Source organism: Chryseobacterium salviniae (genome assembly GCF_035819015.1).
Classification (GTDB): domain Bacteria; phylum Bacteroidota; class Bacteroidia; order Flavobacteriales; family Weeksellaceae; genus Chryseobacterium; species Chryseobacterium salviniae.
On the sequence record NZ_JAYLAA010000006.1, the window covers coordinates 1 to 57,671 of the forward strand.

At 38.0% G+C, this 57,671-nt stretch carries 46 protein-coding genes and 1 pseudogene (1 of these 47 running past the window's edge); 34 read left to right on the forward strand and 13 right to left on the reverse strand.

What is annotated here, in order from left to right; translation table 11 throughout:
* Window positions 1-3: 3 nt before the first annotated feature.
* The 14 genes from SOP96_RS01045 (at window position 4) to SOP96_RS01110 (ending at window position 19,375) form a co-directional block, all read left to right on the forward strand.
* The gene (locus SOP96_RS01045; RefSeq protein ID WP_326319380.1) at window positions 4-435 is read left to right on the forward strand and encodes a phage tail protein; all 432 of its coding nucleotides are present in this window, start codon (window positions 4-6) and stop codon (window positions 433-435) included.
* A gap of 24 nt (window positions 436-459) precedes the next feature.
* Window positions 460-1,773, forward strand: coding sequence for a phage tail sheath family protein (locus SOP96_RS01050; RefSeq protein ID WP_326319379.1), 1,314 nt, complete (start codon window positions 460-462; stop codon window positions 1,771-1,773).
* A 38-nt stretch (window positions 1,774-1,811) separates the two neighbouring features.
* A complete protein-coding gene (locus tag SOP96_RS01055; protein WP_326319380.1) occupies window positions 1,812-2,243 on the forward strand; it encodes a phage tail protein in 432 nt (143 codons plus the stop codon).
* A 2-nt stretch (window positions 2,244-2,245) separates the two neighbouring features.
* Window positions 2,246-2,713, forward strand: coding sequence for a phage tail protein (locus SOP96_RS01060; protein WP_326319381.1), 468 nt, complete (start codon window positions 2,246-2,248; stop codon window positions 2,711-2,713).
* A gap of 202 nt (window positions 2,714-2,915) precedes the next feature.
* Window positions 2,916-3,077 carry a DUF5908 family protein gene (locus SOP96_RS01065; protein ID WP_326319382.1) on the forward strand — a complete coding sequence of 54 codons (162 nt, stop codon included), beginning with the start codon at window positions 2,916-2,918 and terminating at the stop codon, window positions 3,075-3,077.
* Entirely contained in the window at window positions 3,077-3,805 is a 729-nt protein-coding gene (locus SOP96_RS01070; protein ID WP_326319383.1) for a CIS tube protein, read from the forward strand. The genes SOP96_RS01065 and SOP96_RS01070 overlap by 1 nt, the downstream gene beginning before the upstream one ends.
* A gap of 1 nt (window position 3,806) precedes the next feature.
* Complete coding sequence (gene vgrG, locus SOP96_RS01075) at window positions 3,807-5,552, forward strand: type VI secretion system tip protein VgrG (RefSeq protein WP_326319384.1); 1,746 nt, start codon at window positions 3,807-3,809, stop codon at window positions 5,550-5,552.
* 4 nt (window positions 5,553-5,556) lie between these two features.
* The gene (locus SOP96_RS01080; RefSeq protein WP_029297107.1) at window positions 5,557-5,847 is read left to right on the forward strand and encodes a PAAR domain-containing protein; all 291 of its coding nucleotides are present in this window, start codon (window positions 5,557-5,559) and stop codon (window positions 5,845-5,847) included.
* A 59-nt stretch (window positions 5,848-5,906) separates the two neighbouring features.
* On the forward strand, window positions 5,907-6,317 hold the full coding sequence (locus SOP96_RS01085) for a GPW/gp25 family protein (protein ID WP_326319385.1): 411 nt from the start codon (window positions 5,907-5,909) through the stop codon (window positions 6,315-6,317).
* A gap of 88 nt (window positions 6,318-6,405) precedes the next feature.
* Window positions 6,406-9,456: a baseplate J/gp47 family protein gene (locus SOP96_RS01090; RefSeq protein WP_326319386.1), complete on the forward strand. Its 3,051-nt coding sequence runs from the start codon at window positions 6,406-6,408 to the stop codon at window positions 9,454-9,456.
* Between the two features lie 24 nt (window positions 9,457-9,480).
* Window positions 9,481-12,270 carry a hypothetical protein gene (locus SOP96_RS01095; RefSeq protein ID WP_326319387.1) on the forward strand — a complete coding sequence of 930 codons (2,790 nt, stop codon included), beginning with the start codon at window positions 9,481-9,483 and terminating at the stop codon, window positions 12,268-12,270.
* Window positions 12,271-12,284: 14 nt separating this feature from the next.
* Window positions 12,285-15,560, forward strand: a complete 3,276-nt coding sequence (locus tag SOP96_RS01100) for an Ig-like domain-containing protein (RefSeq protein WP_326319388.1) — start codon at window positions 12,285-12,287, stop codon at window positions 15,558-15,560.
* A 122-nt stretch (window positions 15,561-15,682) separates the two neighbouring features.
* Window positions 15,683-18,301, forward strand: coding sequence for a PKD domain-containing protein (locus SOP96_RS01105; protein ID WP_326319389.1), 2,619 nt, complete (start codon window positions 15,683-15,685; stop codon window positions 18,299-18,301).
* A 138-nt stretch (window positions 18,302-18,439) separates the two neighbouring features.
* Window positions 18,440-19,375, forward strand: a complete 936-nt coding sequence (locus SOP96_RS01110) for a hypothetical protein (protein WP_326319390.1) — start codon at window positions 18,440-18,442, stop codon at window positions 19,373-19,375.
* 63 nt (window positions 19,376-19,438) lie between these two features.
* Here SOP96_RS01110 and SOP96_RS01115 read toward each other — a convergent pair whose 3' ends face one another.
* Entirely contained in the window at window positions 19,439-20,104 is a 666-nt protein-coding gene (locus tag SOP96_RS01115; protein ID WP_326319391.1) for a S24 family peptidase, read from the reverse strand.
* Window positions 20,105-20,976: 872 nt separating this feature from the next.
* On the opposite strand from SOP96_RS01115, the gene SOP96_RS01120 reads away from it, so the two are divergent.
* From SOP96_RS01120 to SOP96_RS01180, 13 genes are all read left to right on the forward strand, one after another.
* Complete coding sequence (locus SOP96_RS01120) at window positions 20,977-21,135, forward strand: hypothetical protein (protein WP_283421489.1); 159 nt, start codon at window positions 20,977-20,979, stop codon at window positions 21,133-21,135.
* A gap of 281 nt (window positions 21,136-21,416) precedes the next feature.
* Window positions 21,417-21,581: a hypothetical protein gene (locus SOP96_RS01125; RefSeq protein ID WP_326319392.1), complete on the forward strand. Its 165-nt coding sequence runs from the start codon at window positions 21,417-21,419 to the stop codon at window positions 21,579-21,581.
* Between the two features lie 56 nt (window positions 21,582-21,637).
* Window positions 21,638-22,033: a hypothetical protein gene (locus tag SOP96_RS01130; protein ID WP_326319393.1), complete on the forward strand. Its 396-nt coding sequence runs from the start codon at window positions 21,638-21,640 to the stop codon at window positions 22,031-22,033.
* A 361-nt stretch (window positions 22,034-22,394) separates the two neighbouring features.
* Complete coding sequence (locus SOP96_RS01135) at window positions 22,395-26,390, forward strand: hypothetical protein (RefSeq protein ID WP_326319394.1); 3,996 nt, start codon at window positions 22,395-22,397, stop codon at window positions 26,388-26,390.
* Window positions 26,383-26,820, forward strand: a complete 438-nt coding sequence (locus tag SOP96_RS01140) for a hypothetical protein (protein WP_326319395.1) — start codon at window positions 26,383-26,385, stop codon at window positions 26,818-26,820. Before SOP96_RS01135 ends, SOP96_RS01140 begins: the two co-directional genes overlap by 8 nt.
* Before the next feature lie 280 nt (window positions 26,821-27,100).
* Entirely contained in the window at window positions 27,101-27,391 is a 291-nt protein-coding gene (locus SOP96_RS01145) for a hypothetical protein (protein ID WP_326319396.1), read from the forward strand.
* A 49-nt stretch (window positions 27,392-27,440) separates the two neighbouring features.
* Entirely contained in the window at window positions 27,441-28,070 is a 630-nt protein-coding gene (locus SOP96_RS01150) for a hypothetical protein (RefSeq protein WP_326319397.1), read from the forward strand.
* A gap of 227 nt (window positions 28,071-28,297) precedes the next feature.
* Entirely contained in the window at window positions 28,298-28,528 is a 231-nt protein-coding gene (locus SOP96_RS01155) for a hypothetical protein (protein WP_326319398.1), read from the forward strand.
* 582 nt (window positions 28,529-29,110) lie between these two features.
* Entirely contained in the window at window positions 29,111-33,082 is a 3,972-nt protein-coding gene (locus SOP96_RS01160) for a DNA/RNA non-specific endonuclease (RefSeq protein ID WP_326319399.1), read from the forward strand.
* Window positions 33,083-33,091: 9 nt separating this feature from the next.
* Window positions 33,092-33,664, forward strand: a complete 573-nt coding sequence (locus tag SOP96_RS01165) for a hypothetical protein (protein WP_326319400.1) — start codon at window positions 33,092-33,094, stop codon at window positions 33,662-33,664.
* Between the two features lie 390 nt (window positions 33,665-34,054).
* Window positions 34,055-34,465, forward strand: a complete 411-nt coding sequence (locus tag SOP96_RS01170) for a 5-fold beta-flower protein (protein ID WP_326319401.1) — start codon at window positions 34,055-34,057, stop codon at window positions 34,463-34,465.
* Between the two features lie 277 nt (window positions 34,466-34,742).
* Entirely contained in the window at window positions 34,743-35,594 is an 852-nt protein-coding gene (locus tag SOP96_RS01175) for a hypothetical protein (protein WP_326319402.1), read from the forward strand.
* 788 nt (window positions 35,595-36,382) lie between these two features.
* Window positions 36,383-37,126 carry a hypothetical protein gene (locus SOP96_RS01180; protein ID WP_326319403.1) on the forward strand — a complete coding sequence of 248 codons (744 nt, stop codon included), beginning with the start codon at window positions 36,383-36,385 and terminating at the stop codon, window positions 37,124-37,126.
* Between the two features lie 150 nt (window positions 37,127-37,276).
* Here the strand turns inward: SOP96_RS01180 and SOP96_RS01185 are convergent, their stop codons facing one another.
* A complete protein-coding gene (locus tag SOP96_RS01185) occupies window positions 37,277-37,405 on the reverse strand; it encodes a hypothetical protein (RefSeq protein ID WP_326319404.1) in 129 nt (42 codons plus the stop codon).
* Between the two features lie 578 nt (window positions 37,406-37,983).
* Here SOP96_RS01185 and SOP96_RS01190 point away from each other — a divergent pair.
* From SOP96_RS01190 to SOP96_RS01210, 5 genes and pseudogenes are all read left to right on the forward strand, one after another.
* Window positions 37,984-39,300: an ATP-binding protein gene (locus SOP96_RS01190; RefSeq protein ID WP_326319405.1), complete on the forward strand. Its 1,317-nt coding sequence runs from the start codon at window positions 37,984-37,986 to the stop codon at window positions 39,298-39,300.
* Between the two features lie 143 nt (window positions 39,301-39,443).
* Window positions 39,444-40,016: a hypothetical protein gene (locus tag SOP96_RS01195; protein ID WP_326319406.1), complete on the forward strand. Its 573-nt coding sequence runs from the start codon at window positions 39,444-39,446 to the stop codon at window positions 40,014-40,016.
* Window positions 40,013-40,453: a lysozyme gene (locus SOP96_RS01200; protein WP_326319407.1), complete on the forward strand. Its 441-nt coding sequence runs from the start codon at window positions 40,013-40,015 to the stop codon at window positions 40,451-40,453. The genes SOP96_RS01195 and SOP96_RS01200 overlap by 4 nt, the downstream gene beginning before the upstream one ends.
* 824 nt (window positions 40,454-41,277) lie before the next feature.
* Window positions 41,278-41,517, forward strand: a complete 240-nt coding sequence (locus SOP96_RS01205) for a hypothetical protein (protein WP_326319408.1) — start codon at window positions 41,278-41,280, stop codon at window positions 41,515-41,517.
* 54 nt (window positions 41,518-41,571) lie between these two features.
* Window positions 41,572-42,335, forward strand: a pseudogene (locus SOP96_RS01210) (GLPGLI family protein).
* A gap of 37 nt (window positions 42,336-42,372) precedes the next feature.
* On the opposite strand, the gene SOP96_RS01215 reads toward SOP96_RS01210, so the two are convergent.
* Window positions 42,373-42,813 (reverse strand): hypothetical protein, encoded by a 441-nt coding sequence (locus tag SOP96_RS01215; RefSeq protein ID WP_326319409.1) that lies wholly within the window; start codon window positions 42,811-42,813, stop codon window positions 42,373-42,375.
* Window positions 42,814-43,088: 275 nt separating this feature from the next.
* On the opposite strand from SOP96_RS01215, the gene SOP96_RS01220 reads away from it, so the two are divergent.
* Both SOP96_RS01220 and SOP96_RS01225 read left to right on the forward strand, forming a co-directional pair.
* Complete coding sequence (locus SOP96_RS01220; RefSeq protein ID WP_326319410.1) at window positions 43,089-43,220, forward strand: hypothetical protein; 132 nt, start codon at window positions 43,089-43,091, stop codon at window positions 43,218-43,220.
* Window position 43,221: 1 nt separating this feature from the next.
* Window positions 43,222-45,474, forward strand: coding sequence for a pyocin knob domain-containing protein (locus SOP96_RS01225; protein WP_326319411.1), 2,253 nt, complete (start codon window positions 43,222-43,224; stop codon window positions 45,472-45,474).
* Window positions 45,475-45,614: 140 nt separating this feature from the next.
* Here the strand turns inward: SOP96_RS01225 and SOP96_RS01230 are convergent, their stop codons facing one another.
* The 10 genes from SOP96_RS01230 to SOP96_RS01275 form a co-directional block, all read right to left on the reverse strand.
* The gene (locus SOP96_RS01230; RefSeq protein ID WP_326319412.1) at window positions 45,615-47,339 is read right to left on the reverse strand and encodes a HAMP domain-containing sensor histidine kinase; all 1,725 of its coding nucleotides are present in this window, start codon (window positions 47,337-47,339) and stop codon (window positions 45,615-45,617) included.
* Window positions 47,340-47,418: 79 nt separating this feature from the next.
* The gene (locus SOP96_RS01235; RefSeq protein WP_326319413.1) at window positions 47,419-48,543 is read right to left on the reverse strand and encodes a sensor protein KdpD; all 1,125 of its coding nucleotides are present in this window, start codon (window positions 48,541-48,543) and stop codon (window positions 47,419-47,421) included.
* Window positions 48,544-48,568: 25 nt separating this feature from the next.
* On the reverse strand, window positions 48,569-49,417 hold the full coding sequence (locus tag SOP96_RS01240) for a DUF389 domain-containing protein (protein ID WP_326319414.1): 849 nt from the start codon (window positions 49,415-49,417) through the stop codon (window positions 48,569-48,571).
* Window positions 49,418-49,523: 106 nt separating this feature from the next.
* Window positions 49,524-50,606: a porin gene (locus SOP96_RS01245; protein WP_326319415.1), complete on the reverse strand. Its 1,083-nt coding sequence runs from the start codon at window positions 50,604-50,606 to the stop codon at window positions 49,524-49,526.
* 118 nt (window positions 50,607-50,724) lie between these two features.
* Entirely contained in the window at window positions 50,725-51,285 is a 561-nt protein-coding gene (locus SOP96_RS01250) for a K(+)-transporting ATPase subunit C (RefSeq protein ID WP_326319416.1), read from the reverse strand.
* Between the two features lie 208 nt (window positions 51,286-51,493).
* The gene (kdpB, locus tag SOP96_RS01255; protein ID WP_326319417.1) at window positions 51,494-53,551 is read right to left on the reverse strand and encodes a potassium-transporting ATPase subunit KdpB; all 2,058 of its coding nucleotides are present in this window, start codon (window positions 53,549-53,551) and stop codon (window positions 51,494-51,496) included.
* 15 nt (window positions 53,552-53,566) lie between these two features.
* Window positions 53,567-55,264: a potassium-transporting ATPase subunit KdpA gene (kdpA, locus tag SOP96_RS01260; RefSeq protein ID WP_326319418.1), complete on the reverse strand. Its 1,698-nt coding sequence runs from the start codon at window positions 55,262-55,264 to the stop codon at window positions 53,567-53,569.
* A gap of 184 nt (window positions 55,265-55,448) precedes the next feature.
* The gene (locus SOP96_RS01265; RefSeq protein WP_072884257.1) at window positions 55,449-55,526 is read right to left on the reverse strand and encodes a potassium-transporting ATPase subunit F; all 78 of its coding nucleotides are present in this window, start codon (window positions 55,524-55,526) and stop codon (window positions 55,449-55,451) included.
* Window positions 55,527-56,034: 508 nt separating this feature from the next.
* Window positions 56,035-57,381 (reverse strand): sigma-54-dependent transcriptional regulator, encoded by a 1,347-nt coding sequence (locus SOP96_RS01270; RefSeq protein ID WP_326319419.1) that lies wholly within the window; start codon window positions 57,379-57,381, stop codon window positions 56,035-56,037.
* 176 nt (window positions 57,382-57,557) lie between these two features.
* Window positions 57,558-57,671 carry the 3' end of a DUF7674 family protein gene (locus SOP96_RS01275; protein WP_326319420.1) on the reverse strand. It continues 261 nt past the right edge of the window, so only the last 114 of its 375 coding nucleotides appear in the window; the start codon falls outside the window, past its right edge; the stop codon is at window positions 57,558-57,560.

A 57,671-nucleotide genomic window follows, 5' to 3' on the forward strand; every position in this document is an offset into this window, starting at 1 on the left:
ATTATGAGTACATATCCATTAGTAAAGTTTGCCTTTGAAGTAGATTGGGGCGGAACAAAATTAGGATTCACAGAAGCATCCGGAATGAACCTGGAAACGGCTGTGATTGAATACAGACACGGAGCAAGCCCTGATTTCAGCAAAACGAAAATGCCTGGCTTGAAAACCTTCAGTAATATCACCTTAAAAAGAGGGACTTTCCAGGGCGATAATGAATTTTTCGAGTGGTTCCAGTCTGTACAGCTCAATACGGTTGAGAGAAGATCCATCACGATTTCTCTTTTAAATGAGAACGGCGATCCTGCCGTTACCTGGAAAGTTAAAAATGCTTTCCCTGTGAAAATGCAGTCCAGCGATTTAAAAGCAGATGGTAACGAGGTAGCGATCGAAACCCTTGAAATTGCACACGAAGGATTAACCATTGAAAATAACTAATATTAACTTTAAAAATTAAAAAAAATGAATTACAAAACACCAGGAGTCTACGTAGAGGAAATCGCAAAATTCCCGCCATCTGTAGCACAAGTAGAAACAGCCATCCCGGCATTCATCGGGCATACTGATAAAGGACCAAGAAATGAGCCTACAAGAATTTCTTCCATGCTGGAATACGAAACCATTTTCGGGAAAGCAAAAAACGAAGCTTTTACATTTAATATAGTTGAGGCGACTGCATCCACGCCCAGAACAGTTACCGCTAATTTAACACCAAGTGCTTTTAAAATGTATTATGCCATGCAGATGTATTTTGCCAATGGTGGTGGCCCGTGTTATATCGTTTCTGTAAGCGGATTCGGAGCAAACCCGTCATTAGGGAATGAAACTACTGCCGGAACCTTACTGTTTGGATTAAAAACATTAGAAAAAGAAGATGAGCCGACACTTATCGTTTTTCCTGATGCAGAATTCTTAGGATCAGGAGCCTATCAATTGTATAATCAAGCCCTTGATCATGCGGAACTCATGAAAGACAGATTTGTGATCACCGATGTTGTGGGAACTGTTGCAGACTTCAGATCAGGGGTTACCAAAGCTTTAAAATACGGAGCAGCATATCACCCAAAATTGGAAACAATTCTTACGTACAGCTACGATCCGGAGATTACCGTTGGAACCAAAACGCTGGAGCATTGGAAAACAAATGATACAGAATTGTACAACCTTGCAAAAAATGCAATAGAATCTCACAGAGTCGTAATGGCTCCATCCTCTACAATGGCAGGAGTATATGCAAGAATAGACAGCACATCCGGAGTATGGAAGGCACCTGCAAATGTAGGATTAAATTATGTTGTGGCACCAACCGAAAAAATTTCACACCAGGATCAGGAAAGCCTTAACATAGACCCAACCTCAGGAAAATCCATCAACGCGATCAGAACCTTTACCGGAAAAGGGACTTTGGTTTGGGGAGCAAGAACCTTAGACGGAAACAGCAACGAGTGGAGATACATCTCCGTACGCCGTTTCTTCAACATGGTGGAAGAATCTGTGAAAAAAGCAACAGAACGTTTCGTTTTCGAAGCCAATACGGCCAACACCTGGATCCGCGTACAAACGATGATCGAAAACTTCCTGAACCAGCAGTGGCAGGACGGCGCTTTGGCAGGAAGCAAGCCTGAAGAAGCCTATTACGTAAGCGTAGGACTAAACAAAACCATGTCTGCACAGGATATCCTGGAAGGAAGAATGAATATCGAGATCGGTATGGCAGCAGTACGTCCGGCTGAATTCATCGTGCTTCGTTTTTCTCACAAATTACAGGAAGCCTAAAAATTAAACTAAATAACAATTAAAACAAACATACAATTATGAGTACATATCCATTAGTAAAGTTTGCCTTTGAAGTAGATTGGGGCGGAACAAAATTAGGATTCACAGAAGCATCCGGAATGAACCTGGAAACGGCTGTGATTGAATACAGACACGGAGCAAGCCCTGATTTCAGCAAAACGAAAATGCCTGGCTTGAAAACCTTCAGTAATATCACCTTAAAAAGAGGGACTTTCCAGGGCGATAATGAATTTTTCGAGTGGTTCCAGTCTGTACAGCTCAATACGGTTGAGAGAAGATCCATCACGATTTCTCTTTTAAATGAGAACGGCGATCCTGCCGTTACCTGGAAAGTTAAAAATGCTTTCCCTGTGAAAATGCAGTCCAGCGATTTAAAAGCAGATGGTAACGAGGTAGCGATCGAAACCCTTGAAATTGCACACGAAGGATTAACCATTGAAAATAACTAATCATGGCTCTCTTATATCCTCCAACCAGTTTCTCTTTTATTGTTAACGGGATTTCGACAACAGAGGGTATTGACTCCAGATTTCAGTCTATATCTGGTTTATCCACAGACATTCAAACCGAAGAATATGCCGAAGGAGGCGAAAACAGATTTATGCATCAGCTTCCTCTAAGGCCGAAATATCCCAACTTAGTTCTTAAGCGCGGCTTAATGGTAAGTTCCGGATTGATCAGCTGGTGTAGAAATGCAATGGAAAACTTTGAATTTGAACCCAGGAACCTTGTCGTTTCTCTTTACGGAGGGCTTCAGTCTACAGCTCCATTAATGGTCTGGAATATAGTGGGAGCTTACCCGGTGAGATGGGAAGTTTCGGAATTCAATGCGGAAGAAAGCAAATTGGCTATTGAAACAATAGAACTGAAATACAGATATTTCAAGATACCTTCATCGTTAGCAGGCTTAGGCTTATAATCTCTAAATCAAATCTGAGCACCTGAAAGTGTCTTAGCCTAAAGATAACTTTTAGCACAACTACTTTTCAGAAAAACAACAAAAAAATTAGTCTATCAAAGGACTGAACACACTCTTTATGTGCTTGGATTTTTTTAAACCAACAGGTTAAATCATTGTTTTTTAAATAGTTAAAATTTAAAATCAATTAAAAACAAACGAAATGCCAATAGAAATAAAAGAGCTTCACATTAAAATAAATGTGGACGAGAAAACAGCAGCAGCCACCAATGCTACATCGGTTGACGAAGCAAAAATTATGCGGGCAGTGAGCGAAAGCGTGGAACAGGCAGCAAATATTCAACAACGTAAAAAAGAAAGATAATGGGAGAAAAGGGAAAAGTAACCATACAGACTTACAAGGATAATGCCTTTGGTAAAAAAGAAAGTGTAGTTTTTACAGCCTTCATTAATCCAACAGGTTTTTCTTTAACGCATAAAGTTGAATATAATATTGAAAGCAAAGAAGGAGCAAATGCAACAAATTCAAAATTCATCAAAAAATCTCCTCAAACCTTACAATTAGAATTTTTGTTTGATGGTACAGGAGTAATGCAGGCTAACTCCGGTAATAAGCTTATTAATAAGATAAAGGAAGGGTTAGGAAAAAGAGATCCTTTTAGCAAAATGGCTGTAGAAGACCAATTAAAAGATTTTTATGCAGCAACAGGAGATTTTAACGGAACAATTCACAAGCCGTATACAGTTATTGTTACCTGGGGGAAATTTACGTTTGAAGGATCTCTTACGGAATTCACAATAGATTATAAACTATTCAATAGTGATGGATCTCCTTTAAGAGCCATAGGAAAAGCAACGTTTTTAGAATCAATTAGTGAAGAACTTGCAGCCGCGATGGGAAAAAAATCTTCACCGGATCTTACCCACAAAAGAACAGTGAAAGACGGAGATACATTACCCTTAATGACCGAAAGAATTTACGGAGATTCCAAATACTACCTGGAAGTTGCAAAAGCAAACGGCCTTATCAATTTCAGAACGTTGAAGCCGGGAAGCGAACTCTATTTTCCACCCTTAGAAAAAATATCATAAAATGAATAACAGCGGATACATACAGACAGCAAAAAATCCTGACTTAATCACTTTTAAAGTTATGTCCGGAGGTACGGAATTACCTGGGAAATACGGCGTGAAAAGCATTGTCGTAGAAAAAGAAGTCAATAGAATTCCCTATGCCCGCATTGTTATTTTAGATGGAAGCGTACCGGAACAGGATTTTAAACTCAGCAATGAAGAATTACTGATTCCCGGAAAAGAAATAGAAATCACAGCCGGATATCATTCTGAAGAAGAAACCATTTTCAAAGGAGTAGTCGTAAAGCACAATATAAAAGTAAGAAACAGCTCCTCTTACCTCATCATCGAATGTAGGGATAAGGCAGTGAAAATGACATTAGGAAGAAAAAGCAAATACTTCTACGACAGCAAAGACAGCGATATCATTGAAGAGCTTATAGGTAACAGCGGAGCAACTGCCGATGTGGAAACCACTTCAGGTACCCACAAGGAACTGGTTCAGTACCAGGCTTCCGACTGGGATTTTATGTTAACCAGAGCGCAGGCCAACGGAAAACTCTGCTTTGTTGAAGACGGAACCGTAAAAATAGCCAAGCCTGATTTCAGCGGCGAAATAGTGGAAACCGTAGTTTACGGATCATCCGTGCACGAATTCGACGGTGAAATTGATGCAAGGGATCAGTTCAGCAAAATTACCGCAAAAACATGGAGCTATACAGATCAGGAATTAACGGAAGTAGAAGCTCAGGATCCGGCCATCAGCCTCAACGGAAATCTTTCTTCCGGCGATCTGGCCAAAGTTTTTGGAATTGAAGACCTGCAGCTGAAACACGGCGGCAATCTTACCCAGGAAGAATTACAGCAATGGGGAGATGCCAAAGCAACTTTCCAGCAATTGGCAAAAACCAGGGGAAGAGTAAAATTCCAGGGAATTCCGTCGGTAAAACCCGGAGTTACATTAACCCTTCAGGGAGTAGGAAACCGCTTCAACGGGAAAATTTATGTAACAGGAGTCCGACACGAAATTATTGATGGAAACTGGCTGGTAGATGCTCAGTTCGGGCTTTCCCCAACCTGGTTCTCAGAAACCTATGATGTAAGCGAAATGCCGGGTTCAGGAATTATTCCTGCCATAAGCGGGTTGCACGTGGGAATCGTATCCCAATTGGAATCTGACCCTGATGGGGAAGACAGAATTCTCGTACAGATACCGATCATCAACAATGAAGAAGAAGGAATCTGGGCAAGAGTTGCTACGCTCGATGCCGGGGAAAACAGAGGATCTTTTTTCAGGCCTGAAATAGGGGATGAGGTAATTATCGGATTTATTAATGATGATCCTAATGATGCCGTAGTTCTCGGAATGCTGAACAGCAGCACAAAACCGGCTCCAATTGTAGCTTCCGATGACAATCACGAAAAAGGATTTGTCACCCGGAGCGAAATGAAAATGATTTTCAATGACGATAAAATTTCCTATACCCTGGAAACCCCGAAAGGCAAAAAAGTAATCGTGGACGAAGATGCGGATGTCATCAAAATTGAAGATGAACATGCCAATATGTTCACCCTTAACAAAGACGGGATCAGTATGGAAAGTTCAAAAGATATCCAGATCAAGGCCAAAGGAGACATCAATATGGAAGGTGTCAACATCAATATAAAAGCCAGCGCCCAGCTCAAAGCGGAAGGAAGCTCCGGCTCGGAACTTAAATCAGGAGCGGTAACCGTGGTGAAAGGCTCTCAGGTTAAAATCAATTAATAATATGAAACCGGCAGCAAGAATTACAGACATGCATACCTGTCCAATGGTAACGGGAAATGTTCCGCATGTAGGAGGGCCCATCATTCCGGCAGGAGAACCTACCGTATTGATCGGGGGGAAACCTGCAGCAAGAGTAGGAGACAAAGCCGTATGCACAGGCCCTTTAGACACCATTGCATCAGGATCATCCAGCGTAATGATCGGCGGAAAGCCGGCCGCAAGAATGGGAGATTCTACCGCACATGGAGGCGTAATATCCGCAGGCGAAGCTACTGTTTTAATAGGCGGATAAAATACACTGAAGTTCCATGCTACAGAGGCATGATCGACAATTAATATAACAAATAACGTATGAAAATAAATACAGATTTTTTAGGAACAGGCTGGAGCTTTCCGCCTGAGTTTAATGAGACTGAAGGAAAGCTGGTAATGACATCGGATGTGGAAGACATCAACAACAGCCTTATGATTCTCCTGTCTACACGCCCCGGTGAACGCGTAATGTTCCCGGATTACGGATGCGATCTTCAGGAAATGCTTTTTAAGCCGCTCGATCTTACGCTCATTACACAGATGAAAGGAATCGTTGAACGTGCAATCTTATACCACGAACCCCGAATCAACATACTCAGTATTGAAATTGATGCGCAGGACGAAATTGAAGGCGAAATTTTAATCCAGATAAACTACGAAGTAAGAAATACGAATACAAGAAGCAATATGGTTTTTCCTTTTTACAAAGGAGAAGCTACCGAAATATAATGAATTACGGGATGTCTGTAGCCATTTTAAATACTACCAAACACTACATAAGTATTGCATCTGAACATAGAAAGATAAATATAAACAAATGAAAAAAACAGATACATTTTCACATTATCGTGAAGGAAAATCACAAATGCAGCGCTTTTTAGCAGAATTAGATCCGGGCAATCTTGAATTACACGATTTCGATTTGTTTGACTGGCTCTTGTTCGCCAACAATTTTGCTCAGCGTGTAAACTATTTCGGTAAAGATGATAATACAACACCGAAAGGAAACTGGGGAAACTTCTTCCTGGGTGATGATGCCAATGCGGTACCGCGAAGGGAAAGCGTTGAGTACAAAAGTATGAAAAAACAGGTTACAGATCTTATTTCCCAGTTCGAACAGGACAGCAACCTGACCCCCCACCTCACTTTATTTGTCTGCTTTTTAAAATTATTGGACTTCTCAAAAAAGGCATTCAATAATTTAACCAAAAGACATCTGGATTTTTATTACAACGAAATTCTGCAGATTGAAAAAAATGAGGCTAAACCCGATAAAGCTTACGTAATTTTTGAATTGGCGAAAAAAGCGATTCAGGAAAGAATTCCCGGCGGAACTTTGCTGGATGGCGATAAAGATGCCAACGGAAAAAAACGTGTTTATAAAACAGGTGAAGAACTGATTGCCAACCAGGCAAAAGTTGTTGAAATTAAAAGCTTCCTCAATGATGTTAAAAAAAGAGAGCTGAAGATGGCGCCGGTTGCCAATTCTGCGGATGGTTTCGGAGATAAGCTTCCCGAAGAAAGCAATTACTGGTGGCCTTTCGGGTATAATGCTGATGAAACTGTTTCAAAGAAATCCATTTACAAAGAGCTTCCGAAAGCCAAGCTCGGTTTTGCTATCGCATCATCATTATTTAATCTGAAAGAAGGCGAAAGAACCATTACCGTGAAAATTGATTTCAATAAAAATTCTGCTCAGAAATTTCAGGATTTATCAGCCGCAGATATTGAAAACAATATCAAAGTGTTGTGCAGCGGAGAAAAAGAATGGATCTCAGGAATGGCTTTACAATGTGTAAATAAAAACGCAGATCAGCTTGTGCTTTCCTTCACTTTGACCAAAGATTTTCCTGCCGTGGTACAATACAGTAAAGATGTTTTGGGACAAACGTTCCAGACTGATTTCCCTGTAGTAAGATTCATGATTGAAGGAGAAAAATACTATGCGCTTTATGAAGCCCTTTCTGAAAAGCTGGTGAAAAATGTTGAAGTAGCGGTAGGCGTAAAAGGCATAAAATCTCTTCAGATTGAAAACGACAGCAGCCCGCTGAATGCTGAAAAACCTTATTATCCGTTCACGGCACAACCGGTAAAAGGCGCTAATTTTTACATCAAATCTCCTGAAATGTTTTCCAAGAAATGGGAAAAAGCAGACATTACCATCAACTGGAAAAACACACCAGATTCAATAACCAATTTATACAGCGGGTACCTGATTCAGCCGAACCAAAATATCAGTGTAAAACAATTTGAGTCATTAGAAAGCTCTTCAATTGTTCGTTCAGATGCTTATTTCACCGCAGATACCGCACTATTGGAAAAAGAAATATGGCGCGAGAAAGGCAACAATATTGAGTTGTTCAGAAAAGTGGAAAACGGGTATAAAACGCAATTTTCCATTCAAAACACCAATAGCGCTCCCGGAACAAGCGAGGCGATCAGATTAACGCTCAATCAATCGGCATTACAGGATGTGTACCCTAAATTATACACCCTGGCGCTATCCAGCGACCCCGCTAAAAATAAGCTTGTGCCGAACGAGCCATACATCCCTTTTGCGGAAGATATCGAACTGAATTACAGCGCAAGAGAAATTGCCTATTCTTATTTAGATAAAGATTCCAACGGAAAAGCCGCCAAAAGCAGAGATGTACTGCTGTATCACGAAGACGTGTTCGGACAATACGAAAAAGAAACGGAAACCAAAAGCATCGTTCCCGTACATGAAAACGGAGGCGAATTGTACATCGGTCTCGAAGCAACGCCGCAAACAACCGTTTCCCTGCTGATCCAGATGCTGGAAGGAAGTGAAAATCCTTTGGTGGATACTTTTGATGAAAAAGAATTTATCGAATGGAATATCCTGTCCGGCAATACGTGGAAGGATCTTTCGGAAAATATATTGAAAAACGAAACGAGAAAGTTCCTGGAATCCGGTATTGTAAAATTTAAAATCCCTAAAGACAACAACACCAGTCATACAAGGCTTACCGACGGGCTCGTCTGGATCAGGGCCAGATCAAAAAGAAGCTATGATGCTGTTTGCAAAATTCAGGGAATCTATGCACAGGCTGTTTTAGCGACATTTCAGGATCAGGGAAATGATCTGGCACATTTAGCCAACGGGTTGCCGGCGGATACTATTTCAAAATTAATTACCAGGGTTCCTCAGATAAAATCGCTGAGCCAGCCATACAATTCGTTCGACGGAAAATATAAAGAAGCCGATTCTGAATTTTACAGAAGAGTAAGCGAGCGGTTGAGGCACAAGCACAGAGCTGTTACACAATGGGATTATGAAAGCCTTGTATTGCAGGAATTTCCGGAAGTTTTCAAAGTGAAATGTTTAAATCATACTTCTGAAAAATCATATATGGCTCCGGGACACGTAACGCTAATGGTGGTGCCGAATATCAGAAATAAAAATGCTTTCGATGTCTACCAGCCAAGAGTCAGCAGGGCAAGCCTCAATAAAATTCAGGATTATGTAAATGAATTAAATACAATGCATGTTAAAGCTCAGGTAATCAACCCGAACTATAAAGAAGCAAAAATTCAGGCCACGGTAAAATTCTTTGAGCAGTACGACGAAGTATTCTACATGAAACAATTGGATGAAGACATTAAAAAATACATTTCTCCATGGGCTTTCACAGATACTAAAGATATTGATTTTAATGTGGAACTGAACGTGAACCATCTCATCAACTACCTGGAACAGCTGTATTATCTAGATTATATTGATGAAATTGAAATACTGGTGAATGATGTTTTGCAAAAAAAATCTTTAATAGAAGTAGATCCGAAGTCCATTCTCGTATCTGCCAAACAGCACAAAATCACTATCGCAGAACAAGTATGTATGTAATAATAAAAAGAATAAAACATAACCATGTCAGAAAATAAGCACATTAGTATACCGAAAAATGTAGAAACCGCGGATCAGACCGATTTTCACTTTCTGCGCAAAACCGGTATTGAATACATAGAGAAATTGGGAGGGAAACTTTGGACAGATTACAACTCTCACGATCCGGGAATTACCACGCTGGAAGTTCTGAGCTATGCCATCACCGACCTCGGCATGAGAATGAACCTCAATATGGAAGACCTTCTAACCTCTGAGGATCAGGACAAAAACATCCATGCCCAGTTCTTAAAAGCAACGGAAATCCTTCCTTCAAGACCTTTAACGGAGCTCGATTACAGGAAGCTTTTCATAGATATCAGCTTTACTGCAGGCCATAAAAGACCAATCAGAAACTGTTGGCTGGTTCCTCATACTGAAAAACTATATGTTGACTGCGAAACAGGTAACATGGATTTTAAACCTATCGGCGATAAAGTACAGAGCTTTGATGTAAAAGGAATGTATGATCTTTATGTAGACTATTCCGATGATGTTACTGAAGAAAATAACGGCTGCGGGAAAACTGGCGTCAACCTTCAGATATTGGAACGCTATCATGCCAACAGAAGCCTCTGCGAAGATCTTGCTGAAATTAAAGAAATTGAAATCCAGGAAGTAGCAGTTTGTGCACGTATCGGATTAGTCAATAAAGCCGATGAAGAACTCGTTCATGCCAAAGTACTGCGGGCGATTAATAATTACCTGTCTCCGGAAGTTCATTTTTACTCATTAAAACAAATGTTGGATAAAGGCTTCACAACAGATCAGATTTTTGATGGCCCGCTTTTAGAAAACGGTTTTATTGATACTGAAGAGCTGAAAAACAGCCAGCTGAGAACCGAAGTCCGCCTTTCCGATATCGTAAGCGAAATCATGAAGGTTGACGGTGTAAAAGAAATTCATGAAATTTCTATCGCAGGTTGCGACAGCATGATTAAACAGAACAACGACTGGCTCATCTGTATTGAAAAAGGAAGAAAACCCGAACTTTGCGAGCTGAGCTCTTTCAGCTACAGTAAAGGATCGCTTCCGTTAAATATCAATGATAAAAAAGTCCAGGAGTATATGCAGACTCTTAAACTGGAAGAAGAGGTGCTGAGAGAAGATGCGAGACAGAATAAAGAACTGGCTTTACCACAAGGAACAGCGTATGATGTGGCAGAATATGCAACCATCCTTAATGAATTTCCGGATACCTACGGTGTGGGAATTTCAGGGATTATAGGAAATCACACCCCGGAAAGAGAAGCGCTCGCAAAACAGATGAAAGCCTACCTGTTGTTTTTTGATCAAATTCTTGCCGGTTATTTCAAGCACCTTGAAAAAGTAAAAGAAATATTAAGTGTTAGCGGAGATTTAAAAAGGACTTATTTCACACAGGCCCTGAAAAATATCAAAGGATTCGGTGAACTGGTTTCTGATTATCCAACAGCAAACGATGATGAGCTTACCGATGCTTTGTATGAAGAACTGGATAATAGCGTTGATCGCAGGAATGAAATCCTGGATCATTTGATCTCCCGTTTTGCCGAAACCTTCAGCGATTATACGTTCCTCATGAAATCATTATACGGAAATTCCGCAGACGAAATTGTCCTTAATAACAAGCAAAACTTCCTCAACGAATATGCTTCCATAAGTAAAGACCGAGGATTGGGGTATAATTATATTCTTTTTGCAGATTCAGATCTCTGGAACACCCATAATATTTCCGGGGTTCAAAAAAGAATTGCCCGTTTATTGGGAATCAGGGATTATACACAAAGAAATGTATCCAATTCGCCGGTATTAATTACCAAAACAACCACTGGAAACCAGGAAAAATTTACCTGGAAAATAAAAGATGCTTCAGGCAATATCATTTTATCCTCCATAAAAACCTACCAGATTGAATATGCAGCTACCAAAAACCTGAATGAAGCCATTTACCAAATAATCCAGATTGATGAAGAAGATCTTGAAAATGCACTGGAAGATTTAGGAGCATGTGAAGACAATACATGCTTCATTGGAAATATGAATATCCGGTTTTCCGGTGGTGGCAACTATTATTTTGATGTTGTAGATGATGCTCCGGAAAAGAATGTAATGGCTACCCATAAAAGAACCAATCCTTACCCGGATCTTAATGCTTTAAAAGATGGAATCAGGGAAACGGTAAAATATTTCAGGTATCATTTTACGGAAGAAAGCATTTTCCTGATAGAACATCTTTTATTAAAGCCAAGTGTTAAAGATTATAAGCAGATGGGCGGTATCGGCTGCATGGAAATAGAAAGTACTTTTAAAATCATGTACGATGCCGAAAGCGCATCAGTTGAAAATCCCGTAGGCTATTCTGAAACCTTTATGCGTTCCTGTGAGGAAGGCTGCGAAACAGATGTGTTTGATCCTTATTCCTACCGCGTGAGCATCGTTCTTCCGGGATATACGTACCGCTTCCAGGATCCTGATTTCAGACGTTATGCGGAAACGGTGATCAGACAGGAGATTCCTGCTCATATTTTAGCAAAAATCTGCTGGGTAGGTGATCGTTTTACGGAAACACAAACTGCAAAAAGCGACCTTTCCGAATTTGAAGTTGCTTTCAAACAATATCTTTCCGATAAAGCTAAAAACAATATTGAGAATTTAGGAACAAGGATCCATGAGCTGTTGACAAGGCTTACCGATCTGAATAATATCTACAGGCCGGGAAGGCTTCTGGACTGTGCCATAGAAGATAACGACAGCTTAGACGGAAAAATCATATTAGGACAATCAAACATATAAAAAATTGATATATAATGAATACCAAATTAGAAAACGTAACAACTCAATATAGAAAGTTTAACGTAAATCAGGTTCTTACGGAAGGGCAACTAAACGAATTTTTAGATTACTTCGAAGACCAGGACAGACTCTCGAGAACACACCTGAGCGGCGTAGGAGTAGCGTCCGGATTTAAATCAATGTACATTGATGAATCCGTAACTGAAGAAACTATTAAGCTCATGTTTAAGATAGATAAAGAACAACCTATTGACCTTAACGATTATCTTGATACCATCGCCATTACTCAGGGAGCGGGCATTACCACAGATGGAGATTTAATGACTTTACGCCGCAAAACACTAAAACATATGCCCGAATCTATTGAAACAGTAATAGATTTTGGAGCAAATGCTTATAAATATTACAAAAAATATGAAGCGGCAAAAGATTACGGGCATTTTATCATTAATAATGAGCCAGTTAGTCTATTGGAAATCATCACTCAGCAGGATTATGACTTTTTAATAGCTCAGGGAATTAGTATCAGCGATTTTAAACCGGTAAAAGATATTCAAAAATTAAATGAAAAAATCGTTATCCTTTATCTGGAAAGCTATTCTAATGAAGAATCGCCGTGTCAGGATGCAGACTGCGACAATGCAGGCGCAGAGCAGGTTTCCAACCTCAGGGTACTGTTGGCAGATCAAAATGAAATTAAAAATATTATCGACGAAAGTGAAGCAAAAGATACTTTATACCAACTTCGTAATGTGTATGAAGATCTTTTTGACAAGTTACATAATATAGAAGCCAGAAGAGTTATTCTGGATCCGGGCGTTTCAACAGCACCACAGTTAAAATCAAAATTTATAGATGCGATCAGTGCTGTTTCGGAGTTAAGTGAAGGTTTTACCAGGATTGCACAAGTTTTTAACGTAAACCTTAATTTAGGAAATCAGTATCTTAAAGATAAATTAGAGGCTCTATTGTACACCATCCCTTCAGGTGCTGATGATTATCAGTACAGGTATGATTTGCTTAAAGATTTAATTGATACGCATAATGAAATCAGGAGTTTGGTGCTGCATCTTCATGCGGAATGCTGCCCAAGCATTTCTTCATTTCCTAAGCATCTTCTTTTGGGACCTCTCGGAGCAAAGCTGGAACTTGGGGAAAATACGCCGCTTCGTCACGGTTTCTATCATTCGCCCACCACTACCGGTGACGATGAAAACTATGAGAGAATCGTAATGCTTGCCAACCGTTTTGCCCAAAAGATAAATGGATTCAGAGCTTATTCTGGCCCTGTGAAAATTACCCCTTCCTACCTTAATGTACGCTTGGGAGATAAAGCAATTCCATTTTATTATAATGTCGATCAGCCATTATTAAGAAAATGGAATTACGAAAAAACAAAAACAGACCGCGAAACCTATAATTTAAGTTATCATACAGCCAATCTGGCAGGCGAAGATTTTGTTCAGAATCCGTTGGATTACAACATTGATAATCATGATTTTTACAGGATTGAAGGACATCTCGGATTGCCATTTGAAACTGCTGTACAAAATATCAATGATCTTAAAACAAAGTACGGATTGGCGTTCGACGTTACTGTGCTGCTTTTAAATAATGAGAAAAGAGGCAGTGGTGAAGTGTCAGAGCCGAGAAAGCTTTCAATTCCGGAACTCAGGGCCCAGGTATTGTCAATTTCCAACGACATCAGCAAAGCAACAGGAGATTCAAAAAGTACGCTGCAGAATTTAACGAAGCTGGACAGCCAGCTCAAATTATTGAATAAAGCTAAATTTGATTTCGATCCGGAATTTGCAGAAGAAATTACAATTGTAAAAGAAGATCCGAGAAAGAAAGAAATTACAACAGAGCTTTTAAAAGATTTCCTGGAACGAAAGTCCGGGCTGGAACACATGGCAGGAGTAAGGCCTGGTGATACCTTTGTATTGATTGCAGAATCGGAAACCAATAATCTTGTTCTTGCAGATTTCACATTGCCTTATCTGTGCTGCTCGAAAGAAAAACCAAACATTCCGCCTTTAGCTAAAGATGATTATGCTTCCTGTATGATCGGAAAAACAGTCACTATATCAGTTTTAGATAATGATTATGATGCAGATAATGACTCATTAACAGTTGTTAAAAAATCAGATCCGTCCTATGGAACGGTGGTGCTGAACAGCAGTGGTATATTCACGTATACCCATGACGGTTCCGCTAATCTGGAAGACTCATTCACCTATTGTGTTAATGACGGCAGAGACGACAGTAACATTGCTACGGTGTTTATTAAGGTAAAATCTGCTCCGGTAGCCGTAAACGACCATGCTTCCACATCAAACGGAGGGTATGTGGATATTGCTGTTAAAGACAATGATTACGATTTAGGAAATACACCGTTATCCGTATTCATAAATACACAGCCAGCCCATGGAACAGCAACACTGAGACCAGACGGTAAAATAAGATACACGCACGACAAATCAAACACTCTTACGGATTCCTTTACCTATCATATCAACGATGGGGAATTAGACAGTAATATTGCAACAGTTACCATTAAAATCGGTCCGCCTCCGTGTAATTCTGGTATGGACGTTGTCTTCATATTTGATTATACAGGAAGTATGGGAGGCCAGATTGAAGCTGCTAAAACCGGGGCCAGCAGTATCATAACAACAATACAGAACCAGTCGTCTCCTAATGCGTACAGATTAGGTATCGTACTGGCCGATGAAACAGATTCCAGAACAAATTCCAGCTATAGCTCAGCGGCAGCATATACAAGCCTGCCGGTATCGCAGAGATTTGTTAATCCGGGCATCGGTTCAAAATTCCAATGGATTACAGCAATGGAAGTTATGTCCGAAAATAATGTTACTTCATTTACAAACCAGCTTGGCAAAATCAATAATCCTGCCGGAGGCTTAAGTCTTGGATGGGGAGTAGGAGGTCCGGAACCTACTGACATGGCATTAAGCAGAGTCGTAGAACACGATTTCGCAGGAACATTTAGAAATAATGTTGCAAAATATGTAATCATCATAACAGATATTACGCCGGGTGGTAATGACGATATTGCCAATAGTGTAGACGTGGCCGAACTGAACAGATTAAAAAATATCTGTCTGGCCAAATCTATCAAAGTTATTGTACTGGGAGCAGGCGTCGACCATAAGATTGAAGGAAAATACATCTGGAGAGAATTAGCAAACGGAACTGGTGGTTCATGGAACTCCAGCTACAATGCAAGTGCTATTCAAACTGCAATTATCAATGGTTGTGGAGGTTAATATGATCAAAAAATCACCAGAAGAATCTTGCATTCTATCATGATGATATACTTCTTGGGCAGAACTTTTCTGCCCGGGAAGTTTATAAACGCATTTCATCAATCATTAAAAAATTAATAATAATGAATAATCAATTAAGTAATATATCAACCCAGTACCGGAAATTCACCAAAGGGCAATACGTAAAGCACACCCAGTTTAACGAGTTTTTAGACTTCTTTGAAGATCAGGACCGTTTGACAAGAATATTGCTTCAGGGAGTCGGCATTGTGTGCGGCTTCAGGCCGGAACTTATTTACACCAACAGGATACTGAGCGGGATACGGCTCTCTCAGGGCGCAGCGGTTACCACAGACGGCGATTTGCTTACCCTCAGCGATACCAATAAGCTGAGTGAAGACCTGTATGTAAGTGATCTTAAAACCATTGAGATACAAAATAAAGAATATACACATTTTAAAGTGTATGAAGATTCTAAAGGAAAATACGGCCCTTTTCGCGAAGATAACGGTGCCGGAAAGCAGATTGAACTTTGGGAGCTGGCCACTGAAAAAGATGCAGATTCAGATTTTCAGCCCATTGCCAGACTTGCCGGGTTAGAAAGCAAGTATTTGTTGTTATACCTCGAAGCCTATGAAAAAATAATTAAGCCCTGCAGGGGAGTCGATTGTGATAATCACGGGGTTCAGCAGATCCGGAACCTGAAGGTATTAGTTACTACATCAGAAGGAATTACCAATATTCTCGGAAAAAATTTTATTCCAGAATCTGTAAATGAAATACCAAAGCACAAACGCCTGGATCGCGTTCAGTCTCATCCATTGTTTATAGACGATATCCTGAAATACGGAAAGCAAAAACGGGTAATATTAGAGAAGCTTATTGCAGAACAAGGAACAGATGCCCAATTTTCCGCTTCCGATATAAAAAATCTGTATCTGGATACTTTGGCGGACAATGATTACGCTAAAGTTATTTTTGATAAAATCAACTTCATTGCTCAATTAATGGGGCTTCCTGTGGCAAATCATGGAGATTTCAAAGATACATTAGAAAGCTTTCTTATCCAGGACGCGGGGTTCCAGTATGCCTATGATGCGGTTAAAGATTTAGCCGATACCTATTATGAAATAATAAAGCTTCTTCCCAAAGCGCTTACCGTAAACCTTCCGGATCTTAATTCTTTTCCGAAACATATCATGCTCGGAAAACTAATTCCCGTTAAGCAGCTGGATTTTTCAAGACATCAATTTTATAATTCGTCCGTTTTAGATCTGGAAAAAAATTTACCGAAGCTACAATTGCTAATCAGCCGTTTTGTACAGCAGGCAAAGGAATTCAGGAATTTTACGGTTGCTGATGGCAGCGCACAGATTACAATTACTCCGTCACAGAAATTCGGGGATCTTAGCGGGAAAGCAGTTCCTTTTTATTATAAAATCAGCGACGAATTCCTGAAAACCTGGAACTTTAATAAAACGGCAAACAGGTCTTACAGGGATAATTTAACGTCTAATAACGCTCTCTCGCTGGAGATTCATATTCAGGAACCTTTATCATTTAATATAGATAAACATTCATTCTATAACATAGAAGGCCATCAGGGAATGCATTACCGGCAGGCTTTTCAGATGCTGAATCAGATTAATGATGAAAAGCAGCTGGGCTTCGATGTCATGATGTTGTCAATGGAAGAATTGATTGATAATAAAGATTTGTTTAAAGCATATTTCAATGAATATGTAGAACAGCATCCGGGTTTAGAGCACAAGCACGGCGTAGAAAAAGGGGGTACTTTTATTATAGTATACCAATCTTCGGAAAATCCTGTCGTCTTTGCAGATTTTTCGCTTCCTTATATTTGCTGCACTCCGAAAGTGGATGTTAAATTAACGCTGCCCACTGATGTTATCTGTGCCAAATCCGGCTCAATACCTTTTACGGTATACCCTATGAACGGTGATGTTGAAGCTGCCGTTACTTCTGGCCTCAGCGGTGGAGTTGAAAAAATAGCCGACGGACAATATGTTTTCAATCCGGCTAAAGTAAGTCCGCAATTGTATGATAAACCAATAGCCTTCACGGTTAACGGAAAAGCTACCCCATGTACAATTAAAGTGATTAAAGAATCTGATGTGCGTATAGATGTAACTTCAGTCATTTACCCTACAGCAGGTTCAAACGAAACTAAAGTGAATTTCAAAGTTTCAGGAACAGGTTTTACAGCCTATGATTACAATTGGGATCTCCTGCAAAATAGTAATTTCGTTAATCTGAAGCCTGATGGAGAAGGAAATGTAAGCTATACTTATTACGATTTAAATCCAGCTGAAATTCCTGTAATAACGGTTAATGTAAATAGCAACGGATGTACCCAGACTGTTATGATCAGAAACTGGTATGACGGCCCGGTTACGGTAATAGATGGTATTTCTTTTCCTCAGGGAAATTGCTGCGAAGGCAGAGTTCCGGTTATCACAGCTGATGCCGGAGGTAATCGGAGTTTCCCTTTTGGTGTAGATTCCTTTGTGTTGGAAGGGAATGGTTGGGGAGCGCAGTCGCTGTATTATTCATGGACACAGGTATTAGGCCCGTCAGTAACGCTTACAGATATTAACAAACCTTCTTTAAAAGTGAATAACGTGATCATGGGAACCTATGAATTTATGCTTACAGTTATTGATTCCGTTAGCGGTGCTTTTGCTACCGATCTTGCACAGGTACATTTTATTGATAAGTAATGATAATCGCCATCAGGTTGGGCTCGTATCAAAATAACAAGCTTGCCTGTTTGATGCATAAATTGTAAAGAGGTGCTTTAATCGGAGATTTCCGACACCTCTTTAATACCGATAAATAAATAAAAAAAATATAATATAATGGCAATAGCAACATGCAATATTTCATTTAATATAAATTATACATCTTCCGCACCGGTAACCGGAGCTGCTGCATTGTACAGGCCGAAAGTCTCTTCAGGGCCGTATACGGTGCACCCTATAAACCCGATACCGGCGAGTGGGAGCCTGGTAACCCTTCCTGAAATCCCGGCATCAGGAGAATATGAATTAATCGTTGAATTAACAGCTGCCGGAGTTGTTACCAGAAAAACAAATTCTTTTAAGATTGGTGATTGTGGGGCTTCAACCTGTGAAATTCCGGAGATAAAAGATGTTCAGGTGCTTGATAGCGGGCAAATTGTATTGGATTATGCAGTAAATAGAGCCAACCTTGCCACCCCGGAATACCAGATCGCCACAGATCCCGGGTTTACAGATGTTATCCATTTCAGGGTAGGATTTAATTACGAACCGCTTGAAAATGTTTTCATGGACGGCGGCAATATCCCTGAAAATCAAACGCTGTATGTAAGAGCAAGAAAACATTGCTCTTCTCCATCCGGAGTTTCAAAATGGTCTAACGTTTTTGAATTTATATCCAAAACAAGGGTTATCAGAAGGGCGCCTTATACCTTTACAGAAGCTTTCTGTGTTTCGGGAAACTTTAAAGATCCAACGAACAGTGCAGAGGTGGGTGCAAGTATTTGCTGGGATGAAGCCCTGCTTCAGAAAACCATCAATCTTACAACGTCTGCTCCACAGGTGGGAGCATACATTTATCTGAGCGACGGTACTACTCCTGCCATACCTGCAAATCTGCAAAGTTTTGAAACAGGCGGCCCAAGCATAGGCTTTAAAGATAAAGGAATCAAATGGGTACGGTTCAGAAATTATAGCGGAGAAAGAATTTATGATGTGGAATCATCTACCGGTTTAATAACCGGCATTTCGGCAGCATTTAACTGCAATACCTGATAATTTATCTCTGAAAACAATAAAATCCTCCATTGTGAGGATTTTATTCAATCAGGTGGTTATTTATCTTCTGTTATTCTTACGTCTTGTACTGATGATATTGAACAGCTTGGCGACATCTTCAAGATGAATTTCAAAATCTTCGTAATATTCATTAAGAGAATGCAGTGTAATAATGCCTTTTTCAACATCATGGTTAATGATGCGTTTCACGAGGATCCCTTTTTCTTTATGAACAATTACAAAATCCCATTTATCATAGTGAAGCCTGCTCATCCAGTAATCCTGGCGGATATTTCTGCATAAGATGATGTCGCCTTCAAGATAGCTTTCGTAAGATCCGTTATCCATGCTGTCTCCTCTTACTTCAAAACACATGTATTCGCCACGGTGCTCTACATCGTCTGTAAAAGGTATGGTTGGTAGGCTTTCTATGTATTCTTCATCGGCAAATCTGCTTAAATAGCCTGCCTGTGCGTATTGATTGGCAAGCGGGACATGCATTATTTTAAGATCTGAAAAAGCCAGCGGTGAAGCGCTGTCTTCATTTTGCTGCTTTTCTTGGTTTAGCAGCAGATTGGTTACAAAATAAGCAGTTGTTTCCGGGATTTTGCGTTCGCCTTTTTCCCAATATTGTACGGCTCTGGTTCCTACACCGATAGATTTTGCAATCTCGGCCTGCTTCATATTGAGCTTTTTTCTAATTTCTTTGAATTCTAAGTAGTTCATTTTGATGTTTTTAAGGTCATTGTGTAAAAAAAATTACGAAAAATATTCATAAATAATTTTGAAAAGCGAACATTGTTCGTATATTTGTTCACGGTTGAGATGGAACAATGCAAATATACAAAAATTATATAGATGATTTAATTTTTATTTGAAGTTCGGGAGCTTTATTTAATTTAAATATCTGTTTATAATCAATGGTTTAAAAGTATGTTGCATGCTTAACTGCTTTAAAAGATTAGAATTCTCTGTTTTTGTCTTATAGAGTACTTAAATGAACAAAAGAAATATTTCTAATTTTTTATCTGTAAAAATTGCGTTTTTGCTTATTTATTTGAAAATTTCGTGCGTATTGTGGTAGGTGTTTGCGAATAAAATTCGTTTAAAATTTATTATTTGAAGAAATAAAAGGCTCTTAAACTATTCCTTTTGTTCGTAACAAAAAGCAAGCCGAAATAAATAATATAACTGCTAACATATAAAATATCGATTAATTGTAGTTATCAGTAAAGATTGTTTCAGGATTATAAATTGCATAAAGCTTCTGTAACAAGCTTAAAGATCTTGTAAAACAGAATGTTGCGCTCTTTAAAAAACAATTTGCTCTCTGTAAACGAAAAACGTTCGTTAAAGGAACATTGATTTCTTTGGCACCAACGAAGAATTTAACGGAGGTATTTATCAGGAAAGGCTGGATGCTGTTCATCAAAAAAGATAACGTACAAGCTTTCCTAAAAATCAAAAACTATAAAGTAGTACATCTTTCAAAGGCTTGAAAATGAGTCTTTAAGGTTTCTTATGGATTTATCCCACCATAAAAAAATAAGAAGCAGATATATTTAAAAAAACTTATAACATAAAAACTGTAACCAAACATGAAACGTAGCAAAGAACTAGTAGAAAAAAGAAAAGATTTTGTCATTGATTATGTAAAACGTAATCAGGATAAGCAGATGAAGGTGATCGTCACCGAACTTATGGAAATGCTGTTTTTGTCCGAAAGAACAATATACAACATCATTCTCCAGGGATAGATGGGAAGGCTCATCATGTCTTTTAAAAAACGGATAATAACCATGAATTATCTATTTATTATTTCCATAATATAGATGAAGACTACAATAACCAATCATACGGATTGTTCTAAAAGTCTTTCTAAAATTCATTTTTACATTAAATAACAGGCAAAAAGGTTTTGTTTCTTGTTCTGCCGCTTAAGCTGTAGTAAAAACCTGGAGCAGGAGCCGTTTGCTCTTTTACGGATTCAATTTTTAAAAGATTATAAACATTATTCAACTTAAAAATTTTATTAACCATGAAAAAGAGAAGAAAAAAAATAAAGAAAAACAGAGAAATAGCTAAAAATCCAAGAAAAAACATTGATGACCTTATCGATGAATTAGCCTATCTGGATGAAAACAGAAACATGCTGAAAAGCAAAAGGTTTTTGGATGACATGTACATCCTCAACCTGGAATAAAGCCGCATTGAAAGATGTGCAACCCCAAATTTGAATCAATATATAGAAGAGAAAAGATGAATTTAGATAGTTTAAAAGCCCTTCTCATCGGAACTGCCATTGCATTTTCCGGTGGATTATTAAGGGTCTTAATTTCAATACAAAACAAAGAAAAAAAAAAGGCATGGGAACACCTCATCACACTGATGATCGTTATCATCGTAGGATTCACCATGAGTTATCTCATGAACAGGGCCGAACTGCACGACAAATGGTACTCTACAGGGATATTATTCGTGCTGGGCTACGGTTACGATAAATACTTAAAGATGGTCACTACCAATCTTCCGAACTGGATTGAGAAAGCAGTAAACCTCTTTATTGAGGCCAAATACGGCATAAGAACAGAAAGACAGGCTGATAAGGAAGAAGCACCCGTAATCGGGCTTCCTGAAGACCAGGCAGAAAAGTAACAGTAAGACACGATTGTAATTCTAAAGTGAATTCAATCAGTGTATTATGGATTCCTGAAAAAAGGAGTACTGCAACTACAGAATTCATCGGGCAAAAAGCAAGGTATTCTACCCAAAAAATATGATTTTTGATCTGTAGAATTTTAAAAGCCCAGAAAATATCAGGAGAAAAAAACTTGGAGTGGCTCAATCATTACCTGTTTCTCATACATAGCCGGATGCCGCTTCTGATTCTTGCATTCTTTAAAAATCACCCGCACCGGGACAGATTTTCACATTCAACAGGTATATAAAACGCAATTATTTCAATTGCGTTTTGTATGCCTTTTACAGCCAATTATGAAATCAAAAAAACTAAGCCATGAAAGCACCAAAACCTGTGGAAGCTGTCAAAAAAGCCCACCATAACCCAAATATAAAACCAAAGCCTAAAAATCCCCTGGGCAGATTTCTTTCCGGAATGAAAGCTGCTGCAATGCAGGCTCAAAAATCAGGAGACACTTCCGGTAAACAAGGTTTAACAAAAGGAGATAAAAATCCCGTTGCTTCAAATGGTAAAGTAACGGCCGTTCATGGTTCGCAGACCATTTATGACCAGGGTTCGGAGGTGATGTACGGAAGGCTTCGGGAAAGTTTAAACCAAACCGGAAGCATCAACCATCCAAAAACCAAAGATGTGGAAAAAGGATATATGACCACCCTGAATGTCAACCAGGTACAGGATTATCATCAGCTTAAATCCGGAAATTATATGCCGAAAACTTTGCAGGAGCAAGCCACAGTTCATCAGAGGGTCGAAAAACCTGAAAATAAATTAAAAACAACAGATGAAAAAGAACCCGTAAAACCAGCTGATCCTAAACTTAAAGCACCCAAACCTGTTGCAGACCAAAAGCCGAAAGAGAAGCCTGCTGAAATTAGAAAACCTCAGATTAAACCGGTTTTATCGGATGTCAATAGCAGCAGCTCAAAAAAAACTGCGGATAAAAATGAAAATTTCCAATCGGGCAAAAAGAAAGGGAATGATGAGAAGAAATCCGACAATAAAAAAATAAATACAAAAACCAAAGGGGAAAAAGACGCAAAGGTTGTTGTTCCGGATGATATTCAGCCTGTTCTTATGCCAAGAATGGATAAAGCTGTCGACAGCGAGCAGGCTGAAATAGCTCCCGATGCACAAACGACCATTAATATCCTCGGACTTGTTGCCGCTGCGCAGGAGTTCAGAGACCAGGGAGTTGAAGCAAGGACTCAGGTAAAAGCACAGAATGAAGCCGCAAGAGGATTAAAAACTAAAATTAAAGAAGTTGAAAAATCGATCCGGAAATCAGACGATGATCTTCAACAATCGGAAGACAGCATTCATACAAAAGAAGCTTTGGTAAATCAACTTGAAAAAGGCTTGGAAACTTCCGTAAAAAGGCAGCAGAAAGTAGAACAGGAGGTAGGAACATACAAAGAAGAATATCATAAGAATAAGTCGAAATCAGCAGATTTGCACAAAGAAGCAACCGATTTATTGGGCGGATCTCAGAAACATCAGGATCCTGAAAATGATGATTCCGGAAGGCTTACCCAAAAGCTAAGGGAGCTCAACAGCAATGCGGCGACAATAGATCAGGCCGTTTCACAGTCGGGAAATACCGTTCAGAAATTAACGCAGGAAGCCCAACAGGCTAAAGCTAAAAATACGGCAATATACAAAGAAGCATTATCTTCCAAAGAATCCATTCGAAAATCGAAAGCAAAACTCGCAAAAGATACGAAGCAGAATAATGAGGCTAAAAAGGAGCTGGAAAAACTTAATCCGAAACTAAAGGCAGCGGAATCGGAAAGCAAAAAATTAAACAAGGAAGCCAATGCGCTATTGCTTGATTCTTATCGTATTGAAAGTGAAGTTATAAAAACCCAGGATGCCTACTATAAAAACATGGCAACTGTTGAGGGGCGAAACAGTTTGACACAAAAAGAGAAAGAGAAAATTCAGCAGGCTCCCAAAGAGCTTGATCCTTCAGATCGTCTGTTAATTGATTTTGTACAACTGAAAACACAGGACGAACAGATAGCTTTTGTCCGAGGATTAAACCCAAATCAACAAAATTTATTAAAAGACAAGTTAGAACAGGTAACGGCCAATTACGATAGTGATCAGTCTGAACAGCAAACCTCAATCGACGAAAATGTTGAAAGCATCAGAAATGCACAGATAGAAAACTTTAACAACAAACGGAAAGATGCCTTACAGAAACCAATGAATCTCGTTACCAAAAACCTGAACAGGATTACCGGTTTGAAAAGACTCTGGATGTCTATTACCATTGCTTTTTCCGGTATCTGGAATGATCTTACATCCATTACATGGTCTGATGTGGGGAAATTCATCAACTCGATTATTAATCCTTTAGAATGGTATAATTCTATTTCACATTCAGTACAGGGAATCTGGGATGATCTGACGAATTGGAAAGGGTTTTCCGAGGACCCGGTAGGAATGATTCTTCAGAAAGCCGCCGGAATTGCCAACAAAGTACTGGCCATTGCCGGGGTAATTACGGGAATATTGGGTGTTTTAACTTTAGCAGCAGCCGTAGGATCTGTATTCACGTTAGGAGGAATGGCTCCGTTAGCGGCCTGGCTGGGAGGAGCTACCATAACCATGGGAACCATCACATTCTGGATCGGAGCGATCGCACTGGGACTGAATGTACTCAATGGAATTAAAAACATTTATGATATTCATACGGCAAAAACAGCTGAAGTCTTGTTTAAAAATTCCGGTGAGCTGAAAAGTGATATTGCCAACTCAGGAATGGCTATTCTGGCGATGGTGGGTGGAAAAGCATCCCAAAAAGGGGGCGCTTCCATAAAAGATCTGGCTAAAAGAAACCCGAAAACTTTTGGCAAACGGATGTTTATTAATGCAAGAAACGGACTGAAAGCAAAAATTGTTTCCATCCCTCGAAAGATAACTTCTGTTTTCAAAAAAGAAACCTGGATAAAAGCGGCACAGAATTTCAAAGCGGCTTATAAAAAAGCACAGGACTGGGTGACTAAACCTTTCAGGAAAAAGAATACGGTACCACAAAAACGTAATTTAAATCAGCTCCCTTTTGAAGAGCAGACGGTTCCGGACAGAATGCATGAGCAGCCTTTTGCCAGGGATAAAGGTAAAGGAAAATCTAACATTCAGGAGGAAAATGTGAAGTCGGCTCAGGCAAAAGAAAATACATTTGAAGAAAGCGTATTCAGACAGGACAACACTCCTTATTCTCCTAAAGGATCAAAAGAAGGAAGAATTAAATCTCATATTAATGAAGAAGGTAATCTAACGCCTGCTGATAAAAACGGGAGTGCTACTGTTTCGGACCATGTAAGAGGAAGTGAGCCGATGAAAAGCAAAAGTCCTTACACTTCTTTCTCCGAAGAAGGTCCGGGTATTGGCAAAACGTATGGCGACAATGTGATTGAAGTGGACATCAAAAGACTGGAAGCAGACATTGCTGCAGGTAAAATAAGTGAAGTAGAGGTTTTAAGACCTGAAAAAGTACAGGCAGAACTGCAAACCAAAATAGATCAGGCGATGAAAAGATTTGAGGAAAATCCAACGCCTAAAAATCAAAAAAGAGTAGATGATGCTGTAAGAGATCTTAACAATAGTGTTCGGGATAAGGAAATTTTAATTAAAGGTGAAATTCCTTCTGAGTATTTTAAAGTGAAAGCTACGAAAAGTGATATATTTGAAAATATTTCATCTCAAAATGGAGAAAGCATTAGAAAAAAATTATCACAATCTATTCAAGATGCTAATGAAGCACAGACTTTAAATAAAGAGAGAAATATTATTAATACATCTGATCGCAAAATAGTTGGAGATTATTCATTAGAGCCTGTCAGTTCTTTAAAAAAGAGACAATTATCCATCTTGGAGAAATTGAAGGAGTCTGGAGATTATGCTTTTTTACCGAAAAAAGGTGTTTCGATGAAAGATCTGCTAAAGCTTACAAATGTAACAGGGGATGAGTTTAATATGTTTACTTTAGGATCAAGAAGATTAATTATGAGAGGTAAGAATAACGTAATAAAAGTTCCTAATCAGCAATTCTTAGATGAATTAACTCAAGGAAAATATGGCAAATTCTCCGGTCATACCCACCCACCTGGAAGCAGCATAACTCCGGGTCCTTTAGATAGGCCATTTTTGGACAAGATGAATCAGAAAAGAAGTGCAATTTGGGGCAATACTGTGGATGAGCCTTACATTTTTGGTAGTTTACCTACAGACGATATATTAATTAGATCAGAAATTGATAGATTAAAATGGATCAAATACTATGAAAACAACTTGAACTATGAATAATAACGAAATAGATAAATTATTTAACGAAGCCAAAGATTTACATATTGGGAAATTTAAATCCTTCGTTGAAGAAAATAATATAAAAGAAATATATAAATACTGTTTTCCTGTTTTTTCTGTTAATATTAAAAAGAAAGTATTCACTTACATTGTTAATATTAATTTTGATATTGAATTAAATGAAAATCTTTATTGGGAAAATTCGATAAACGGTAAACAACTAATTAAAATTAATGAAGAAAATGGAGCTAAAGAAATAGTAATCAGTTATTCGTATGAAGGAGAACTTATTTACAAATCATATTCTGAATTTTCCAAAAGTGATTATGTAGTTTCTGATTATTCAATAGATATTAATTACTTAAATGATATTTTAAAGAATAAACAACTAGTTGTAAATAAAAATTGGATTTCAGAGTTTAAATTGTAAAGAAAAAGCTTCCGAATGAGACAAAACAATATGAATTATCAGCTTCGACTTTAAAAGAAAATAATAATCTGATTTTATTTTTTAAAGGAATTTCGTTTAAAATTCCTAAAGATGAAAAGTTTTATATCACTTTTGGCTTTTTAGGTACAACATCTAATATGTTGGAAATAGTTATTCAATCAAATAATATTTTGAACTAATATAAAATTGATGAAGATGTTAAAATATTAGAAGGATTAAGAGTTAGGGATTTTATAATATGGCAAAATAGTATAGACAAATGAAAACAGAAATTTTAAAATTAAATGGCATTTTTAATATGTCTTTTGGTAAAACATTTTTTACTGGTGAAACTGAGAATATTAATACTTTTATTAATGGTAAGTCAAAATGGGATATTTTTATCGATGATATTTATTTTGACACAATTGAATTTGAAAATGAAAATCTACCTTTAAATAAAGATGAGATAAAAACAAAAAATAGATCTTTTTCTTATAATGTTTTTTTTAATAAAGAGTTGTTAGATTTTAAAAACCAAAATATAATATTAAGATTAAAAGAAAATTAAATATTAATCCAAATCTCTTGTAGTATCACAAGTAATAAAACCTAACCACATGAACAACGAAATACACGAGCTTCTATACCACTACAACGAAGAAGGGCAGGAAGGATACGATCTCAAAGAAGTGCAGCTCATTGAAGAAAGAGATGCTGAAAGAACTGAAAAACTAAAATTGCTGCTTCACAATGAAGATCGGTATATTGCTTATCAGGCAATGCTTATATTACTCGCCTGGGCAGAACCGGAAGGTTTTAAACAGCTTGATGAGTTCATCTCAGAAAAATGGGCTGAAAAAGAAACTTTTGAACCCCACAGAATATATGGTGAAGATAATGTATACGATGTCATTGCAAATACCTTATACATTGCCGCACTCAATGGGAAACCGGAAGAGGAACTTTATCCTTATATTAAACACTTCCTGGAAATTTACGGTACTCAATTTTTTGAATCCGGCCTGAAAGAATTTCTTCTGAAGAAAAACTGTACCCCGCTTTTAAGTGATATAGAACAGGCCATGCAGGATGCTTTGGAAAATAAAAGATACTATCAGGCAAGCCAGCTCTTTCCCGTAATTGTACATTATGATAAAAATAATTTCAATACATATAAAGATACTTTTGCATCCCTTATCAACGAGGATGATAGAATTAAATTCAATATAGAAGAAGCCGCAAAATAGTAATAATATACCATCCATATTGTTATTTTAAGAATTAAAAGCTAACTGAAACTAAAAACCTCATTTCTCTAAGTTATGAGGTTTTTTTATATTAGATAAAAGAAATAATAATAAAAACTTAAAATTAAAAAAGAACTACTTCAAGTCTATTTTAATTGACTTGTTTAAAATGTGTAGTAAAAATATTAATAACAATTCTGTTAGGAATATCCTATTAAATTATTACTGTGAGAAAAGAATTAGAAAAAAAAGATTGGCATTATTACATTTTTGAAGAAAACAATAGTATCACATTATCTGTGCCTATCCCAAAACCCGCTCCGGGATTTGATGTTATCCATATCTTGAACGAATTTGAAAAAGAAAAATATCTGCAGATCGGCATTAAAGCTCTTGAAGAAAGAATTCAGGATATGAATATGAACTATTATAATTATCAAATGAATTCATGGCGATAATATTTTGCATAAATTTCAAACGTAAACGGATGAACTTAGATATTATGCTAATAAATACTCTCTAACAGAATTAATTTCATACAAGTTGAAAACTTCAGGGCCGGATTGAAAATCCGGCCCTGAAGTTTTCTCATTTTAAAAGCAAAAGATCATTAAAAATTCCCTAAAAATCTTCCCTCAAAATCAGAAACAGATAAGAAACAATGTTTTGTTGTCTGAGATTACAACAATCAGTTGCCCCAATCATCCCCCTTCCAGCTTCCATCATCCATCACGTAGCCTCACTTACTGCAACTACAGAATTCAGGGCACAAAAAACAGCAAATTCTCACCAAAAAACAAGACTTTTGAACCAGAGAATTTAAAACTCAAAAAACACACGGGATAAAAAAAACGTAGTGGCTCCGTCAGTACCTGTTTCCCATTGCAAATCAAAATGCCACTTCCGTTTACTTAAATTCTTTAAAGAAATCACCCGTACCGGGACCGATTTTTCACATTCAACAGGTATATAAAACGCAATACATTCAATTGCGTTTTGTATGTCTTTTATCCATCAACTATGAATAAAAAAACTAAGTCATGAAAGCAGCAAAACCTGTAGAAGCAGACAACAAAGCCCACCAGAATAAAAACCAAAAGCAGAAAGATCCGGTGGTGGTACCTCACTCTGAAGTAGAATTGACTACCATACAAACCTCAAAGTCTGAAAATCCATTCGCTACTCCCGGAACCGCAAATCCAGGTAGCAATAGGCTTGGGTTAAATGGAACAATGGCAGCCGTTCACGGTTCACAGACCATTTATGATCAGGGCTCTAAGGTCTCGTACGGCAGATTTCAGGAAAACTTACAGCAAACCGGGGACCTCAACCATCCCGAAACCAAAAATCTGGAAAAAAGCTATATGTCCACCCTGAATATCAGTCAGATAGAAGATTATCAAAATCTTAAATCTGGCAACTATACTCCCAAAACCGTACAGGAACAGGCAGAAATCCATCAGGAAAGCAAAAAAGTTCAGGAAGGAAAAACAGCAAATCCTGAAAAAGCCCAACCTGAAAACAATAGCGAAGAAAAATCTCCAGAGGAAATCAAAGACAAAGCAGAAGAGCAAAGCGCTGAAGCCGCACCCTCTCCAAACGCCCAGAACAATCCTGAATTTACCCAATTAAGCGGTAAAATATCCGCCACGGCACAATCCCAAAAAAGCCACGAACCTGCACAAAAAGCAAGCAATGCTGCGCAGGCTGCCGCACCGTCGCCCGCCAACGAACGTGAAAGTATGGCCCAGGCAGGCAAAGTAGATCATATGGATGCACAAAAACCCGGAACATTCAGCAAAGAAGATTTTAAAGCTTTGTTAAAGAAAAAAATTGAAGGAATAAGACTGCCTAAAGATGAAGCAGAAGCTGACGATTTCGAGAAAAACAACAACATCCAGCAGGTTAATAAAAATGCAGTTGCCGATGTTAAAAATGAAAAAAATGCAGCAACAAATGATATCGCTTCAGCTACCGCTGCAAAACCTAATGTCGCCGCACAACCAGTCCGCGCCGTTGCCAAAATGCCGACTCCCAATACCGGAAAAGCTCCGGTTGTTCCCAACGTCGTAAAAGCAATGCCTAACAAAAGAGACGCCGCAAGCGTGGAAAAACCTTTGCAGGAAGAAGCCAATACCATTGACAGCGAGATGAAAACCCATGGCGTAACCGATCAGATGCTCGCCAACTCCAACGAACCTTCATTTACAGAAGCTTTAGACGAAAAAAATAAAGCCAAAACAGAAAGTGCTGCCGCCACGGAGAAATTCAGGAAAACAGAAAATACCGAACTGTATAAAACCCGTGAACAGGCACAATCACAGGCCGTTCATCATATTACCGGAATGCACAATGCCCGTAAAGGCGGATTGAATCATGCGCACGGCGACCAAAAGAACACCGCAAGCAAAGACAGCCAGAAGCGAAAAGAAATAGCCGACCGCATAAACAGCATTTACAACAGCTCCAAAACAGAAGTGGATACCATTTTAAATAATCTTGATAAAACCGTGGCATCCAGGTTTGATGCAGGAAGTAAGGAAGCCAAAAAAGCATTTGAAGAACACGTAGATAAAAAAATGAAAGCATATAAGGAAAAACGTTATGGCGGATCCTGGTTAAGCTGGAAAAATATCAAAAGAGTAGGGGATGCCATTGCAGGATTGCCGAAAGAAGTCAATGCTTTCTTTGTTTCCGGTAAGGAAGAATACATTAAAACAATGGATCGCTATATTGACGAGATTGCAGGACACGTTACCACTCAGCTCAATGCTGCAAAGGCGAGAATTGCCAAAGGCAAAAAAGACGTACAGACGTATGTCAACAGCTTATCGCCAAGTCTGCGCAAGATTGGCAAGGAAGCCATTGCAGATATTCAGAATAAATTCAATGCGCTGGAAGATAGCGTAAACAGTAAGAAAGATGCGCTTATCGATGTGCTGGCTAAAAAATATGCCGACAATATTGCAGGCATTGATGCAAGAATTGAAGAATTGAAAGCACAAAACAGCGGCCTTATAAGCAAAGCCCTCAATGCATTAAGCGGTGTATTTGCCGTTATCATTGAAATTAAAAATACCATTACCAATTTATTGTCGGGTATCGCCGATGTCGTTATGGCGATTATATCAGATCCGATAGGCTTCTTCAAAAACCTCATCGCAGGAGTCGGACAGGGATTTGCCAATTTCGGAGCCAATATCTGGACCCACCTTAAAACCGGCTTCTTCACATGGCTTACCGGTGCAACAAAAGGAATCGATCTTACCATGCCGGAAGATATATTTTCCCTCAAAGGAATTTTCTCCATCACCACACAGGTGCTTGGCTTAACCTGGAGCGGAATAAGAGCTATCGGTTCAAGAGTGATCGGAGAGCCGGTGATGAAAGTTCTTGAAACCAGTTTTGAAATGGTGCAGATTGTCCGTAAAGAAGGTGTTACCGGGCTTTGGGAACATCTCAAAGACCAGTTTGCCGACCTGAAAGCAACTATCATGGACACTATTATGGACATGATCCAGACGCAGGTCATTCAGGCGGGAATCAAATGGGTAATGGGCTTGCTGACTCCGGTAGGGGCATTTATAAAAGCTGCCATGGCGATTATTGATGTGGTGAAATTCTTCATCCAGCGTGCCGCACAGATTATGGAGCTGATAAAAGCCTTCATCGACAGCGTTGCAGCCATTGCCAGCGGAAATGTAAGTGCCGTCGCCAAATCCATAGAAAATGCATTGGGCAAAGCGGTGCCTGTTTTAATCGGCTTTTTAGCCTCTTTATTAGGAATTGGCGGATTGGCTGATAAGGTTTTGGGTGTTATCCGTAAAATCAGGCAGCGTATTGAGAATGCGATTGTGAAGTTCTGGACTTTTGTGAAAGGGAAGGCTAAAGGATTGCTTGGGAAAATAGGAGTAGGAGCATCCAATAAGAAAAAACAAGAATTTGATCGTAAGTATATAGATAATATGGATTCTGAAATTGCTCCGGAACCTTTTACAATGAACGGAGAAAGGCATACATTGACTTTTGAAGGCGGTGAAATCTACATGGCGAGTGAGAAGGGAATTTTAACAAGTAAGCTTACCAGATTTAAGAATTATGTAAGTAAAAACAGTGATGCTGATGAATTTGAAGGAAAAGGATCGGAAATTTTAAACGAGATCAATGAATTACAAATAAGAAATGAAAGGGTAAAAAAATCATTAACCAATGCCAATAAGCTTGTAGATACAAATCCAGATAAATCCAAGAAAATAGAAAATGCACAGGAAGAACTTGATAACTTGAGTAAAAATGTTCATGATTTTGGAGAGAAATTTAAGTTAAATGACTTGACTGCAAAAAAGAAAAAGAAAGAGCATAACAAATTTTATCCGATTGATATTGAAGAGAAATTATTACCGAATGGAGGGAAAAGAATAACCTATAAGTATGCAGAAGGTAAACAAGAGTTTACCATAGATTTAGCACCAAATGGGTATCCAATTAAAGTAGTAGGAGATCAGCTTACCTTGCATGATTTAGGACGAGGATTTACGCAAGATCCTGAAGGAAAACTTAAAAATGCAGGGATGGATTCGGCTCACGTTATTGCCAATATGTTTGGAGGAAGCGGATACAAAAAAGCCCAAAATATTGTAGCAACAAGTGCTGAATACAATCAGATTGTAATGAGAAGAAGAGAAGATCAAATCAGAGATTTTGTTGAACAAACTGCAAATGTCAGTCATTTTACTTTAGAAGTCAGTTTGCATTATTCTGAGGATAGCAGTATATTTGAAATGTCTGAATTAAGAAAACAATTAGCAGATTATGCCAAAACCGATGACGAAAGAAATATGCTGAAAGACGAAGAGTTGAAAGCAATAATTTTACAAAATCTGAACCAAACCACTCAGGAGAGAATAAAAGAGGTAAAATATATTGTAACTCTTTTTGATGATCAAAATAGATTATTAAAACGTCAACCTTTTGAGATTACTGAATCAGATTTATTATTTGGAACTAAATAGAAATAAACAATGGAAAAAATCAAAAAATTTATTTTATCATTCATAAAAGACGAATTTAACTGTAATAAAGCTAAAACAGATGTTGCTATTACGGATAGTAATTATGAAAATCTAAAAAATAAGACACAAAATTATTTTCATTCTGTAGTTCCTAATTCTTATGGCAGAGGAATGAGTCAAGAAGAATTATTAAACGATGAAGAAATTTATCAGGATTTGTATAGAAGAAATGTGACGGATGCTGTTCCCCGCACCTTATTCCAAATCAAGCAATACAAAAATCCAAAATTAGGAGAAGGTTTACCGAGATGGTTGGTTAATGACGATCTTTTTGCCTGCTATACAAGTTATACAGAAAACACAGGAAGAGAACTGGGTTATAACAAACTGTTTTATGTAGCCGAAACAAATGAAGGATTGAAAATAATTTATGATTTAACTTTTGGAGTTAAAGAGCCTGGATGGCGTCATTCGCACGATTTAAAAATAAATCATGTAAAAGATCCGGGCAAACTCATTGCCGTTGAAAAATACCAGGTTCCGGAGGAAGCCAATAGTTTGGCAGATTATAATGCAGAGTAAAAAAAATCATCAAAAAAAGCGAAATTTCAAGATTGAAATTTCGCTTTTTTTATTTGAAAATAAGCCAATGCAGCGGAAATGTAAGTGCCGTTGCGAAATCCATAGAAAATGCATTGGGTAAAGCGGTCCTGTTTTAATCGGCTTTTTAGCTTCCTTACTTGGAATTGAGGCTTGGCGGATAAGGTTTTGGGCGTTATCCGTAAAATCAGGCAGCGTATTGAGAATGCCATTGTGAAGTTCTGGACTTTTGTGAAAGAAGGGGAAAAGTTATTAAGATACAAAATCGGAATTTCCAGCCAAAAAATTTAGCCTTTTTATTTCGGGAAATTCGTCTTATATTGGTATGAGCAAAAATGAAAGAAAAGGATCACCAGATAAAAATTATATAACATGAAAAAAATACTATTCTTTTTTTTACTTGTGTTAAATATTTCCATTATAAGAGCCCAAACCATAGAATCCGGAAGCCGCAATACCGCAGGATATATTAAAAGCGACGGTACCATCGAAGACAGAAGCCATGCAACGGTAGGATACATTAAAAATGACGGAACCATTGAAAACAAAAGCCATGGAACCATTGGTTACATCAAAAGCGATGGAACCATCGAAAACAGGAGCCGTTCAACAATAGGATACGTTAAAAAAGATGGAACCATCGAAAACAGCAGCCGTGCCACGATTGGCTATATCAAAGACGACGGAACGGTAGAAAACAGAAGCCACAGCACGATCGGCTACGCAAAAGGCGTAAAAAAAGAATGGGCAGCAGTTGTTTTTTTCTTCTTTAATCTCGATTAATAAAAGAAATTATTTAGCAAAAATACCTTACAAATAAAAGGCTTGGATTTTATAATCTGAGCCTTTGTTGTTTTTGATATGAAAAGTAAGATGTAAAATGTCTGTTCGGACTGAAATTTTGCTGCCCGAGCCATAATTTCCTGCTTCCATCATCCCGCTTCCAGCCAATACTACTTACTGCAACTACAGAACCCTCACGGCAAAAAGCTTTTACAGAAATAAAAAAAATAGGAATTTTGAACCGTAAATCACAAGCAGCAAAGCATATTAAAATTAAATGGAAAAAAACGAAATTATCACCAGAGAAAAATTAAAAACCTATTTTGAAACAGGGAAATATCCCACCGAAAGCCAGTTTGCAGAATTGATTGATTTTTTAAGCATTCAGGATAATGTTCTGGGCAATAAAGAAATGGTAACGCTTGCCAATAACCTCGCGGCTCTTGATAACGGATATATTCTTTACAATACAATCAGTATTGAAAATGAAAAATTCCCGATTGTTGTAAGATCAAAAGAAGGAGAAGACCAGATTTTTACAATCGGCAAAACCGACAACAAAGAGCAAAAACGATATTTCCAGGGCAGTGCTCCTTATACAGTCAGTACAAAAGAGTTTATGGTAGAAAAATTAGAAGGAAACAGGTATTACTCTCTGTATACCCAGATTGATGACGGCCATACAACCAATAGGCTGTTCGGAAATAATCTGCCTCCTGTTCCTGAGGATTGTAAATTAGGAACTGTAGAAAATAAAAAAATTTCTATAAGGATAACCAGTGAAGATTTTGATCGTAAAATAAACAATGTACATACGCATATTACTTTTGTTAATAAAACGGAGATACTTATTGAATATGCTTTATACGCAAATTACTGGACCAATACGTATATCTCTGAAGACATCGTTACGGATCATTACGATTTGGGAGATTTTCTGGCCTGTTTTTACAGAGCAGACCTCAGGGAAATCAGTAAGTCTATAGTGTGCAGGATTTTTGATGCGGATAACGATACCCTTCTGATGGAAGCTTCTTTATTACCGGGACAGAAAAATACAAATGTTTCCGCAGGCGGTGTCCTGTCTGGTATAAGAAATGCCAGAATCGAATGTCATTATGAAAGCTAAACTAATAACTAAGAGTTACTGCAACTACAGGAAAGACAGGGCGAAAAACTTTTACAATAGCAAAAAAAGCCTCAACTTTGAACTGTTAAAATAAAAGAGAAATCATTCGATTTCACAAAATAAGAGTTACTGCAACTACAGAACAGACAGGGCAAAAAACTTTTACAATAGCAAAAAAAGTCTCAACTTTGAGCTGTTAAAATAAAAGAACAGCCATTCGGTTTTTAAAAATAAAAGGTACTGCAGCTACAGTACAAACAAAGCAAAAAACTTTTATTATAACAAAAAAATATTGAACTTTGAAATTCAATTCACAGGCAGTCTAAAGCCATCCAATTACCATAAAAGTCTTTGGGTTTCGCCAGAACAGCGAAATGTAAGCAATTACAAAATCAATAATAAAAATAATCCTCAGCCGGGTAAGATGCTCAATAACGGGAAGCCTTTTACTCTTGGAATATCGGAATTTTCTGGTGCTGCACCAGAATCTCTCCGGGAATTAAAATAATAGAAAATCTGCAAAGAGGCCCTGCTGTTTTTTTCCAAGAGTAAGTTGATTCTTTAAAAAGTAGGATTCCGGTGGCGTAGGAACTTTCGGAAAGAATTGCTCCGGCAATTCGGTAAGGTTCTAGAATGTGAGCAGGTTTCCGGCTGGGGATTTTTTAATAAAAACTAAAATACATTTTTAAAAATTTAGACGAAATAGAAAATCAATGCTGAAGCATACATAAAAATTCGGCATCCAAAAACACCATATAAGGACGTAAGCATTAAAATATTAAGATATTATGGAAGAAATAAATAAATTCACCCAAAGAGAAGAGCTGAAAACCTATTTTGAAACGGGTAAATATCCAACTGAAAGCCAGTTTGGAAGATTCATAGATAATTATGTCCATCTGAATGAATTCAATTTTGGCCTTGAAATAAAGCCGACGGGGACTTATAATGTGAAAAACTATCATTTTTATTTGGCCCAGGATCGACAGCATACGCACAGAGGGCATCTCACCGTAGAAAATACGGAAGGAAATTCACCGGAACAGATTGACGGCTACTACCATGTGTTAACAAGAAATATAGGCTACAAGCTTTTAAACATAAAACTATCAAACAACCTGGATTTTGATAAGCATCAGCCAAAAATCATCATCAAACGATACAAACAGAAAAAGAACCTTCGAAGTGGCTTTATGAAAAGCGCAGGATTTTATCAGGAACTTACCAAAGATGCTGAATCCTGGGGAAGGCAATCTGAATACCCGGTGAAGTCTGCCGAAATGGTACTTGATATTAACCCTGTCCATTATTTCAGGCCCGGACCAGATTACAGGGACTTTTATCCTGCAGGCACTTTTAGCAGGCCGGGTTCATTCAGGCACTCCGTACACCACAGAAAACCGTATTCACTCATCCAGATGCTTTTGGAAATCAATGTAAACGGAACAACATTCAGATCAAATCCTGTTACCATAAAAATTGTTTTGGGAAGGGAAGAAAGCGATGTAATCACTTACATTATCAACCAATAAAAGACAGCCTCAATCGGCGTAAGATGCCCTGTCACGGGAGGCCTTTTACTTTTGAAATACCGGTATTTTCTGATGCAGGTCAGAATCTCATCGGGATAAAAATAACAGGTTGCAAAATCTCTATTCTCTTTCGGAAGTAAGATTCATTCTTTAAAAAGTAGGAACTCCGTTAAATAAGAAACTTTTATAAAAGGCAATTGCCATGGCAGTTGCGTAAGGTTCTGTAATAGTGGTTAGTTTGCTGTTGAGGCTGTTTTTTTTAAAACGTACTCTATTCATAATGATAGGGACACAGGCAGAAGAAAAAAAATTTGAATATTAAATATCATAAAGAGGAAGATAAAAATATAAAAACAATAACCATGAAGACTGAGTATTACAACAATTATTCAGACTCATCGGGGAGCTGCTTTCCGGCTGGGGTTTGCAAATGCAGATCAGAGAATACGATGTAACATCACAGATGCAATACATGATATTTTAACAACCCGGGTAAGAGGCTCCGAAGCAGGATGCCTTTCATCCTTAAAGTAGTGGGATTTTTTGAAAACATCAAAATCTCTACCATAATACGGAATAATGGATCATCAGATCACTTATTCTTCTTTCAGGAACAGGCAACAATACCGTGAAAACGGAAAATTGATTGTCAAAAAGTAGGATTTCCGGTACAAGAGGAGACTTTCAAAACAACTGCTGCGGCAGTGGTAAGACTTTCCAATATGAGTTAATTAATCGTGTTGATTATCAGAGGTTTTCATTGAATTTAAATTAAAAATAGATTTAATTATTGTACGAAACAAATTGATTTGAAAAAACAAAATCGTTTTATTTCAAAAAAGTAAAGACTAAAACCAATGGAAGCAGAACAAATACAGAAACTATTTACACATTTAGAAGATGTTATCATCTGGCGTATCAACAATTCTTCAGAAGACTTTAATACGGGAGCTCCCGAATTCAGAACCGAAGGCCCTAAAGGCTTTTATTTGGAAGAATACATCTCACGGAAAAAATTGGTTCACCAGGAAGTTATCATTCTTTTAATGGCTTTGTTGCCAAGATTAGAGCCGGCTTTGCTGAAGCGCATCTATCTCGAATTTCCCAACAGTACGCTGTTTGATTTTTGTTCGGTTAATGATAACGGAAGACTCTTTTACCCCACTGTTCAGTCGCTTCAGTATATTCTGGGTGGCGATAGCATTGCAGAAAGATTAAAAGCGTTGGATTATTTCGCTTCAGATGCTGTTTTGGTTAAAGATGAAATTATTACAATCCCCGGTTCAGGGAATGATTATGCTTCGCTCAGCGGACAGATAACCGTACCACAGGAAGCATTCAATATGATGATCTTCGGATCAGAATTGCTGCCGAAAATGAGTAATGATTTTCCCGCAGAACAATTGCACACCTACCGCACATGGAAAGACCTTATACTGCCTGAAAACACAATGGAAGAGCTTCAGAGCATTGAATCCTGGTACAACAGCAGCCGGATTCTTATGGAAGAATGGGATATGCAGAAAAAATTAAAGCCCGGCTTCAGAGTGCTGTTTTACGGAGATCCCGGAACAGGAAAAACTTTGGCCGCGAGCCTCTTGGGAAAATATACGGAACGTCCGGTTTTTAGGGTAGATATTTCTATGCTGGTTTCAAAATACATCGGCGAAACCGAAAAACAATTGGCAAAGCTGTTTGATAAAGCCGAACATAAAAACTGGATCTTATTTTTTGATGAAGCGGATGCTATCTTCGGAAAAAGGACCAATGTAAGGGATGCTCACGATAAATACGCCAACCAGGAAGTTTCTTACCTGCTGCAAAGAATAGAAACCTTTTCAGGACTTATTATCCTGGCTTCCAATTTCAAAAATAATATGGATAAAGCCTTTACACGGCGATTTCAAAGCTGCATTAAATTCAGCAATCCGAGATATGAAGAACGTCTGCGCATCTGGCAGTACAATATGCCTCAACAATTACAGCTTGAAGACATTAATCTTGAAAAAATTGCCGATCAATACGAGCTTACCGGATCTAATATCATGAACATAATACAGGATGTAAGCTTAAAATCAATCGCATTAAGAGATCCTGATTATAGAATAAACCTCGATATGCTGCTGGAAAGCATCCGAAAAGAATATGTAAAAGAAGATAAAATTTTTCCTTAGAAGATCCAGTCCATTAAAACCACGTCAGTTCGAGTGTTTTTTCGTAGCGAAATGAAGAAAAAATGTATCGAGAACCCCAGCGAAACTTCATCTTCCGGGCTTTAAACCAACCAATAATCTAATAACCAATAAAAATAAAGCTGATGAAAGCAAAAATTCTGCTGCTGATGATATTCGGCAGCCTTATACTTGGCTGCTGCAGAAGCAAACAAAAAATGACCACCGTTTCCAGAGAAAATATCCGGGAAACAGAAAAAGAGAAAACAGATTCCCTTAATCTGCAACGTTCAGAAACGATTCAAACCAGCCTGGAGAATATTTCAGCCACGGAAAAAAACAATGAAATATCCGGAGATATTTTGGTTAATGGAAAATCTGATGCTTCCAATCCCTTTGTCTTTCACAACGTTGTAGGGAAAGACACCGTTCAGAGTATTTCCATTCTGGGAAATGCGGAATATTCTATACGAAACCATTACACAAAAACATCAAATAAAAAAACGGAAAGCCAAAAAGAAGAATTTACCAGCACTTTTCAGCAGGAAAATCAAAATGCTGTTTCCAAAGAAATTCAAAAAGAGAAAGCTTCGGTAGTTTCCCGGGAAACAAAAAAAATAAAAGTTAGCGGCTTCGGAATCGCAGCCTGGATTTTTATAACCGTCTTCGGAATTACCGTGATTCTCCTGTTTTTCACCTATAAATATTTTAAAAGATGAAAACATCAACAAATGGAATCAATTTAATTTTATTCTTCGAAGGGTTCAGCTCAAAACCCTATCTGGATTCGGCAGGAATTCCCACAATCGGATACGGAAACACCTATTATCCGGGCGGAAAAAAAGTAACGATGAAAGATACGCCAATCAGTAAAGAAAAAGGTGCTGAATTATTTTCAATCGTTTTACCGGCTTACGAAAAAATAGTCAGCAATAAAATTAAAGTGGTACTTACGCAAAACCAGTTTGATGCGTTGGTTTCTCACACGTACAATACAGGAGGGTCTGACACCCTTTTTTCTTTAATCAATAAAAAAGCAAATCCGGAAACCATCAGAGACTGGTTTACCTCAAGATATATTACCGCAGGCGGTAAAGTTCTGAACGGATTAATAAAGCGCAGGAAAGCGGAAGCCGATCTGTTCTTTTCGAAGTAAAACTTTCCGCCCTGACAAAAAATGAACAGAAAGGAAATTCTTTTCAACGAGTTTGTAACATCACTAAAAAAATTTTTAGCCAATGAAAAAATGTAGACATGAATGCATAATCGGCGAATCCAAATGTAAAAAAAAAGGCCAATGAAAACAAGTTTTCGATTCTAATTTTTGATAAAGATGGCCAAAGTTTAAACACTATTTAAATACTGTTTAAAAACAAAAAAACAGCACGCCTGAAGAGCGTGCTGTTGTCAATAAAAAACCCACTGTAAACAAAAAAAATCAGGGGACCATCGTGTAACCGTGGAATGCTTTAAAATCAATCTTCATCATCCTCAAAATAACGCTCATCGCACAATATACAAGCTAAATGAAACAACGTTTTAGCATCGTATGAATTACGTATATTTTTAAGTTTCTTTTAAACTGAACTCTGGCTATTTGATGTAATCTCTAAATCTTTCAACTCACTTGCGATCTGGTCCTGGGTGTAACCATCTTTGAGCATTAAAAGTATTCTGCGTTCGATTTCCATAGTCCAAAAATACGGTGAAGAATATTGCATAAAAAACGGTTAACCGTACTGTAATAAATTCTTTAATTTTTATATTACACATCGGCAAAAGCACATACTAATAAATTTTCAAATTACAATACGGTTAACCGTACTTATAATTTAACAGTTCATACTAATATTGTAAAGTCGACAAACAAAAAATTTAACATAAAAAAATAATTCATTTATTGTTAGAATTATTTTATATTTTAGTAACGAATTTTAAACTAATATTCATTATGAAAAAGTATTATTACTTTCAGCATTTATGATTGCTGGACTTGTTAGTGCTAAAGAAAACACCTCTAACAAATTAGAATCTAAAAAAGAAAAAAAGCAAACTTTTGCACTTACACGTTATTTGGTAACTCTCAAAACAGTTTGCGGAACTACTTATCAAACCGTTTATGATTCTGAATTTGATTCAAGTGATTGCCTTTACAATGAGTGGGAAATGTATAACAACCAGGATTGTGGACATTCCAGCTATGAAAATCCAATGACGTAATGAAAAAAATAGGCTGTTAATACAGCCTATTTAATTATAATATTTTGACTATTTATGAAACTAATTTTTAGAATTTTTGCGTTATTGCTTTGCATTTGCTATGCAAAAGGTCAAGAAAAAAACGATTATTCGGAAATCGAAGTAAAGTATAAATATACTTTTGTACAAGACACGTTAGATAAATCATCCACAATTAATGAGCCTATGGTATTACTGACTAATGGGAAAAAATCTATTTACTATAGTGAAAATTATAAAGCTGCCGTGGATGGTTTTGGAAAAAAACTTGAAGAAGCAATGAAAACCGGAAGTATTGTTGATCCCGGCTCTCTTCCGAAATCTAAGGTGAAGCATAATGTATATAAGGATGAAAGTAAAACTTATATATCAAACTATTTAGGTAGAAATTATTACACTTATGAAAGCCCTGATAAATTAGATTGGCAAATTGATAATAAAAGTACTTCTACTATTGGTGGCTATAAATGCAATAAAGCAGTTGTAAAGGAGGAAAAAAGTTTATAGCTTGGTTTACTTATGATATTCCAATAAGTGACGGACCATACAAGTTTAGAGGACTTCCTGGATTAATATTAAATATGAATGAGGTTAATAATTATATAGGCTTTGAACTTATATCAATAAATAAAACGAGTTTACCCATTGAACAAAAAAAAGGTTTAATTGTATCTAAAGATCAATTTATAGCAAAGAGAAAAGAGTATATGAATGATCCGTATCAAGGTAAAATTAATAACCCTGAGTATAGAAAAATGATTGAGGACAATAAAAAGAAATATAATAATTCTATAGAATAAAAATAAAAAACACCTGTAAACCAGGTGTCTTTTATTTTTATTCATTTCTATAAATCATTATATCCTCATAGCCTGCATTATGGGTTAAAGATGTATTCACACTTACCAATGTGTCTCCATCGAACGGGCTTCTACAGTAACCGCGTGTTTGCATCCATTCACAAAGTTCTAATATTTGACTTTTGTTGCTCGTAAAATAAAAGTATGATGTATCTTCAATTGTCTTCAATACATTCAAATAGTCAGATAATTTCCAATAATCTGGACGGCTATATGTTGAACAGTCGGTGGAAAGATACGGCGGATCAACCAGGAAAACAACGTTTGGATGATTCCTGTATTCTGCGAATAAATCCCTATAATCTTTTTTCACGCGGTCAACCCCCTCCAGATAACCATCCACAAAATAATCGGAATGTCTCACCTTATTGTAAAATGTTTCTTTTTTTAGCTGCTCAAATGTAGATGCATAGTTCATTGAAAACAATAGACTGGACGATATCGTCACATAATCTACAAAGCCCTTTTCTTCAGAAATTCGGCCTATAATTTCAGATTTTAAGTCATCATTAAGCCTCTTATTTCTTTCTTCAGCATTGCTGCAAATTATCCGAATATCTGATAGTAAAGCGTTTGTGTTATCTGCATTTTCCAGTCGTGCAGAATACGAATCAAAATCATTATAGATCACTTTAGCATCGGGATAATAATCTTTAACAGCATGACTTAATAACCCTGAATGTTGAGGTTGCCATGCGTGATACGGTTACTTCTTATAAAATTTACGGAAGAATAAAACCAATTGATGCAGCAAGTGTAGCGATAGAATTTGATTCTACGCCTCCTAATCCGATTTCAGTAGTGGTAACTAACTTAGATTTATAGAATGGACGTTAATTATGCATACTATACTACTGCTAAAGGTTATCGTATCGTTAACGGTACAGCCGCCCAATTCCTGAAAGCTGACGGTTCCGTGGATTCTGCCCACTACATTCCGATAAATACGGAAATCAATATGGCAGATAAGAATATTAATTTCACAACCGGAATTATTTCTCGATTTGAAAATAATTCACGAGTTTTTAATAACGTTTTTCAAAAGTTTACAAATTCAGATCAAACAGGAATTTTAAGTTTTAAATTTCCACAGGCTACTCAACTTGCGACAATGCTCGATGTCACAATCAAAATTTTTGGATGGCAGGGGACAACGTTAGGAACCATAAAGGTTGCTTTTTACAAAATTACAGCAGCCTCTATAAATAACAAGCATAAAGCTATTATTGAATGTTCTGATAATTTCCCTTCAACGGTAATTAATGCAGGAATTGATGCTTCTGGAAATGTATGTATTAATATTGGTGAATCGAATACTATGTGGGGTACATACCTAAAAGCAGAGGTTGAAAGAGTTACAGCATTTTATTCAGGTGCGAACTTTGACTGGTCAAAAGGATGGAACCAAACTATAGAAACAGATGTTTCAGGGTATACTACTCTTGTGCCCATTGCTACTGAAGTTGTAGCAACAAAAAGCTGGGCGGATCAGAATAATCTTGTAAAAAATCCTGGGATCTTGGGATCTGCTGATCTTAATACGCTTTTAACACCTGGTTTTTATTCACAAGCCACCAATGCCGGATCCACTTTAGCGAACAACTACCCGTCAGATGGTTTATTTGCCGGAAGTTTACGGGTATATAAAACAATTTCTTCAGGCATTGTGCAAGAGTATCAGACCAGAACTTCAGGCGGAACAGTAACTTTTATAAGGAGTACTGAGAATAATGGTACGAGCTGGACAGGATGGAAGAAAGTTTTAACAAGTTTAGATTTTAATCCTTCAAACTATTATACGAAGAATGAGTCTTTAAATCTATTTGTTGGCAAAAATGGAGTTGAAACCATAAATGACACGAAAACCTTTGCTCAAAGCCCTGTCATTCCAAACGGTACCGTAGGAACCCATGCTGTCAATTTAAATCAGCTGAACGGAAAAGCTAATGCGCTGGAAAATGCTTCAGGGATAGGATTTTCTTCAGGCAACTATCCGTCTGCAGACGGCTCGCAATATCCATATATCTACTTTAATAACGGAGGAACGCAGGCTCATATTCCATTGGCAACGCAGGACTATTTGCAGAATAATTTTTTAAGCACTCCTAATGGCACCTCAATTCTGATTTCCGGATCTGATTTAAATAACTATCTTAAAACAGGTTTCTACAGAGGTTCCGGATTGGCCAATGCACCTATGAATAATGGCGGATGGTGGTATGTGTCAGTTGAAACCCACGACAGTTCCTGGGTAAAACAGACCGCCACTGCATTTGGTTCCGGAAATAATCCCAATATTACGTACCAAAGGACGATGGTTGGAGGAAAATGGACTGGCTGGGTACAGATATGGACTACAGCAGATTTTAATCTCAGCAATATTCAGCAGTGGAACTATGCCTACCAGTACGGATTAAAGCTGAATGAAGAATTTACCGTTCTTCAAAATACAGGATTAATATTGGCTGATGATTATTTTGGAGCTGAATCAGGAATTATTGATCATCAGTTGACAAGGCTTCTTGCTGCAAAATACGGCCCTTATTATTTTTATGGATCTGAATACGGAAAGTTTGATGGTCTGAATTTCGAATGGAAAAACAGTACCTTCGGAATGGGAATGCAGCCTAATGACAAAGATAAGCTCATCGTAAATGGATCTGTAAAAGCACTTCGGAATTTTAAATCTGAGGAAGAAAGACCGGATACGTTGTTTATTCCCAACGGAGAAACTGCTGATCTGAGAGATGAAATCATTAATGATGAATCGGAGTACGCCATCAGATTAGATCCGCATGAATATTATATAGACCCATCCGGCTATCTTGAAGTAAACGACAGAAACAGGCTGATCCATATTATAGGTGAGGAAACTAAAATGGTTGTCAACTTCAAAGATGTTCATCCGAAACAACAGATTGTTATTTATAATTTTGACGAAAACGGCGGTGCGCTGGAAGTCAGAATTCAGGGGAATAAGATTTATTATGTTGATGCCCGCTGTTTCCTTAAATTATATGTAACGAAATCATTGAGAGTAATTGCTGAAAGGCAACAACCCTGTGATATGGTTTGGTAACAGTAATGACGATAATAATAAAGTTTTTTAATCAGTATTTTAACGTATATAAAGTTATTTACCCCATCGTCGCTTCGAAGAAGCGGCGATGGGGTATTGTTGTAAATTTTTAGGTTCACAATCTCATGGGGCTCTTCTGTTTAAATTTTTTCAAGCGTAAACCTGAAGGTACTTCCGGCTCCATATTCACTCTCAACTTCTATATTTCCACCCTGAGATTCAATAAGCTCTTTGCTGATGCTTAATCCCAATCCCGTGCCTTCTTTTTTACTCCCCGGAATCCTGAAATAACGGTCAAAAACCCTGTTAACATATTTCGGCTCAATGCCTTGTCCCGTATCCTTTACCGAAAAAACAACAGTATCATTTACTTCCTGAACTTTAACAATGATTTCTGAATTCTGATATGAATACCGTATAGCATTAGAAATCAGATTATTAAGAACCCAGGAGGTTTTTTCACTGTCGGCTTTCACCAGCTCAAGTCCGTTTTCGATTATAATTTCAAGGGAAATATTTTTTTGCTCTGCCGCCGCTTTATTGGCTTCCACCGCATATTTTACAATATCTGAAATGTTAGCCGCACCAATATTTAATTTTATTGAACCGCTTTCTACCTGGGCAATATTCAACAGCTCTCCGGTTATTTTCAGAAGCCTGTTGGTATCTTCATTAATGCCGTTTACAAGATTTTTCTGGTCATCATTCAGGCTGCCGATTTTTTCATTTTCCAGAAGCTGTAATCCCATTTTGATGGATGAAATCGGTGTTTTAAACTCATGCGAAACGGTTCCTATAAAATTGGTTTTTGCAAGATCCAGTTCTTTGAAAGGCGTAATATTGTGAAGCATAATCACCTGCCCGATAAACTGGCTGTCCTGTTCGCCCGTCGGGACAATATTAATATCGATAATGTTTTTTTCAAAATAGCTTTCTTTTCCGTTGGCATAAATTTTCATCGACTCAACATCGTTACCTTGATATGGGTACATGAGATCTTTGATGATATTTCTCACAAGATCGTTGTTCACGGCTACATCCTGAATCAATTGTCCTACAAAGTTTTCCTTCTGAAGGCCGGTAATGCTTAATGCCTCGTTGTTTACAAAAAGCACTCTTTTATTTTCATCAATCCCGATTACAGGGTCCTGCATATTATCGATAAGCGTTTCGATACGTTTTTTACCCTTTAAAATTTTATCAAGCCTGCTTTCGGAATATTCCTGGAGCTTTTCGGCCATCGTGTTAAAAGAACTTGCAAGCTCGCTAAATTCGCTGCTTCCCTCAAAATGTACTCTTTCTTTATAATTCTGATTGGCAATCTGCCGGATGCTTGCTGTAAGCTGCCGAACGGGATCTGCAATATTGGAAGGAAGATTTACCAGTAGAATAAACGCCAGTAAAAAACAGATCATTCCCACAACGGAAATAACGGTAATTGCATTTTGGGCCGTATCATCTGCAACACTGCTTTTATGCTGAATGGCAGACATATTAAGCTGCATAAGCTCAGTAAGGTCTTTTCTGATGGAAGACTGCAGGCTTGTATTTTCCGGATTATTTTTAAGGCTTGCAAAATGCGTGATGATTTTATCGGTAGTTTCTTTCTCGCCGGGTTCTGTTACATTTTTTTTCTGCTTTTCAAGATGCTTTTCAAAGACTTCGAAAGCTAACGGATCCGAGTTGATTTCTTCCAGAGCCAGCAGCATGTTCCGGGAATATTCCAGCGTATTATAATTTGCAACCAGAATATTATTGGTGTCTTTTTTCAGTTTGGTGATGTTCCATACACTTAATACGGAAAGCACGACAATCATTACAAATAAAAGTCCGACACCGATATTGAGTTTTGTTTTAATTTTCATAGGATAGTGAAAGGGTTTTAGTAAAAAATGAAAGAATAACACTTTTTTCATTCAACTTCTAACTTCTGACTTTTTACATCTAACTCAAGATAACCAAATCTATATTTTCCTGGGACAATTTATTGAGCAACGTATTAAAAGTATCCGTCGCCAGAATAATCTTCCAAAGATTGAGATGAGGTTTCCCGATGCAGACTGTGGTGATATTTCTTTCTTCGCACTGGGTCATGATCGCATGTGCAACTTTATTATCTTCAACCTTAATAATTTCCGCGCCCAATTCTGTGGCTAATTTAAAGTTATTAATTAAATGTCGCTGCTTGTCTAATGCAATTTTATCTGAACTTTCGCTCGGAACCTGAACATACAGAAGATACCATTGGCTGTTGTAATAATTGGCCAGCCTTGCCGTTTTCCGGATGACATTCTTTGCCGTTTTTTCATTCGAGCTGATGCAGGCCAGGAATTTTTCCTTTTTCAACGATTTATGAATTGTGACTTCAGATTCTACTTTTCTCGTTACCTGCGAGGCAACCTCTTTCAGGGCAAGTTCTCTCAGCTGTAAAATACTTTCCGCTTTAAAAAAATTATTTAACGCTGCGTTGATTTTCGTTGTGTCATAAATCTTTCCTGCTTTCAGACGGTTAATCAGTTCTTCTGCGGTCAAATCAATATTCACCACCTCATCGGCCTGGGATAGTACGGAATCCGGTACTCTTTCCTTTACCTCGATATTGGTAATCTCTTTTACTTCTTCATTAAGGCTCTCAATATGCTGGATATTGACCGCAGAAATCACGTTGATTCCCGCATCTAAAATCTCCACAACATCCTGCCATCTTTTTTCATTTTTGCTGCCTTCAATGTTGGTGTGAGCAAGCTCGTCTACAATTACCACTTCAGGACGGAGATTTAAAACGGCCTGAACATCAAGTTCTTCAAGCTCTTTGCCTTTATAAAATAATTTCCGTCTGGGGATGATAGGCAATCCTTCTAATAATGCGTGCGTTTCTTTACGATAATGCGTTTCTATATATCCTATTTTCACATCAATTCCGTTTTCCAGAAGGGCATGAGCTTCCTGCAGCATACGGTAGGTTTTTCCCACACCGGCGCTCATTCCGATGTAGATTTTAAATTTTCCCCGCCTTGATTTCTTGATCAGGTCGAGAAAGTCCTGTGCAGAATTTCCGTCTTGCGACATATGGTAATTTTTAATTTTTTTAAGTTTAATTTTTGCTGACATTACGTTCCAGGCTTTCTATGCGTTTTTCTAATGCTCTGATTTTCTCAGAATCTGTCATTTGAGGCGGACTGTCTTCTTCAACCTTCCATTTCTGGTACCCGATCCAGATTCCCGGGATGATCATGACAATTAACAACAAATCCCATAAAATCACGTTTTTCAACGTTCTTTTTTCTCTGGAAAGCGTTTCGAATTTAAAATACCTCGACAGTAAAAAAGTAGCCCAGCCAATAAAAAGGCAGTTGATGAGATAAAAGTAAAAACCTCCGATAAAATAGGTAAAATCAAGATGTGCAATCCCATACGCTGCGGTACAAATCGGCGGCATGCAAGCTGTAGCAATGGCAACGCCGGCGATGATTTTCATACCTTCTCTTTTCACAATCCCTATAAATCCGGCCAGCCCTCCGAAAAATGCAAGAAAAATATCAAAAATAGATGCCTTTTGAAAAGATTCCAGCAATTGTGTGGAATGGTCGAAAGGGTTTACCAGAAAGAACAGCGTTGCGGAAGCAAGGCTTACCACAGTCATTTTCACCCAGTTTCTGATGCCTTCAATTTTCAGATTTCTGTCGTTAATTGCCATTCCGAAAGCAAACCCGATCACCGGCCCCATGAGCGGCGAAATCAGCATTGCACCGATTACAGCACTTACTGAGTTGGTTGTTAGGCCGATACAGGCTATGATCATGGCAAAACCCAGAATCCAGAGATTATATCCTTTGAAAATAAGGCCTTCCTTTATTTCACTATACGTTACCCATTCGTTTTCTTCTTTGGCTGTGTAGATCTGCTGTCCTAAATATCTTTTAAAAATATCAAACCTTTTCATCGAAAATTTTTAACGAAAGTTAGAAAAATTCCGTTTACCTTGTATCTTTTACCACAAAAACCCCAACCGGTTTCCCGGCAGGGATTTAAAGTAAATATGGAGTCGGTTAAAAGCTTACTGCGAGTGAGGTTACTACAGAAGGGCTGTTTGGTTTCAGGATGTTGTCCCGGTTCAAAAAGATATCATCTTTACTGCTTAAATTCTTAACTTCTGTTCTCCAGACAAGATTAGGGAGAATCCAGTAATCTGCATTTAAAGAATATCCGAATGTTTTGAATCCGTTTTCAGTTCCCGTTGCAACGATAACGCCTTTTTCGTCACTGTAATATTCGCCTCTTGCAGAAAAACTTAATTTCTCGGTAGGAGAGTATTTGGCGATGACTACAGGAGAGTACCATACATTATACTGCTCACTGCCTTTCGCTTTCTGCTCTGCACCGATGTCAAAACCTGCAATAAGGGCAAACTTTTGATTGATCTGGAAGCTTCCGTACAGGTTGTGGAAATATCTCATTTGCCTGATGCTGTCCGGCTTATCGTTTCCGATGAAAGAGCTGCTGTTTAAAGTAATTTTATCAGTAGGCTTAAAGGTTAGCTGATGTCCGAAAGCAACGGTAGAATTTCCGTCTACACGCTGGATTCTCTGCCATCCGTTCAGAACAAGTCCGCTTACAAACCATTTTCCGCTGTCGCTGGTGTAAGAGATTTTTGCTCCGCTTTCAAAATACGGGGAGTTGTCTGCAAGCATACTTCTGGTCAGCGTAAAGCAGTCTTTGCTGACGGCGCTTTCAAACCCGATGTGTGATGGCATTACACCCGCATCAATCCAGAGGTTTTTGTTTTTTGATATTTTTACCCCGACATTGGCTTCATAAATGTTTTTTAGAACACCAGGTTCTGCCGCATAATTGGCATTCATGTAAGTTCCAACGGCTAAAGCTACATTGGCCCTGAATCTTTCGGTTTCGTAATTAGCCTTTACAAATCCCAAATTAAGGTTCACCTCATTGTTTCTGTTGTGGCTGTACACAAATCCGGGTCTTGTGTTGTTTTCAGGATTATTAAAATCGTACTGGTAATACACTTCTGCATAACCGGAGATTTTTAAAGGGCTTTTAGCTTCTTCCTGAGCATGCAGTGTAGAAGCTGCACCAAGCATTACAAATGCAAGTAATGATAATTTCTTCATTTTTAAATTTGATTAAAAGAGGTTAAAAGTAAAATGTGAAAAGTAAAAAGATATAAGATAGTAATCAATGAAAAGTTTTCAAATACTTCTCACTTCTTACCTTTCACTACTTCATTTATTACTTCAAACCGTCTAATGCGATATTGAGTTTTAAAACATTGATTTTTTCAGTTCCGAACATACCAAGGAATGGTGATTCGGTATTTTTTTCTATAAGTGTGTTTACGGTGTTGAGGTCGATTTTTCTGATGTCGGCAATTCTTTGAGCCTGAACTTTAGCTGCCTGCACAGAAATATTCGGGTCAAGGCCTGCACCGCTGGCTGTAACGATATCTGAAGGTATTTCAGATCTCTGAACGCCAGGATTATGTTTCATAAAGTTTTCGATTCTTCCTTCCACTTCTTTCAGGTAATCAGGATTTGAAGGTCCTTTATTACTTCCTCCGGCTCCCGCAGCATTATAGTCTACCGCAGACGGACGAGACCAGAAATATTCGTCTTTATCAAATTTCTGTCCTACATTAGCGTAGAATTTCTTACCATTATACTCGATGATTTCTCCTTTACCATTATTCGGTGCTGCCTGGGCAATTCCGAAAATAAAAAGGGTATAGAATCCTGAAAAAAATACCGCACAGAAAAGTGTTAATCTGATGGCTGGTAATATATTTTGTTTCATAGTTTTGAATGTTTGAGGTTTAATAGTGAGAGAGAAGTAAAAAGTTAGAAGTTTATTACCACTTTTCACTTCTTGCTTTTCACTTTTCACTTTCACAAGAATGTTTATTAAATAAAATGATACGATTAATAGTAAGAAGTTAGAGGTAAGAAGTAAAATGTTAGAAGTTTATTAACTTCACCTTTTACCTTTCACTTCTCACTTTTTACTAAATAAAGACTGATACGAGTAAATCGATTAATTTAATTCCGATAAATGGTATTACAACGCCTCCCAAACCGTAAATCAGAAGATTTCTTCTCAACAGCGCACTAGCTCCAATTGGTTTGTAAGCCACACCTTTCAAAGCCAGCGGAATCAACATCGGGATTACAATCGCGTTGAAAATTACGGCTGAAAGAATCGCTGATTCCGGAGAATGAAGTCCCATAATATTCAGACCCTGCAAAGCCGGAATCGAAGCAATAAACAGTGCAGGAACAATGGCAAAATATTTAGCCACATCATTCGCAATACTGAAGGTTGTAAGCGTTCCACGGGTCATCAATAGCTGTTTCCCGATTTCAACGACTTCAATCAGTTTTGTTGGATCATTATCAAGATCCACCATATTTCCGGCCTCTTTTGCAGCCTGGGTTCCACTGTTCATCGCTACGCCCACATCTGCCTGAGCAAGAGCCGGAGCATCGTTGGTTCCGTCTCCCATCATGGCTACCAGTCTTCCTTCCGACTGTTCTTTTTTGATGTAATTCATTTTATCTTCAGGTTTTGCCTCTGCGATAAAATCATCGACTCCTGCTTTTTCCGCAATGAATTTTGCCGTTAAAGGGTTGTCTCCGGTAACCATTACGGTTTTGATACCCATTTTTCTCAAACGGTCAAAACGTTCTTTGATTCCTGGCTTGATGATATCCTGAAGTTCTATAACCCCAAGCGCTTTTTCATTCTCTGAAACCACGAGCGGTGTTCCGCCATTCTGCGAGATTTCTCTCACCTTTTGCTCAACCTCTGCCGGAAATAGATTGCCCGAATTTGTAACAATATTTTTAATTGCGTCAGTGGCCCCTTTTCTGATTCGTGTATTCTCATAATCAATTCCCGAACTTCTTGTTTCTGCCGTAAAACTGATGAATTGCGGTTCTTTTACATCATAGCTCAAAGGATTTACACCTGCCAGTTCAATAATCGATTTTCCTTCCGGTGTATCGTCGGACATTGAGCTGAGTACGGCTGCTTTAACTAAAACTGCTTCGTCAATGCCATTTGCCGGATAAAAATGAGTAGCCTTTCTGTTTCCGATTGTGATGGTTCCTGTTTTGTCCAACAAAAGAACGTCAATATCTCCTGCCGTTTCTACCGCTTTACCACTTTTGGTGATCACGTTGGCTCTTAAAGCTCTGTCCATTCCTGCAATACCGATGGCTGATAACAATCCTCCGATGGTTGTTGGGATCAGACAAACAAATAATGAGATGAAGGCTGCAATCGTGATCGGTGTATTGGCGTAATCACCGAAAGGTTTTAAAGTAACCGTTACAATGATGAAAACCAATGTGAAACCTGCCAAAAGAATGGTTAATGCGATTTCATTCGGTGTTTTCTGTCTGGAAGCACCTTCTACCAAAGCAATCATTTTATCGAGGAAGCTTTCTCCCGGCTCTGTAGTTACCTTTACCTTAATTTTGTCTGAAAGCACTTTTGTTCCTCCGGTAACACTGCTTTTATCTCCGCCAGATTCACGGATTACAGGAGCAGATTCTCCGGTGATGGCGCTTTCGTCAATCGTTGCCAAACCTTCAATGATTTCGCCGTCAGACGGAATGATATCTCCGGCTTCACAAACAAAAACATCACCTTTTTTTAGTTGGTTAGAAGTTATAAGGGAAATGTCAGAAGAATCCAGAGTGAATAAACTTTTTACATTTAACATCTCACTTTTCACCTTTTTGGCTGGCGTCTCTTCTCTGGTTTTTCTTAAAGAATCTGCCTGGGCTTTACCTCTTGCTTCGGCGATGGCCTCTGCAAAATTGGCGAAAAGAAGAGTGATAAATAAGATAAGGGTTACAATGATATTGTAAACCAGGCTTCCCTGGCTTTGTTCACCCAATGCAATCCAGATACATACTCCGGCCATAACCAAAGTTCCGATGTACACCATAAACATCACCGGATTGCGGAACATTTTTGAAGGGTGCAGCTTTATAAAAGATTGTTTCAGTGCCTCATTGACTAATTCTGCCTGAAACAAATTGTTATTTCCTTTCATTTTTTAAATAATTAATTACATACTAAAATATTCTGCGAGTGGTCCTAAAGCAAGGGCCGGGAAGAATGATAAAGCTGCTACAATAGCTATTACTGCAAATACCATTAAACCGAATGTCGCTGTATCTGTTTTTAAGGTTCCTGCACTTTCAGGAATATATTTTTTGGCAGCAAGGCTTCCTGCAATAGCTACCGGGCCGATAATTGGTAAATATCTCGCCATCAGCATCACGATTCCGCAGGCGATATTCCAGAATGGGTTGTTGTCTGCTAAACCTTCAAAACCACTTCCGTTGTTGGCACTGGATGAGGTAAATTCATACAGCATCTCGCTGAAACCATGGAACCCCGGATTGTTTAACCATTTACCGTATTCATCGGGATTGTGAGCGACCATATAACTTGAAATCGCAGTTCCAACAAGAATTAAGAAAGGGTGGAGCAGCGCAATAATCATGGCGATTTTCATCTCTTTAGCTTCGATTTTCTTTCCTAAAAATTCAGGGGTCCTTCCTACCATTAAACCACTGATGAATACCGCAAGAATGATGAAGATGTAAAAGTTGAGGAAACCTACACCAACGCCTCCGTAAAAAGCATTTACCATCATTCCGAGCATCGTATTCATTCCGGAAAGCGGTGTTAAGGAATCATGCATGGCATTCACGGAACCATTACTCGTTACTGTAGTGTTTATTGCCCAATACGCCGAAGCGGCAGGTCCCAATCGAACTTCTTTTCCTTCCATACTTCCTAAATTCTGAGCGATACCCATTTTTTCAATAGCAGGGTTTCCGTTCATTTCATTAATAACCGTTGGGGTTAATAATAACAGGAATCCTACCGTCATTACCCCGAAAATAGTGTATGATAACTTTTTTCGTCTCAAAACATAGCCCATTGCGAAAACCATAGCAATCGGAATCAGCATAATAGAAACAGTTTCTACAATATTGGTAAAGTAACTCGGGTTTTCCAGCGGATGCGAAGAATTCGGACCGAAAAATCCGCCTCCGTTGGTCCCCAGCTGTTTAATAGCAACAAATCCGGCAACCGGGCCGCGGCTGACTTCCACTTTGTCCCCTTGAAGTGTGGTGATCGTGTCTTTCCCTTCAAAAGTCATCGGAGTGCCATTTAAAGCCAATAAAGAAGCTACAATTACAGCAATTGGGAATAGAACTCTTGTACAGGTTCTGATGAATAGAAAATAAAAGTTCCCTAATTTATCTGTAGTCCTCTCTTTCATGGCCAGGAAAACCACAGCGGCAATCGCAATACCGCAACCCGCAGAAATAAACTGCCAAAGCATTAATGTTAACTGTCCTAAGTAAGACAATCCGGATTCTCCCGAATAATGCTGAAGGTTGGTATTGGTAACAAAGCTTACTGCCGTATTAAAAGCCAAATCTCCGCTCATGGAAGGATTGCTGTCCGGATTGAGCGGTAACCACTCCATATTGGTGAGCACAAACATTGAAATGAGAAACCAAACCGCATTAATGGTAAGCAGAGCGGTAAGGTGCTGCTTCCAGTTCATTTCCTTTTCAGGATCTATCCCGGAAATTTTGTAAAATAATTTGTCGATGGGATTAAAAATTCCATCCAACCAGGTTTTTTCTTTGGTAAAGATCTTTCCCATGTATCTTCCCAGTGGAATTGCACACAAAACCACGAGAGCATACATAAGAACAATTCCTGTAATTTCTGTATTCATTTTTTTTTAAATAATAATTTTATTGTAATGTTTATCTGTTTGTGAAGTGGTGTATTATGATGTTAAAGACAAACCTTTAACGACGATGACCAGATAAATGAAGGCTATCACGAAAGAGATCCAGAAGAGTAAGATCAGCCATTCTTTTACTTTTCTTTTTGCGTCGGGACTCATTATCATGGTTTTAAAATTTTTCCGGTTTCACCAGGACGTAGCATATATATACAAATACGGCGATGGCGATGATGAATAGTGCAGTCATATTTTTTCAAAATATTTTACGGTTAGAAAAAAGAGTACAAATAGTACAATACCCGCGATGGTTAATACAAGTGTCATGTTGTTATTGATTAAAAATTCTGTATGTAATTGCGAAACAGACCAAAAGGCCGTAGAAGATTGCTAATAAATGCCAGGATTTCATTCTCCTGTATATTCTGATTTTCCAATTTTGCATAACGAAACGATTATTTGTTATGCCATAATGTTTTCAAATACGAATCCATCTAATATTTTTTTATATAATATATTGAATTTCAGTAGAATAAAAATTAATCGTGATGATGGGTAATGAAAAACCCTTTCAAAATGAAAGGGTAAGTGCTATTATTATGACAGGATATTTTTTGAATGGGAAGAGTTAATTACAGTGAAAAGCAAGAAGTAAAAAAGTGAAAAGTAAAAAAGTGAGAAGTAAAAAAGTGAGAAGTAAGAAACTAAATTTAAATAGGAAGCGCAAATAAATATTGCAGCGAATTCACCTCTTACCGCTACTTAATCTGATATTCCTCAATTTTCCTGTATAATGTAGTAAGTGCAATGCCTAAAAGTTCTGCTGTTTTGGTTTTGTTTCCGTTGGCATAATTCAGTACTTTTTGGATATGGATTTTTTCGGCACCCGCCAGCTCAAAAGCCGAAAGCGTTTTGCCTTTAACATTGATTTCCTGATCATATTGAAAATCCTGCGGAAGCGAGTCTGCCTGAAGCTCGTTTCCATCGGTAAGAATGGTGCTTCTCTCAATAACATTGCGGAGCTCACGGATATTTCCTTTCCATGGATGTCTTTTTAGAGCTTCTGCATATTCTTTTGAAAAGCCGGATATTTTTTTTCCTGTTTTTAAAGAAAAGTTTTTTAAAAAGCTGTATGTAAGATCTTCAATATCATTTATTCTTTCCCGAAGCGGCGGAAGATGCACGGTAAAGATATTAATCCTGTAAAAGAGGTCTTCCCGGAAGTTTCCGTTTTCTATTTCTTTTTCGAGATCCCGGTTGGTTGCGGCAATAATTCTTACGTCTATTTTTGTGGTTTTACTGTCTCCGACTTTTAAAAATTCTCCGGATTCCAAAACGCGTAATAATTTAGCCTGAAGATCAAGCGGCATTTCGCCGATCTCATCCAGGAAAACGGTTCCTTTGTCGGCCTCTTCAAAAATCCCTTTCGAATCTTTTACTGCTCCGGTAAACGCACCTGCTTTGTGTCCAAAGAGTTCGTTCTCCAATAATTCTTTACTGAAGGCAGAGCAGTTTACGGCAATAAAATTATATTTCGTGCGGTTACTGGCATTATGAATGGCGTTGGCAAAAACTTCTTTTCCGGTTCCCGTTTCGCCGGTAAGCAATACGGTGGCATCGGTTGTCGCTACTTTTCTGGCAGAGTCAATCGCAGATTTTATTTTTTTTGAATTCCCTATGATCGATTCGAATGAATGCTTGTTGCCCAGCTGTTTTTCGAGCTGGGAAATTCTTTTATTAAGAGAAACCTTTTCCAGGGCTTTGTAGACTAAAGGAATGATCTTGTTGTTGTCGTCGCCTTTGGTAATATAATCAAAAGCGCCGTTTTTAATCGCCTGCACGCCATCCGGAATATTGCCGTAAGCCGTGAGCAGAATAATCTCCAGCGAGGGATATTTTTCTTTTATTTTTTTTACAAAATCCACTCCGCTGCCATCCGGAAGCTTTACATCGCATACTGCAACATCTATATCGCTAAACTCCAGTCTTTTCATTGCATTTTTGAGATCCGAAGCCTGGAAAACTTCATATCCTTCAAGACTCAGGATTTTGGATAAGAGTGTCCTTATTTTTTCTTCATCGTCGATGACCAGTATTTTACTCACTGTTGTTATTTTATTTGCAAATTTAAACTTATCTTTTTAATGGTTGGGCGTTGAAAAGCTTTTATCTTTTTTATAATCAAATGGATCATGCAAAATCAGCAGCCCTCAATAAAGGACTGCTGTTGAGTAACAATTTAAAAATGATTTACAAAAAAGTAATTATCTTTTATTTCTATTTAGTTATGAATTTCGGTCTTTTCCGTATGTAATTGATATACAAATAAAAAAGAGTCAGACATTTCCTGGCATATTAATTTCCACTGTTGCGGATGTGCCGAATATTTCAGGCT

What these genes read in the sequence shown, in the direction of transcription:
- SOP96_RS01045 (WP_326319380.1), top strand. Translation starts at nt 4, where the DNA reads ATGAGTACATATCCATTAGTAAAGTTTGCCTTTGAAGTAGATTGGGGC.
- SOP96_RS01050 (WP_326319379.1), top strand. Translation starts at nt 460, where the DNA reads ATGAATTACAAAACACCAGGAGTCTACGTAGAGGAAATCGCAAAATTC.
- SOP96_RS01055 (WP_326319380.1), top strand. Translation starts at nt 1,812, where the DNA reads ATGAGTACATATCCATTAGTAAAGTTTGCCTTTGAAGTAGATTGGGGC.
- SOP96_RS01060 (WP_326319381.1), top strand. Translation starts at nt 2,246, where the DNA reads ATGGCTCTCTTATATCCTCCAACCAGTTTCTCTTTTATTGTTAACGGG.
- SOP96_RS01065 (WP_326319382.1), top strand. Translation starts at nt 2,916, where the DNA reads ATGCCAATAGAAATAAAAGAGCTTCACATTAAAATAAATGTGGACGAG.
- SOP96_RS01070 (WP_326319383.1), top strand. Translation starts at nt 3,077, where the DNA reads ATGGGAGAAAAGGGAAAAGTAACCATACAGACTTACAAGGATAATGCC.
- vgrG (WP_326319384.1), top strand. Translation starts at nt 3,807, where the DNA reads ATGAATAACAGCGGATACATACAGACAGCAAAAAATCCTGACTTAATC.
- SOP96_RS01080 (WP_029297107.1), top strand. Translation starts at nt 5,557, where the DNA reads ATGAAACCGGCAGCAAGAATTACAGACATGCATACCTGTCCAATGGTA.
- SOP96_RS01085 (WP_326319385.1), top strand. Translation starts at nt 5,907, where the DNA reads ATGAAAATAAATACAGATTTTTTAGGAACAGGCTGGAGCTTTCCGCCT.
- SOP96_RS01090 (WP_326319386.1), top strand. Translation starts at nt 6,406, where the DNA reads ATGAAAAAAACAGATACATTTTCACATTATCGTGAAGGAAAATCACAA.
- SOP96_RS01095 (WP_326319387.1), top strand. Translation starts at nt 9,481, where the DNA reads ATGTCAGAAAATAAGCACATTAGTATACCGAAAAATGTAGAAACCGCG.
- SOP96_RS01100 (WP_326319388.1), top strand. Translation starts at nt 12,285, where the DNA reads ATGAATACCAAATTAGAAAACGTAACAACTCAATATAGAAAGTTTAAC.
- SOP96_RS01105 (WP_326319389.1), top strand. Translation starts at nt 15,683, where the DNA reads ATGAATAATCAATTAAGTAATATATCAACCCAGTACCGGAAATTCACC.
- SOP96_RS01110 (WP_326319390.1), top strand. Translation starts at nt 18,440, where the DNA reads ATGGCAATAGCAACATGCAATATTTCATTTAATATAAATTATACATCT.
- SOP96_RS01115 (WP_326319391.1), bottom strand. Translation starts at nt 20,104, where the DNA reads ATGAACTACTTAGAATTCAAAGAAATTAGAAAAAAGCTCAATATGAAG.
- SOP96_RS01120 (WP_283421489.1), top strand. Translation starts at nt 20,977, where the DNA reads ATGAAACGTAGCAAAGAACTAGTAGAAAAAAGAAAAGATTTTGTCATT.
- SOP96_RS01125 (WP_326319392.1), top strand. Translation starts at nt 21,417, where the DNA reads ATGAAAAAGAGAAGAAAAAAAATAAAGAAAAACAGAGAAATAGCTAAA.
- SOP96_RS01130 (WP_326319393.1), top strand. Translation starts at nt 21,638, where the DNA reads ATGAATTTAGATAGTTTAAAAGCCCTTCTCATCGGAACTGCCATTGCA.
- SOP96_RS01135 (WP_326319394.1), top strand. Translation starts at nt 22,395, where the DNA reads ATGAAAGCACCAAAACCTGTGGAAGCTGTCAAAAAAGCCCACCATAAC.
- SOP96_RS01140 (WP_326319395.1), top strand. Translation starts at nt 26,383, where the DNA reads ATGAATAATAACGAAATAGATAAATTATTTAACGAAGCCAAAGATTTA.
- SOP96_RS01145 (WP_326319396.1), top strand. Translation starts at nt 27,101, where the DNA reads ATGAAAACAGAAATTTTAAAATTAAATGGCATTTTTAATATGTCTTTT.
- SOP96_RS01150 (WP_326319397.1), top strand. Translation starts at nt 27,441, where the DNA reads ATGAACAACGAAATACACGAGCTTCTATACCACTACAACGAAGAAGGG.
- SOP96_RS01160 (WP_326319399.1), top strand. Translation starts at nt 29,111, where the DNA reads ATGAAAGCAGCAAAACCTGTAGAAGCAGACAACAAAGCCCACCAGAAT.
- SOP96_RS01165 (WP_326319400.1), top strand. Translation starts at nt 33,092, where the DNA reads ATGGAAAAAATCAAAAAATTTATTTTATCATTCATAAAAGACGAATTT.
- SOP96_RS01170 (WP_326319401.1), top strand. Translation starts at nt 34,055, where the DNA reads ATGAAAAAAATACTATTCTTTTTTTTACTTGTGTTAAATATTTCCATT.
- SOP96_RS01175 (WP_326319402.1), top strand. Translation starts at nt 34,743, where the DNA reads ATGGAAAAAAACGAAATTATCACCAGAGAAAAATTAAAAACCTATTTT.
- SOP96_RS01180 (WP_326319403.1), top strand. Translation starts at nt 36,383, where the DNA reads ATGGAAGAAATAAATAAATTCACCCAAAGAGAAGAGCTGAAAACCTAT.
- SOP96_RS01185 (WP_326319404.1), bottom strand. Translation starts at nt 37,405, where the DNA reads ATGAATAGAGTACGTTTTAAAAAAAACAGCCTCAACAGCAAACTAACC.
- SOP96_RS01190 (WP_326319405.1), top strand. Translation starts at nt 37,984, where the DNA reads ATGGAAGCAGAACAAATACAGAAACTATTTACACATTTAGAAGATGTT.
- SOP96_RS01195 (WP_326319406.1), top strand. Translation starts at nt 39,444, where the DNA reads ATGAAAGCAAAAATTCTGCTGCTGATGATATTCGGCAGCCTTATACTT.
- SOP96_RS01200 (WP_326319407.1), top strand. Translation starts at nt 40,013, where the DNA reads ATGAAAACATCAACAAATGGAATCAATTTAATTTTATTCTTCGAAGGG.
- SOP96_RS01205 (WP_326319408.1), top strand. Translation starts at nt 41,278, where the DNA reads ATGATTGCTGGACTTGTTAGTGCTAAAGAAAACACCTCTAACAAATTA.
- SOP96_RS01215 (WP_326319409.1), bottom strand. Translation starts at nt 42,813, where the DNA reads ATGAACTATGCATCTACATTTGAGCAGCTAAAAAAAGAAACATTTTAC.
- SOP96_RS01220 (WP_326319410.1), top strand. Translation starts at nt 43,089, where the DNA reads ATGCGTGATACGGTTACTTCTTATAAAATTTACGGAAGAATAAAACCA.
- SOP96_RS01225 (WP_326319411.1), top strand. Translation starts at nt 43,222, where the DNA reads ATGGACGTTAATTATGCATACTATACTACTGCTAAAGGTTATCGTATC.
- SOP96_RS01230 (WP_326319412.1), bottom strand. Translation starts at nt 47,339, where the DNA reads ATGAAAATTAAAACAAAACTCAATATCGGTGTCGGACTTTTATTTGTA.
- SOP96_RS01235 (WP_326319413.1), bottom strand. Translation starts at nt 48,543, where the DNA reads ATGTCGCAAGACGGAAATTCTGCACAGGACTTTCTCGACCTGATCAAG.
- SOP96_RS01240 (WP_326319414.1), bottom strand. Translation starts at nt 49,417, where the DNA reads ATGAAAAGGTTTGATATTTTTAAAAGATATTTAGGACAGCAGATCTAC.
- SOP96_RS01245 (WP_326319415.1), bottom strand. Translation starts at nt 50,606, where the DNA reads ATGAAGAAATTATCATTACTTGCATTTGTAATGCTTGGTGCAGCTTCT.
- SOP96_RS01250 (WP_326319416.1), bottom strand. Translation starts at nt 51,285, where the DNA reads ATGAAACAAAATATATTACCAGCCATCAGATTAACACTTTTCTGTGCG.
- kdpB (WP_326319417.1), bottom strand. Translation starts at nt 53,551, where the DNA reads ATGAAAGGAAATAACAATTTGTTTCAGGCAGAATTAGTCAATGAGGCA.
- kdpA (WP_326319418.1), bottom strand. Translation starts at nt 55,264, where the DNA reads ATGAATACAGAAATTACAGGAATTGTTCTTATGTATGCTCTCGTGGTT.
- SOP96_RS01265 (WP_072884257.1), bottom strand. Translation starts at nt 55,526, where the DNA reads ATGACTGCACTATTCATCATCGCCATCGCCGTATTTGTATATATATGC.